Source organism: Bacillus sp. AFS040349, assembly GCF_002577655.1.
Lineage (GTDB): Bacteria > Bacillota > Bacilli > Bacillales > Bacillaceae > Metabacillus.
Genome location: NZ_NUMC01000061.1, coordinates 1 through 42,876, shown reverse-complemented (window position 1 = coordinate 42,876; position 42,876 = coordinate 1). Strand labels below are relative to the sequence as shown.

43 protein-coding genes, 2 pseudogenes, 1 riboswitch and 2 other annotated features are annotated in these 42,876 nt (G+C 34.6%); of the genes and pseudogenes, 17 read left to right on the top strand and 28 right to left on the bottom strand.

Annotated features, from left to right (window positions below; translation table 11 throughout):
* On the bottom strand, positions 1–289 hold a 289-nt coding region (locus COD11_RS14265; RefSeq protein WP_141549691.1), incomplete at its 3' end, for a GntR family transcriptional regulator.
* 240 nt (positions 290–529) lie between these two features.
* Between COD11_RS14265 and madL the strand changes: the two genes are divergently transcribed.
* Positions 530–958 (top strand): malonate transporter subunit MadL, encoded by a 429-nt coding sequence (madL, locus tag COD11_RS14260; protein WP_098797569.1) that lies wholly within the window; start codon positions 530–532, stop codon positions 956–958.
* Positions 939–1,703, top strand: coding sequence for a malonate transporter subunit MadM (madM, locus tag COD11_RS14255; RefSeq protein ID WP_098797568.1), 765 nt, complete (start codon positions 939–941; stop codon positions 1,701–1,703). Before madL ends, madM begins: the two co-directional genes overlap by 20 nt.
* Before the next feature lie 163 nt (positions 1,704–1,866).
* Here madM and COD11_RS14250 read toward each other — a convergent pair whose 3' ends face one another.
* The 5 genes from COD11_RS14250 to thrS form a co-directional block, all read right to left on the bottom strand.
* Complete coding sequence (locus COD11_RS14250; RefSeq protein WP_255301626.1) at positions 1,867–3,162, bottom strand: MFS transporter; 1,296 nt, start codon at positions 3,160–3,162, stop codon at positions 1,867–1,869.
* Positions 3,163–3,516 (bottom strand): VOC family protein, encoded by a 354-nt coding sequence (locus COD11_RS14245; RefSeq protein ID WP_331275810.1) that lies wholly within the window; start codon positions 3,514–3,516, stop codon positions 3,163–3,165. It abuts the gene before it with no gap.
* A gap of 265 nt (positions 3,517–3,781) precedes the next feature.
* Positions 3,782–4,735, bottom strand: coding sequence for a ribose-phosphate diphosphokinase (locus COD11_RS14240; protein WP_098797565.1), 954 nt, complete (start codon positions 4,733–4,735; stop codon positions 3,782–3,784).
* Positions 4,736–4,848: 113 nt separating this feature from the next.
* Positions 4,849–5,382 carry a DinB family protein gene (locus COD11_RS14235; protein ID WP_098797564.1) on the bottom strand — a complete coding sequence of 178 codons (534 nt, stop codon included), beginning with the start codon at positions 5,380–5,382 and terminating at the stop codon, positions 4,849–4,851.
* Between the two features lie 232 nt (positions 5,383–5,614).
* Positions 5,615–7,531: a threonine--tRNA ligase gene (gene thrS / locus COD11_RS14230; protein WP_098797563.1), complete on the bottom strand. Its 1,917-nt coding sequence runs from the start codon at positions 7,529–7,531 to the stop codon at positions 5,615–5,617.
* 307 nt (positions 7,532–7,838) lie between these two features.
* Positions 7,839–8,058 (bottom strand) — a binding site (T-box leader).
* A 36-nt stretch (positions 8,059–8,094) separates the two neighbouring features.
* Positions 8,095–8,315: a binding site (T-box leader), on the bottom strand.
* A gap of 185 nt (positions 8,316–8,500) precedes the next feature.
* On the opposite strand from thrS, the gene COD11_RS14225 reads away from it, so the two are divergent.
* The 3 genes from COD11_RS14225 to hprK all read left to right on the top strand — a co-directional run bounded on the left by COD11_RS14225 (position 8,501) and on the right by hprK (position 11,655).
* Positions 8,501–9,604, top strand: a complete 1,104-nt coding sequence (locus tag COD11_RS14225) for a YibE/F family protein (RefSeq protein WP_098797571.1) — start codon at positions 8,501–8,503, stop codon at positions 9,602–9,604.
* Complete coding sequence (locus tag COD11_RS14220; RefSeq protein WP_098797562.1) at positions 9,601–10,374, top strand: YibE/F family protein; 774 nt, start codon at positions 9,601–9,603, stop codon at positions 10,372–10,374. Before COD11_RS14225 ends, COD11_RS14220 begins: the two co-directional genes overlap by 4 nt.
* Positions 10,375–10,734: 360 nt before the next feature.
* Positions 10,735–11,655 (top strand): HPr(Ser) kinase/phosphatase, encoded by a 921-nt coding sequence (gene hprK, locus COD11_RS14215; protein WP_098797561.1) that lies wholly within the window; start codon positions 10,735–10,737, stop codon positions 11,653–11,655.
* Positions 11,656–11,707: 52 nt separating this feature from the next.
* Here hprK and COD11_RS14210 read toward each other — a convergent pair whose 3' ends face one another.
* Positions 11,708–12,376, bottom strand: coding sequence for a hypothetical protein (locus COD11_RS14210; RefSeq protein ID WP_098797560.1), 669 nt, complete (start codon positions 12,374–12,376; stop codon positions 11,708–11,710).
* A gap of 14 nt (positions 12,377–12,390) precedes the next feature.
* On the bottom strand, positions 12,391–13,161 hold the full coding sequence (locus COD11_RS14205; RefSeq protein ID WP_098797559.1) for a class I SAM-dependent methyltransferase: 771 nt from the start codon (positions 13,159–13,161) through the stop codon (positions 12,391–12,393).
* A gap of 215 nt (positions 13,162–13,376) precedes the next feature.
* Between COD11_RS14205 and COD11_RS26900 the strand changes: the two genes are divergently transcribed.
* The gene (locus COD11_RS26900; RefSeq protein ID WP_176551095.1) at positions 13,377–13,544 is read left to right on the top strand and encodes a hypothetical protein; all 168 of its coding nucleotides are present in this window, start codon (positions 13,377–13,379) and stop codon (positions 13,542–13,544) included.
* Positions 13,545–13,915: 371 nt separating this feature from the next.
* On the opposite strand, the gene COD11_RS28010 is transcribed toward COD11_RS26900, so the two are convergent.
* Positions 13,916–14,119 carry a hypothetical protein gene (locus COD11_RS28010; protein ID WP_369689282.1) on the bottom strand — a complete coding sequence of 68 codons (204 nt, stop codon included), beginning with the start codon at positions 14,117–14,119 and terminating at the stop codon, positions 13,916–13,918.
* A gap of 328 nt (positions 14,120–14,447) precedes the next feature.
* Between COD11_RS28010 and COD11_RS14195 the strand changes: the two genes are divergently transcribed.
* Together COD11_RS14195 and COD11_RS14190 are read left to right on the top strand one after the other, a co-directional pair.
* Positions 14,448–14,924, top strand: a complete 477-nt coding sequence (locus COD11_RS14195; RefSeq protein WP_098797558.1) for a glutathione peroxidase — start codon at positions 14,448–14,450, stop codon at positions 14,922–14,924.
* A 21-nt stretch (positions 14,925–14,945) separates the two neighbouring features.
* Positions 14,946–15,392 carry a MarR family winged helix-turn-helix transcriptional regulator gene (locus COD11_RS14190; RefSeq protein ID WP_098797557.1) on the top strand — a complete coding sequence of 149 codons (447 nt, stop codon included), beginning with the start codon at positions 14,946–14,948 and terminating at the stop codon, positions 15,390–15,392.
* 33 nt (positions 15,393–15,425) lie between these two features.
* Here the strand turns inward: COD11_RS14190 and COD11_RS14185 are convergent, their stop codons facing one another.
* Entirely contained in the window at positions 15,426–16,298 is an 873-nt protein-coding gene (locus tag COD11_RS14185) for a LysR family transcriptional regulator (protein WP_098797556.1), read from the bottom strand.
* A 139-nt stretch (positions 16,299–16,437) separates the two neighbouring features.
* On the opposite strand from COD11_RS14185, the gene COD11_RS14180 reads away from it, so the two are divergent.
* The gene (locus tag COD11_RS14180; protein WP_098797555.1) at positions 16,438–17,205 is read left to right on the top strand and encodes a class I SAM-dependent methyltransferase; all 768 of its coding nucleotides are present in this window, start codon (positions 16,438–16,440) and stop codon (positions 17,203–17,205) included.
* A 40-nt stretch (positions 17,206–17,245) separates the two neighbouring features.
* Here the strand turns inward: COD11_RS14180 and modA are convergent, their stop codons facing one another.
* The 6 genes from modA to COD11_RS14150 all read right to left on the bottom strand — a co-directional run bounded on the left by modA (position 17,246) and on the right by COD11_RS14150 (position 21,294).
* Complete coding sequence (gene modA / locus COD11_RS14175) at positions 17,246–18,025, bottom strand: molybdate ABC transporter substrate-binding protein (protein WP_255301625.1); 780 nt, start codon at positions 18,023–18,025, stop codon at positions 17,246–17,248.
* 108 nt (positions 18,026–18,133) lie between these two features.
* Positions 18,134–18,724 (bottom strand): CBO0543 family protein, encoded by a 591-nt coding sequence (locus tag COD11_RS14170; protein WP_231309572.1) that lies wholly within the window; start codon positions 18,722–18,724, stop codon positions 18,134–18,136.
* 134 nt (positions 18,725–18,858) lie between these two features.
* Positions 18,859–20,076 carry a TolB family protein gene (locus COD11_RS14165; RefSeq protein ID WP_098797553.1) on the bottom strand — a complete coding sequence of 406 codons (1,218 nt, stop codon included), beginning with the start codon at positions 20,074–20,076 and terminating at the stop codon, positions 18,859–18,861.
* 102 nt (positions 20,077–20,178) lie between these two features.
* Entirely contained in the window at positions 20,179–20,415 is a 237-nt protein-coding gene (locus COD11_RS14160) for a hypothetical protein (protein ID WP_098797552.1), read from the bottom strand.
* Positions 20,412–20,936 (bottom strand): RNA polymerase sigma factor, encoded by a 525-nt coding sequence (locus COD11_RS14155; protein WP_098797551.1) that lies wholly within the window; start codon positions 20,934–20,936, stop codon positions 20,412–20,414. The genes COD11_RS14160 and COD11_RS14155 overlap by 4 nt, the downstream gene beginning before the upstream one ends.
* Positions 20,923–21,294, bottom strand: a complete 372-nt coding sequence (locus COD11_RS14150; RefSeq protein WP_098797550.1) for a hypothetical protein — start codon at positions 21,292–21,294, stop codon at positions 20,923–20,925. The genes COD11_RS14155 and COD11_RS14150 overlap by 14 nt, the downstream gene beginning before the upstream one ends.
* Positions 21,295–21,532: 238 nt before the next feature.
* Here COD11_RS14150 and COD11_RS14145 point away from each other — a divergent pair, with 238 nt between their 5' ends.
* On the top strand, positions 21,533–21,643 hold the full coding sequence (locus COD11_RS14145; protein WP_098797549.1) for a YjcZ family sporulation protein: 111 nt from the start codon (positions 21,533–21,535) through the stop codon (positions 21,641–21,643).
* Between the two features lie 166 nt (positions 21,644–21,809).
* The gene (locus tag COD11_RS26895; RefSeq protein ID WP_176551094.1) at positions 21,810–21,986 is read left to right on the top strand and encodes a hypothetical protein; all 177 of its coding nucleotides are present in this window, start codon (positions 21,810–21,812) and stop codon (positions 21,984–21,986) included.
* 62 nt (positions 21,987–22,048) lie between these two features.
* Here COD11_RS26895 and COD11_RS14140 read toward each other — a convergent pair whose 3' ends face one another.
* A complete protein-coding gene (locus COD11_RS14140) occupies positions 22,049–22,819 on the bottom strand; it encodes a hypothetical protein (RefSeq protein ID WP_098797548.1) in 771 nt (256 codons plus the stop codon).
* 227 nt (positions 22,820–23,046) lie between these two features.
* Here COD11_RS14140 and COD11_RS14135 point away from each other — a divergent pair, with 227 nt between their 5' ends.
* Together COD11_RS14135 and COD11_RS14130 are read left to right on the top strand one after the other, a co-directional pair.
* Positions 23,047–23,688 carry a pentapeptide repeat-containing protein gene (locus tag COD11_RS14135; protein ID WP_098797547.1) on the top strand — a complete coding sequence of 214 codons (642 nt, stop codon included), beginning with the start codon at positions 23,047–23,049 and terminating at the stop codon, positions 23,686–23,688.
* Positions 23,689–23,863: 175 nt separating this feature from the next.
* Positions 23,864–24,691: an STAS domain-containing protein gene (locus COD11_RS14130; protein WP_098797546.1), complete on the top strand. Its 828-nt coding sequence runs from the start codon at positions 23,864–23,866 to the stop codon at positions 24,689–24,691.
* Between the two features lie 352 nt (positions 24,692–25,043).
* Here the strand turns inward: COD11_RS14130 and COD11_RS14125 are convergent, their stop codons facing one another.
* The 4 genes from COD11_RS14125 to mobV all read right to left on the bottom strand — a co-directional run bounded on the left by COD11_RS14125 (position 25,044) and on the right by mobV (position 28,060).
* Positions 25,044–25,562 (bottom strand): hypothetical protein, encoded by a 519-nt coding sequence (locus tag COD11_RS14125; RefSeq protein ID WP_255301624.1) that lies wholly within the window; start codon positions 25,560–25,562, stop codon positions 25,044–25,046.
* Positions 25,563–25,677: 115 nt separating this feature from the next.
* The gene (locus COD11_RS14120) at positions 25,678–26,613 is read right to left on the bottom strand and encodes an AraC family transcriptional regulator (RefSeq protein WP_098797545.1); all 936 of its coding nucleotides are present in this window, start codon (positions 26,611–26,613) and stop codon (positions 25,678–25,680) included.
* A 105-nt stretch (positions 26,614–26,718) separates the two neighbouring features.
* Positions 26,719–27,114: a hypothetical protein gene (locus tag COD11_RS14115; RefSeq protein ID WP_098797544.1), complete on the bottom strand. Its 396-nt coding sequence runs from the start codon at positions 27,112–27,114 to the stop codon at positions 26,719–26,721.
* A 367-nt stretch (positions 27,115–27,481) separates the two neighbouring features.
* Positions 27,482–28,060: a MobV family relaxase gene (mobV, locus tag COD11_RS14110; RefSeq protein ID WP_098797543.1), complete on the bottom strand. Its 579-nt coding sequence runs from the start codon at positions 28,058–28,060 to the stop codon at positions 27,482–27,484.
* 404 nt (positions 28,061–28,464) lie between these two features.
* Here mobV and COD11_RS14105 point away from each other — a divergent pair.
* A pseudogene (locus COD11_RS14105) lies at positions 28,465–28,938 on the top strand (MSMEG_1061 family FMN-dependent PPOX-type flavoprotein); the annotation flags it as partial.
* Between the two features lie 110 nt (positions 28,939–29,048).
* Here the strand turns inward: COD11_RS14105 and yeiL are convergent.
* Positions 29,049–29,717 (bottom strand): transcriptional regulator YeiL, encoded by a 669-nt coding sequence (gene yeiL / locus COD11_RS14100; protein WP_098797541.1) that lies wholly within the window; start codon positions 29,715–29,717, stop codon positions 29,049–29,051.
* Positions 29,718–29,796: 79 nt separating this feature from the next.
* Here yeiL and COD11_RS14095 point away from each other — a divergent pair, with 79 nt between their 5' ends.
* Positions 29,797–30,990, top strand: coding sequence for an MFS transporter (locus tag COD11_RS14095; protein WP_098797540.1), 1,194 nt, complete (start codon positions 29,797–29,799; stop codon positions 30,988–30,990).
* Between the two features lie 88 nt (positions 30,991–31,078).
* Here the strand turns inward: COD11_RS14095 and COD11_RS14090 are convergent, their stop codons facing one another.
* The 3 genes and pseudogenes from COD11_RS14090 to COD11_RS28200 form a co-directional block, all read right to left on the bottom strand.
* Positions 31,079–31,813, bottom strand: a complete 735-nt coding sequence (locus COD11_RS14090) for a polysaccharide deacetylase family protein (protein WP_098797539.1) — start codon at positions 31,811–31,813, stop codon at positions 31,079–31,081.
* A 111-nt stretch (positions 31,814–31,924) separates the two neighbouring features.
* Complete coding sequence (locus tag COD11_RS14085) at positions 31,925–32,212, bottom strand: hypothetical protein (protein ID WP_098797538.1); 288 nt, start codon at positions 32,210–32,212, stop codon at positions 31,925–31,927.
* 249 nt (positions 32,213–32,461) lie between these two features.
* Positions 32,462–32,548: pseudogene (locus tag COD11_RS28200) on the bottom strand (YjcZ family sporulation protein); the annotation flags it as partial.
* Positions 32,549–32,921: 373 nt separating this feature from the next.
* On the opposite strand from COD11_RS28200, the gene COD11_RS26890 reads away from it, so the two are divergent.
* Positions 32,922–33,068 carry a hypothetical protein gene (locus COD11_RS26890; RefSeq protein WP_162987328.1) on the top strand — a complete coding sequence of 49 codons (147 nt, stop codon included), beginning with the start codon at positions 32,922–32,924 and terminating at the stop codon, positions 33,066–33,068.
* A gap of 499 nt (positions 33,069–33,567) precedes the next feature.
* On the opposite strand, the gene COD11_RS27870 is transcribed toward COD11_RS26890, so the two are convergent.
* Entirely contained in the window at positions 33,568–38,652 is a 5,085-nt protein-coding gene (locus tag COD11_RS27870) for a rhamnogalacturonan lyase family protein (protein WP_098797536.1), read from the bottom strand.
* Between the two features lie 428 nt (positions 38,653–39,080).
* On the opposite strand from COD11_RS27870, the gene COD11_RS26885 reads away from it, so the two are divergent.
* A complete protein-coding gene (locus COD11_RS26885; RefSeq protein WP_162987329.1) occupies positions 39,081–39,227 on the top strand; it encodes a hypothetical protein in 147 nt (48 codons plus the stop codon).
* Between the two features lie 425 nt (positions 39,228–39,652).
* Here the strand turns inward: COD11_RS26885 and COD11_RS14070 are convergent, their stop codons facing one another.
* Together COD11_RS14070 and COD11_RS14065 are read right to left on the bottom strand one after the other, a co-directional pair.
* On the bottom strand, positions 39,653–41,170 hold the full coding sequence (locus tag COD11_RS14070; protein WP_141549690.1) for a sensor domain-containing diguanylate cyclase: 1,518 nt from the start codon (positions 41,168–41,170) through the stop codon (positions 39,653–39,655).
* A 124-nt stretch (positions 41,171–41,294) separates the two neighbouring features.
* A riboswitch (cyclic di-GMP riboswitch) is annotated at positions 41,295–41,374 on the bottom strand.
* Positions 41,375–41,758: 384 nt separating this feature from the next.
* Entirely contained in the window at positions 41,759–42,622 is an 864-nt protein-coding gene (locus COD11_RS14065) for a cation diffusion facilitator family transporter (RefSeq protein ID WP_483296295.1), read from the bottom strand.
* Between the last annotated feature and the right edge of the window lie 254 nt (positions 42,623–42,876).

The following is a 42,876-nucleotide window of genomic DNA, read 5'->3' as shown; positions in this document are numbered from 1 at the left end:
CTTTTGACACTACCTTTTCAAGCATGTTGCGAATTTCTAGAAGATCATATATTTCATGCTCACTATACTCTTTTACTACAGCCCCTTTTCGTGGAATTCTTTCAACAAGACCTTCAATTGCTAGTAAATAAATTGCCTCACGTACTGGAGCCCTGCTTGTGCCATATTCTTCAGCATAGATATGTTCAACTAATTTTTCTCCTGGCTTTAGGTCACCGCTAATAATTTGATCTGTAATATGTTTAGCAATAGAATTAGATAATGCATGATTTTCAAAGTTCGTTTTCATATTGACGACCCTCCTAAATTGAAGTTCGGAATATTGTCGACTGTCGATTTCATTATACGAAATCCAATTGACGAATTCAATGTTTTTAGAAAATTTAAAATAGTATTTGCATTTTCTATCATTACCCTTTATGATAATTTACAGAATACAGTCGACTTTATACTCCTACTTTTGTAAACGCTTACTTACTTGTTCTCATCCTTCTACATACGGCTGTAAAAAAAACAGTGAGGTGTATACATGGTTATTTTTGGTGTAGCGTTACTGGCAATATGTATGTTGTGTGGTATTTTCTTAGGAGAAATTTTTGGTCTTTCTTTAGGAATTGAAGCAAATGTAGGTGGCGTAGGAATCGCAATGTTAATGCTTGTCCTTATTGTTGACTACCTAAAAAAACGTGAGAAATTGAGTCAGGCTGCTCAGGATGGTCTAGGTTTTTGGAGCGCGATGTATATTCCTATCGTTATTGCCATGTCAGCAAACCAAAATGTTGCGGGTGCACTTGATGGTGGTCCTCTTGCTATTGTAGCCGGTATTGCTGTGGTCATTATCAGCTGGATTTTTGTACCGATTTTAAGTAAAGGTAAGTTTCAAGCTTCAGGTAATAGTGCTGTTGAAAATAGCCATATGAATGGAGGCGGAAATTCAAATGTTCGAAACATTAAGTAATGTTTTTACAGATAACCCACTCATCGTTTCTTTTGCTATTGTAGGTGTCACTATGTATATCGCATATGCTATTTCAAACAAATTAACAAAAGGTAGAATTCACGGATCAGCAATTGCTATTATTCTCGGTTTACTACTAGCATATGTAGGCGGTATAACAACTGGTGGCGAGAAAGGTCTATCTGATATTAGTATCTTTGCTGGAATAGGACTGATGGGAGGTGGCATGCTACGCGATTTTGCGATTGTTGCCACTGCTTTTGGTGCAAGTTTTGATGAAATAAAAAAAGCCGGAGTAAATGGAGTTGCCTCCCTCTTCATCGGTGTTATTCTTTCTTTTATTGTAGGTGTATGTATCGCACTTGCCTTTGGATACACAGATGCTATTAGCCTGACAACCATAGGTGCGGGCACAGCAACTTATATAGTAGGGCCAGTAACAGGTGCTGCGATTGGTGCTAGCTCGGAAGTCATTACAATTAGTATTGCCGCAGGTCTTGTTAAATCAATTTTAACAATGATTGGAACTCCTTTCGTGGCCAAATATATTGGTTTAAATAATCCGCGTTCAGCAATGGTATATGGTGGATTGATGGGTACTACTAGTGGTGTTGCTGGTGGACTAGCAGCAACAGATCCAAAATTGGTTCCTTACGGGGCTGTAACGGCAACCTTTTATACCGGCTTAGGTTGCTTAATGGCACCTTCTATACTCTTTATCATTACGAATGCCATTTTTGGATAAGAAAATATATATAAATACAGATGTGTTAAATGTAAGGAGATAGTATGAACCTTTTTTAATGTATCCTATTAATAACTAGTTAGATGTCATATTAAACGATAGTCGTTTTATATATGACATCTTTTTTGTGTGAACGGAACATTTTCAACATAGAAGCCAATGATTAACCTTGTAATGATTTTCCTAGTTGATGGGGTTCTGGTTTTGTTTTTTTAATTGCTAACACAAATAAACTACCAAATCCACAAAAAATACCAGCTAAAATAAATGCACATGTATAAGAATCAAACATCTTAAAAAGCAGTCCTCCCCCATATGCCGCTACTGCAGCTCCTACTTGGTGTGAGGCAAATATCCAGCCATACACAATTACACTTTTCTCAACACCAAATACTTGTCTTGAAATACTGATTGTTGGTGGAACGGTTGCAATCCAATCTAATCCATAGAACACTGAGAAGATCACTAACAAGGTAAAAGAACCTTCCATTACCGCAAACGGTAGGAATAAAAGTGATGCTCCTCTTAAACTGTAGTACCAAAATAAAAGCCAGCGGTTATCAAAACGATCTGAAAGCCAACCAGAAAGAGTGGTTCCTATGAGATCAAAAATCCCCATAAAAGAAAGTAAAGAAGCTGCAGTCACTAACGGAATGCCAAATCCTATACAATATGAAACAAAATGAGTACCTATTAATCCGTTTGTAGAAAGCCCACAAATAAAAAAACTTCCGGCTAACAGCCAAAATTCTTTTACTCTAATAGCATCTAATAATACAGATAACGCAAGGGTTATGGGGTTTTTCTTTTTACCTTGCTCAGGATCTAACACTTCTTCCGTTTGTCCAAAAGGGAGAATTCCTAAATCCTTTGGTGTGCTTTTCATAAACAAAGTAATCATCATAAACATTAACAAACCTATGGCTAAAATAGCACCGATAGCAAAACGCCAGGAGTATTTTTCAATAATGAAAGCTAATACGGGAAGTAATAATAACTGTCCTGTAGCCGTGCTTGCCGTTAGAATTCCAACAGCAAGTCCCCTTTTTTCAACAAACCAATGATTTGCTACATATGGGCTTAAAACAGTAAGAAAGACAGCAGAACCAACCCCAATAATAACTCCCCAAATCAATATTAATTGCCAAGATTCTTGCATAACGAATGTTAGTAAAAGGCCAATAATCATTGTAATCATTGAGTAGATCATCATCTTTTTTAAGCCTATTACTTCGACTAGAGCAGCCATAAATGGGCCAGAAATTCCATATAAAAAAAGCCCTATGGCAAAGGCTAATGAAATAAGTGAGCGATCCCAGCCAAATTCTTGTTCAAAAGGATCAATAAACACCCCTGAAGAAGATCTTATAATACCTGCCACAATAATTGAAAAGAACGTGATAATTAATATGATCCAGCTGTAATGAATTTTTCTCGTTTTAACGCACCTCCCCTGTATTTAAGAAACCTTACAAATCATCAGCATATTCCCATCAGGATCTTGAATATTAAACGAATGTCCATGCTCAATGTTTGTCACAATTTCTACTCCTTTCTCTTGCAAAAACTGATAAGCTTGGTGAATATCATCAGTATTAAAATGAAACATCGGTGTTTTTGCGTAAGAATCCTTCATATAGATCTTACTATCTAGTACAATATTTAATCCATTATTGTCCATTGGAATGCAACAAAGATGATCAAACAAAATCTCATATGTAGGCTCTAAGTTTAATAGTGAGCAATACCACTCTCGAGCTTTTCTAATATCACTAACTGGTATAAAAATGGCTCCAACTTTATTTAAGATCATACTCAAACAAATCACTCCCCTATTAGTAATTGGAATTATTTCTTCAGTAACTTCCATACTGTAACTGCTTATCTTATTTAAATAGATCTAGGTACACACTCACACCCAATAGAATTATATTCTCTTTATTTACTTTTTCACCTTTTTTATTGTGTAACTTTATTGTGAAACAAGAAAATTCGGGTAGTGACAGGCACCAAAAAAACAGGGCCTCATGAGAAGCCCTGCTAATAAAATAACTATGTGAGTGTCTATGCACGATTATCTACTGTACTAGCTCGTCTACTGATTGTTTTTCGTGAATTCGTTTAATCGCTTCACCTATTAAAGGAGCAACAGAAAGTTCAACGATTTTATCAATTCTTTTGGATTCTGGAAGTGTAATCGAATCTGTTATAACGAGTTCTTTAATGTTTGAATTTTGAATACGTTCGATTGCCGGTCCTGATAAAACTGGATGTGTACAACATGCATACACTTCTTTTGCACCATTTTCTGTTAATGCGTTTGCCGCTAACGTAATTGTGCCTGCTGTGTCTATAATATCATCGATAAGAATCGCTGTTTTTCCTTCGATGTTCCCGACAATATTCATCACTTCTACAACATTAGGTCTTGGACGTCTTTTATCAATAATGGCAATAGGAGCCTTTAGACGATCTGCTAATTTACGAGCACGTGTTACACCACCATGATCTGGTGAAACGATCACAAGATCCTCTAAATTCTTATCTAAGAAGTATTGCGAAAGGATAGGAACTCCTAAAAGATGGTCAATAGGAATGTCAAAGAATCCTTGAATTTGTGGTGCATGCAAGTCTAGAGCGATAACACGGGTTGAACCTGCTGTTTCAAGAAGATTTGCAACAAGCTTTGCAGTAATTGGCTCCCTTGCTCTCGCTTTACGATCTTGTCTTGCGTATCCATAGTACGGAATGACCAAATTGATTGTTTTGGCTGAAGCACGCTTAAGTGCATCTACCATGATGAGCAGTTCCATTAAATGTTCGTTTACTGGGTCACTGATTGATTGAATGATATAAACATCGCAACCACGAATACTTTCTTCAATATTTATTTGGATTTCTCCGTCACTAAAGCGAGTAACAGAACACTTTCCTAATTCAACTCCAAGGATTTCACTAATTCTTGTTGATAGAGAAGGATCAGAGTTTAGTGAAAAAATTTTCAAATTAGGATCTTCATAGTGATTAGACATGTTAATGAGTAAACCTCCAATAGCCATTCTTAATTTTAAGTTAGTTTCCAATTTACTATTTTACACTATATTTACCTTACATTAATAATTATTTATTAAAAAAAGCAGAGAAATTAATTAGGAAAATCTTCAGCCCCAAGATACGCTTCCTTTATAATCTTAAGGTGATGTAGCTCATGTCCTGCTAAAATAAAAACAAGTGCTTTTGCCGTTACTTCAGAACCAAGTGCTGTACCTTTTCTTTGTAAATCTTCTGAGGTAAGTGTTTTGATAAATTGTAAAGTGCTTTGACGAACAACAGAAAAATCTTCTAGCAACTTTTTAATAGACTGTCTATTAAAGTCAGCGTTTTTAATGTAGGCATCTTTATCATATCTATGAAGAGACATGTCTTCCCCTCTGGCGATACAAAGAAGGGTGAAACTTAAAATACGTTCGGTATCTGAGAGATGCCCAATCACTTCCTTGATACTCCATTTGTTAGGTGTATATTTAAATAACCCTTGTGTTTCAGAATAATTCTTAAGTAAGTCAATAGTTTCGTTATTTTGTTGTTGTAATAATTGGATAATGTCACCTTCAGGCACTATGTCTACATATTTTGCAAAATACGAATTAAATTCATCTGCAGCTGGTTTATTGATCATGTAATCTTATCCTTTCAACTGTAATTTTAGTTCATATTCTATGAAAAATAGCGGATTCCTCCTTTGTTAATTTTATCGAAAAACGAATATTCCGTTGAAAGCACCAAATAAAATGACAAAACTGCCTAATATATCTGTCAATCTTCAAATATCATCACAAAATTGGCAAATATATATGCGAAAACTCCTAATAAATGTAGCAAGGCACAACGTAATGCTGTGCCTGTTCATCTTATAAGCAGCGTCCGCTTATTTTTCTTACAATTTCCTCTTTAAATTCCTGAATAGATACACTTTCCGACTGATGACCTCCAAACTTTCGAACATTTACTTTCCCATTTTCCATTTCTTGATCTCCCAATACAAGCATATACGGAGTTTTCTTCATCTGAGCTTCTCTAATTTTGTACCCAAGTTTTTCGTTACTAGAATCAATTTTTACTCTTACCAAAGCTTCCTTTAGCTCCGCTTGAATCTGTAGGCAATAATCCAAGTGAACATGTGACACTGGAATAATTTGCACTTGTGTTGGTGCGAGCCAAACAGGGAAAGCACCTGCAAAATGTTCAATTAATATCCCTAAAAACCGATCGATTGAACCGAATATTGCACGATGAATCACAACAGGACGCACTTTTTCGTTGTTTTGATTAATATAAGACAAATCAAACTTTTCCGGCATTTGAAAATCTAGTTGAATTGTTGCACATTGATGGCTTCTTTTTAAAGCATCTTTAATATGAAAGTCAATTTTAGGTCCGTAAAAAGCACCATCACCTTCGTTCAACTGATAGATGACCTCCAAATCTTCAAGAACATTTTTTAATGCAGCCTCAGATATTTCCCATAGTTGATCATCTCCTAAAGAATCCTCGGGTCTAGTGGAGAGCTCAACAGAATACTCAAATCCAAAAGTACGATAAACTTTATCAATTAATTGAAACACCTGTTTAATTTCATCTTGAATTTGATCGTCACGAACAAAAAGATGTGCATCATCTTGACAAAATGTACGAACCCGAAGAAGTCCATTTAATGCCCCACTGTATTCGTGGCGATGAACTTGACCGAATTCAGCCATTCGAATCGGTAAATCTCGATATGAATAAAGACTATTTTTAAAAATAAGCATATGCCCCGGACAATTCATTGGTTTTAAAGCAAACTTTGTTGAATCAACTTCTGAAAAATACATGTTTTCATGATAATGATCCCAGTGACCTGATTTTTCCCATAACTGTTGATTCATCATAAAAGGAGTACGTACCTCGTCATAGTATGCGTCATTTTGAAGTTCACGCGAAAACCTTTCAAGTTCATTTCTTATAATCTGGCCATTTCGTAAATAAAATGGCATTCCGGGTGCTTCCTCTGAGAACATAAACAGCTCTAATTGTTTTCCTAGCTTTCGATGATCTCGTTTTGCTGCTTCTTCTAAATAAAAGAGATAATCCTTTAAGTCGTTTTTCTTTTTAAAGGCCACTCCATAAACTCGCTGAAGCACATCATTCTGGTTATCGCCTCTCCAGTAGGCACCTGATACACGAGTTAATTTAAATGCTTTTATAAAACCAGTTGATGGAAGATGTGGACCACGGCATAGATCAATAAATTCACCTTGTTGATATAGTGACAGCTTTTCATTTTTCGGAATATCTTTTAAAATTTCTACCTTGTAATTCTCTCCCTTTTCTAAAAAAAGCTTTTCTGCTTCATCATAAGAAACTTCAATTCGTTTAATCTCTAAGTTTTCTTTGATGATGTTTTCCATCTCTTTTTCAATTTTTTCTAAATCATTTGATGTTAAGCTAAGCTCCTCCAGATTCATATCATAATAAAAACCATCCTCAATCACTGGACCAATCCCTAATTTTACATTTCCGAATACTCTTTTCACCGCTTGAGCCAACACATGTGTAGCTGAATGCCTTAGAATTTCCAAACCTTCTTCACTATCAAGAGTTAAAATTGAAACTTTTGCATCTTGTTCAAGTTTGTAGCTGAGATCAACCAAATGATTATTCACTTTCCCTGCTACCGCATTCTTTTTTAAACTAGAGCTTATCGATTCAGCTAGCATACTAACAGGAATACCTTTCTGACATTCTTTTATTTTCCCATCTGGTAATTCAATTTTCACAACATTCATCTTAGGTAAACACTCCTTTAATATAATAAAAAACACACTCATCCCTAGAGAAGGGACGAGTGTGTTAGTAACCCGTGGTTCCACCCAATTTCCCATAAGCAAAAACAATTATGGCTTTGGAGCTGTAACGTAGCCTAGACGATATCAGATACTACTTTTCCCTGATATAGCTCAGAAGGTGGTAAATGATTTTCCTAAGTTAGGAAGGTCACAGCATTTCCTTCCCTCTCTGGAAACCGTAAAAATCATTCATGTCCTCATCGCAGCTTTTTTCTTTAGTAAAATAAAAACGCACTCATCCCTCATAACAAGGGACGAGTGCGTTTTACCCGTGGTTCCACCCAATTTCCCATAAGCAAAAACACCTATGGCTCTGGAGCTGTAACGTAGCCTAAACGATATCAGATACTTGCTTTCCCTGATATAGCTCTAAGGTGGTAAATGACCTTCCTAAGTTTGGGAGTCACAGCATTCCTCCCCTCTCTGAAAACCGTAAACATCATTCATGTCCTTTTCATAGCATTGTATTATTTTTGGAAAACAAAAAACACACCCATCCCTGTACAAGGGACGAGTGTGTTATAACCCGTGGTTCCACCCAATTTCCCACAAGCAAAACACTCATGGCTTTGGTGCTGTAACGTAGCATATACGGTATTGGATACTAATTTCCCCAATACAGCTCAAAGGTGGTAAACTACTTTACTGCGTTAGGAAGCTCTCAGCATATCTTCCCTCTCTGGAAACCGTTTAAAGTAACTCATGTCCTTATCATTGTGTTCAAAAGTAAAATTCGGATTTGATTGATTTTGATACTACAATAAAATGGAAAGAAATACAAGAAATAATTTTCTATTTTGATTGAGACTAGAATAGTTCTTGACGGTAAAAAAACAATCCTGTTATTCTATGTCCATTGCTTACAATTACATATTACTAGTTCATAGCGGAGGTTTACTTTTGAAAGATATGTTTAGGCAAATCATTTTTTATACTCTTTTAGTATTTTTCTTTATTGTTTCTATGTTTTTTGTATATAATAACTACTCTTTTTATGATCAACCTATTGCTAAAATTACTAAAACTCATTTAGTCGAATCAACTGAGACGGTCGATCCTCACGAAAATGTTGATAAGCTTTTTACTCAGCATATAGAAGCAGTGATAAAAAACGGAGAACATCGAGGAGAAACTATTTCCTTAACAAATGAGTATTCATCATCTGGAGCATATGATCAAAAATTCGAAGCTGGAAATGAATTGTTTATTTCGTTAGATACAGAGGAAAGTTCGACTTTAACTGGAACGATCAAAGATGTAAAGCGTGATAAATATGTTGTATTCATAGCATGGATTTTCATCTTTACTCTACTGATTGTCGGGAAAAAACAAGGGCTTTTTTCAATCATTAGCTTGGCGGTCAATGCTGTTTTGTTATCGTATGCATTAGATGTGTATATGAATACATCAGGAGTTAGCTTGCTAGTAGTTTGTGGGATAAGTGCCATTCTGTTTACGATCATTTCTTTATTACTCGTTAACGGCTTTAATGGAAAAACATATGCAGCTGTTATATCAACAATACTTGGAACGTTTATTTCCCTTTTGATTGCGATTTTTGTGATGTGGGTAACTGCTGAAGAAGGACTTCGATATGAGGAAATGCAATTTTTAACTCGGCCTCCTCAAACAGTGTTTATAGCAGGAGTATTAATTGGGTCATTAGGAGCGGTTATGGATGTTGCCATTACCATGTCTTCATCTGTATACGGTTTGTATGAAGAAAATCATAATATTTCAATTAAAGCTCTGAAGAAGTCAGGAATGGATATCGGAAAAGATATTATGGGGACGATGACAAATATTTTATTTTTCGCTTATGTAAGTGGTGCGATTCCTATGCTCATACTATATTTTAAAAACTCATCTCCATTGACCTATACTTTATCTATTAATCTTTCTTTGGAATTGGCTCGTGCTCTAGCTGGTGGAATTGGTATAGTCTTAACGATTCCGATCGGTCTCTATACTTCTATATTGTTCATCAATCTAAGAAAAAGGACAAAATCATGAATGTTTTAGTATGTTTAGCCGCTATCTTATTTTTACTAATGATCCTTATAGGTGGGAAAAAAGGAGCACGTTCTTTTATTGCTTTATTTTTAAACTTTAGTGTACTCTTTTTAGCGACACTTTTTATGACAGATCCAAATGCTGATCCCATATTATTAACATTAATTGCAAGTACAATCATTAGTTGCATTACCTTGTTTTTTATCAATGAAGTAAATATGAAAACGAAAACAGCTTTTCTTTCAACAATTATCACTTTGGCTATACTTCTGTTCTTTATTATCTTCGTGACAGAACATACAATGACACAGGGCTTTGGGGAAGAAGAAATAGAAGAGCTTAGTATCTTTTCGATGTATATTGGAGTAGACTTTGTGAAAATTGGTGCATCCATGATCATCATGAGTACTATAGGTGCTATTACAGATGTTGCGATTTCCATTTCGTCTCCAATGCGTGAAATCTTACTTCATAACCCACACATAAGCAGATACTCATTATTTAAATTTGGACTAAGTATCGGAAGAGATATTCTAGGCACAAACACAAACACATTGTTTTTCGCCTTTTTTGGAGGATATTTAGGACTGCTTATATGGTTTAAAGATTTAAATTATTCTTTTGGGGAAATTGTTAATTCAATGGTATTTAGTGCCGAGATGATTACAATCCTTTGTGCCGGTATTGGAATCGCCTTAATCATTCCGATTACATCATGGATTACTGCTTTTTTCTTTATTAGATCAAGAGACCATCATCAAGCGAAATAATCGAACTTAAAGCCAACCAGCTATAAAATTACCATATTTTCGACATTGTTCGACAAAAAGATTTGGAATATAATAATGATAAGACATTAGTGTAACCTTTCGAGAATTTCATATCTCTCTTATAAAAAATGCCCTTCCTTTTGGATGGGCATTTTCTATATTCTCACACCCTTCTTTTACTCCACCTCCGGGTTTTCTCCAATAAAGTCTCTTTAAATATATAATGAAATGAGTTTAAACCTGTTTTTGTATCATATTTCACAGAAATTCACTAGAAAATTCAAGAAATTTAAAGTAGGATAAACATATCAACCATTACTAGAATTAGTACAGGATAAGTTTACGGAGAGTGAAATAGAATTGAAAACATTAACAGTTGAAAATTTAGTCAAACAATTTTCATTAAAAGTCTTAACTGGAGTCCATAACTTACAGCAACCTATTTCCCAACCAAGATCACACCGCCCAGGCTTGGAGTTTGTTGGTCATTTTGACTTTTTTCCAACTGAACGTGTTCAAATTCTTGGAAGAAAAGAAATTAACTATTTGCATAAGTTAAGTATAGAGGAACGTCAAATGCGAATTGGAAATATTGTTAAATACCATCCACCATGTTTTATTGTTACAGCTCGTCCAGAAGGCTTAACATATTTAACTCAATATTGCATTGAAGAAAACATCCCCTTGTTATGCACAAACGAGCCAGAAACAACTTCTGAATTTATGATGAAGCTTGATTCTTATATGGTAAAAGCACTCGCTGAGGAAATTGCTGTACACGGCGTATGCGTGAATGTATATGGTATGGGAATTTTAATTCGAGGGAAATCAGGTGTTGGTAAAAGTGAAACAGCACACACATTAATAGGTAAAGGTCATCGACTTGTAGCTGATGATATTGTTGTATTAAAAAAGCTTAGTCCCCGAACAATCCTTGGGACCCATGATGAAAAGACGAAGGAATTTCTATCACTACGTAGTATCGGACTATTAAATGTTGTCCGCCTATACGGTAGAAAAGCATTCCAAGATGAAACCAGAATTGCGCTTGATATTGAATTGAAGAAATGGGAAAAAAATTCACTTAATAATGAATTAGAACATGAACCTACTTTTACTGATTATATGGGTGTTCAAGTTCCACATATTGAAATCCAGCTTCAACCAGGTCGAGATGTAGCGGGGTTAATTGAGGCTGCTGCAAACAATTGGCTTTTAAAGCAACAAGGTTATAGTGCAGCAGAAGAGTTTATGAAACGACTTGAGTCGGAATTTAATTAATTAATTTAGAACTTTCAGGCACAAACTAGTAAAATTAGTTTGTGCCTGAATTTTATATGAAGCTCTTATTTAGGTCATTATTAATCAATGTTTTTAATGTCTTCAGAGGATTAATAATACCTATCGAGGCTCTATCTTCAACCTGCTTAGCTGCCTCAACCATGGATAATTGAGCAACAGATATGACTCTATTCTTTTCTTTTAATTGTTCTAAACAATCAACTACTTTTTGATTATATTCTTCTTTTAACCCATTCATAATCAAGTTAAATGAGTTCTCCACCACAACAACTTCAAGATCAATCAATTTTTGCTGCGCAGAAGCATATTGATAAAGGCGTGACATTGTTCCTTCAACAGTTGCCGGATTGGAGAAAACAATCGTTTGTGGTTCTTGTATCTGACAAATGGATTCAAAAAATGGTTCATCAATCTTAATAATTGGAACTGTTGTTGGTAATACCGCTTCCTCTAGAAGGGCAATATAGTTCGTACAAGAGATTAAAATGGCATCCACTTGGCATTTTGCAACCCATGCAATTTGCTCCCTCACCTTTTCCTGAGCTTCTTCCCTTGATAAGGAATTCCCGGCTTGAAGACAGTGCATTAATCCAGGATCAACAAAATGAAGAAATTCTATATCGGAAGTTAAAAAAGCTTTTTCAAGGTAATCTATATTTGAATAATGCGCGTGTATACAGCCTATTTTTTTCAGAACGATTCCCCCTTTGTTTCCTATGATTTTATTGCTTTTAATAGTACAGCTTCCCCGAGAAACGATTCAACTTTATTTTGCTGAATGGTTATACGAAACTTATTTTTCACCTCTTGATTGCTACTAACAATATAATCGTTTAATGACTCTTTATCGGTTTGTGACATTTTCATTCGATCACACCAACTGTTAAAATCAAACCTTTTTTCAAAACGGTATAATTCTTGTATTTCAAATCCTACATGCTCCAACATGTTTATCCACTCTGTTTTCTTCCACGCGCGAAAATGACTATAATCCCTTATTTTTTCAATTTTATTATAAAATTGATCATATTCATTCACTTCAGGTGCGACATTATCGTCAAGCAGGAACTGACTGTTAGTTTTTAATACCCGGTGAACTTCACTAACAAAATGTTGGACATTGGGAAAGTGATGTGGAGCAATACGACAAGTAACGATGTCGAACGTATCGTCTGGAAAAGGTAGTTTTTCTGCATCTCCTTCAACAAATGCTACATTTGAATGACCATTTCCTTTAATAAACTTTTCAGCAGCCGTTAGCATTTCTGGTGTTAAGTCAACTGCTGTTACTTTGTTAACAAGAGATGCAAAAGCGTTTGCCGTATGACCTCCTCCTGTTGCAACATCAAGAACATGCTCAATTCCTGTCACACGAGCTATTTCCACTAATTTTTTGAGATCCTCACCCTTGCGATGACCGCTACTCTTTACATACTCATCAGCACTACGCCCGAATTGCTTTTGAACATCTTTTTTAATATCCATCCCTTCTCCCCCGTTCGTTTGTTCGTAAGATTATCTATCTACTCTAATTATAATAAAAATGGGAGATAAGAAAATGTTGATTGTTTTATGAAATGCAATAAGGGAAGCTTATTGTTTTAAAAAGATCAGTGTTTTATGGTTGCTACTTCAATTTACATGTTCTTCAGTTTTTTTCTTCATAATAGAACATACTAAAACCTAAAGGAGGGATCTAAATGACAAACAAACCAAATAAAGGGTCATTGTCTAGAGGATATTCATCTCAATCACAAAAATATAACGAAGAAATTAGCATGGAGACCTTAGCAAAACAAGCTCTTGATCAAACAATTAAAGAAGGCGGTGCCTTCGCAAGAGAAAATTCTGATCAATTTAAACAATAAAAAAATGGTTAAATAAAAGGTGCCTTTCTTAAGCCCTAGGATTCTTTTTTGTCAAGGACAGGCACCAATAAGCTATTATGAATCAGTTGCCAGGCTTGTTTCATGTCTAGGTTTGGTCTTGGTCTGTATCGAGACAAGAATCTGCTCTTGGCGTCGAATAGTGTCTTGATTCAGGAAGTATCGAGACACAAATCTGCACTTGGTCCCGGATAGTGTCCCGATTCAGGAAGTATCGAGACAAAAATTAGCTGAAAGTCCGAATGTGTGTCCCGATTAAGGGAGTATCGAGACACAAATCTTCTCTTCTTACCAATTCATGTCTCAATTAGTAACCAACGGCAAGCTGTTAATTCAGTTCAGTGATGGTTTCTTCATGCTTCTTCAAATTTACACAGAAGCTGCTCAAGATCAGCAGAGATACCATTCGGAACATCGTTATTAAAGTTACTCAAGCTTTCCCTTAATGCACATATTGCAGTTAATACCTCTCTCATATTTTCTTCACTATTCATATTGTTTCTAGCGTAAAGAAGAACAGGTCTTACCGACTCCACAGAACGACCAAACTCATACATCCACTCATAGCATGGAACCATCCATGTATGAAAATGGTGGGTTGTATCTTCATTATAAAAATAATAGATATGTTCTATACCTAAAGTCTCTCTTTGAGCTTTTCTGATCCTGGATAAAATAGTGAAAACATGTTTTCAAAGAATCTATCATTAAACAGTTACACAGAATCTATTTCCTCCTTTTAAAACTCCTTCCCCCAAAACACAACTAACGCTAACGGATAAAAAGCATGCCATTTCGTAAAATCAAAACAATATAATTGAATTAAAAAACTATATCTGGTACGATTTAATCGTACACGATTTATATGTTGAAGGAGGAATCAATATGAATACAGTATTTGATTTCACAGTGAAAAAGCCAAATGGTGACACAAAGTCTTTAAGAGAGTATGAAGGAAAAACTTTACTTATTGTGAATACTGCTAGTAAATGCGGATTAACTAATCAATTTAGTGGGTTACAAGAGCTTTATGAAAAATATAACAGCAAAGGCTTGGAGATTTTAGGATTTCCATGTGGTCAATTTAATGACCAGGAGTATGAAAATATTGAGGAAACAACTCAGTTTTGTCAGTTAAATTATGGTGTTTCTTTTCCGATGTTTGCAAAGATTGATGTAAATGGTGATCAAGCCCACCCCCTTTTTTCATTTTTAAAAGAACAAAAGAAAGGTGTCCTATCTAAAGAAATCAAATGGAATTTCACAAAATTTCTTGTTGATAAGGATGGAAATGTCGTTAAACGCTATGCACCAACAACCGATCCAGCTAAAATAGAAAAGGATATCGCCCACCTACTATAAGTTTTATGAAGGATGAGTTAGTTGAATGATTTTTTAACCTTAGAAAACCAGCTTTGTTTTGCTATTTATGAAACAGGTAGTCTGTTTACGAAATTATACTCAAAAGCACTTAAAGAATTTGGAATCACTTATCCTCAATATTTAGTTTTATTGGCATTATGGGAGAAAGATGGACTTACGGGAAAAGAACTGGGAGAGAAGGTAAACCTTGGTACTGGCACTTTAACACCAATGCTAAAAAGACTTGAAGAAAATGGCTGGGTCAAAAAAGAGCGCTCTTCTATAGATGAAAGAAAAGTTAGTATTTATCTTCAAGCTAAAGCAATAGAAGAAAAAGAAGCCATTTCTGAAAAAATAACAAATGAAATGGTTTTATGCAATATTGAGTTGGAAGAATATGAGCAATTGATGAAAAACTTAAAGCTTTTACAAACAAAATTATATAAACACAACAAAAGCCGGCCTTAGCTCGGCTTTTGTTATAAGAATCCCCTCTCAACTTCAGGGCTCAAATAGATAATTTTTTATAAACTCATGAAAACTTCTCACTTCGTTTGTTTCTACTTTTGTTACTAAATATGTTACTGAAATAGGTGGTGAAATTTTATCAGAAACGATTTCTGAGAGGATGTTCTTTTTTATATCATCTTTCACCATAGAATATGGTAAATACGAAACTCCTAATGTGTTTTCTATGAATTTTTTTGTTACTTCAACTTGATTCACAACCATTGTTTGAATGATTGGATAATGTCTTTTCACATCATTCAACAAGGAGTCCCAATAATCTGGGTGATTATGTGTAATGAGTCTGTAATGTGATAATGCATGTTTTTCATGCTTTAAGCTGTCTTCCCATTCATTTGGACCAACCAAAATAACCGGCTCTTCGTGAATCTTTTCATTTTTAACATTTGTTTGTACTGGATAAATTCTAGTCAATCCTAAGTCGGCTTTTCCACTACTTATCGCTTCCCCTACATCGTAAGAGTTTACAACATCTACTATGACTTCAATATCAGGATTTGTATGGATAAATTCTTTCAATAATCTCGGTAAAAATGATGAGGCAATTTGCGGTGCAGTGGCGATAGTTAACTTTCGATTATAGCCCTGCTTCCATGATTCAAAACGGTTTATTCCTTCTTCATAATTGGCTAAAAAATCTTTCGCATAAGGAAGAAATTTATGACCTGCAGAAGTCAGGAAAACTGCTTTTCCCCTTCTTTCAAACAGTTCTATATTTAAATGCTCTTCAAGTCGTTTTATATGTTTGGTGATTGCTGGTTGAGTCAGGAATAGTTCTTCTGATGCTTGTCTGAAATTCTCAAGCTTTGCACAGACAATAAATGTTTTTAACCATTTTATATCCATCGTGATCACCCTTATAACGAACTGTTATTAAAATTTTCCATTTTTGTTAATTTTAATTATACCCTTTATCCACTATAATTCAATTACAACTCATAGTTTTCTAGATTAAAAGGTTGTTATGAAAAAGGAGGATTTTATCATGAAGCAAGTTGTAAAGGATATGTGGGATGCGAGGTTATATGATGGAAACCATTCTTTTGTATCAGACTTTGGCCAAGATTTAATAAACATGTTATCACCCAAAAAAGGAGAAAGGATACTTGATGTAGGATGCGGAACAGGTGATTTAGCAAATCATTTAGTTCAATATGAGGTAGATGTGACTGGGATTGATAAGTCTGAAAATATGATCAACCAAGCATGTCTTAAATACCCACATATACGATTTTTCTCCAAAGATGTATTGGAATTGGATGATAACGAAACATTTGATGCTGTTTTTTCTAACGCAACTCTGCACTGGATAAAAGAACCAGAGCAAGCACTTTACTGTATATTTAATAGCTTAAAGTCCGGAGGTAGATTTGTTGCAGAGTTTGGAGGACAAGGGAATGTACAGGTAATTACGAATGAAATGATCAATCAATTTCAACTTGCAAATATTGAATATAAGGAGAAATTCCCCTGGTATTTTCCGAGTATAGGTGAATACACTTCGTTAATGGAAAGAGTTGGGTTTCGTGTAGCATTTGCATGTCATTTTGATCGACCAACTCCTTTAGATGGAGAAAGCGGCTTAAAGAACTGGATTACGATGTTTGCTGGGGATATGTTTATTGATGTTGAGGAAAGTGAAAAGAATCAAATAATGAATCTTGTAGAAAATAATGTAAGAGAACTTCTCTTTCAAGATGGTCGTTGGGTGGCAGATTATAAAAGAATTCGCGTCGTAGGGATCAAGGAATAAGAAAAAGAAGAGTACTTGGTTCTCTTCTTTTCTTATAGATTTATAGATTTGAAAAACCATATTTCTCTAGAATTGCTAAAGCATTTTCAGATTTCATATAGGTAAAGAAGACCTTTGCTTCTTCTACATTTTTACTTTCATTAATAACTCCTATTGGATAAATAATTGGTGTGTGTGTCCCCGCTTCTGCTGTTGCAATAACATTGACTTTGGAGGAAATAAGAGCATCTGTATTATAGACGATACCTGCATCGACATTTCCCGTTTCTACATAAGTTAACACTTGTCTTACATCTTTAGAGTACACAATTTTATTCTCAACACTTTCCCATTCCCCTATTGCTTCAAGCATTTCCTTTGCGTACTTTCCTGCCGGGACCGTTTCTGGGATGCCTATTGAAATTTTGTCCGCTTTTTCTTTTAAATTACTAAAGGACTCAATTCCTTTTTGGCTGTCTTTTGGGGTTACTAAAACAATTTTATTCCCAACTAAATCAACCGAATTACCTTCATTAATGAACCCTTTTTTTATCAATTCATCAAACTTATCCTCTGCTGCTGAGAAAAATAGGTCTGCTGGTGCACCTTGCAAAATCTGTTGTTGTAAAGTTCCTGAGCTTCCGAAATTAAACGTGACTTTGATGTTTTGATGCTCGTTTTCAAACTGAGTTTTTATTTCATTCAGTGCATCTGTTAAACTAGCAGCAGCGGAAACGGTGATCTCCACAACTTCCTGTGAATTTCCTTCCGTTTCCTGTCCTGATGAGCTACAGCCAGCTAAGCAGAATAGAAAAACAAATAATATAAATAGCTTTTTCAAGTTTACTCTCTCCTTGGTATCTTTCATCATACAGTCTATTTTAACTAATTGTATTGATTAAGTAATGAAAAACGACAAAATTTATATAAAATTTTCAATCTATTGTGATTATAAAAACGATGAGTTTTTTGACATCTTCAGAAATATGTTTGTAAGTAGTTTGGAGAAAAGAAAAATAATGCAATAAAATATGAAAAGGTAAAAATAATTCGCCCACTTATGAAGAAGAAAAAAATTGTGCATGACTAAAGTCGGCTTTAATATAAACGATAAAAATAGTGATAAAACAATAGAATATAAATAGAAGTTTTTATTATGATTTAATGTCCATTGGTAAACTAGAATAAACAGAACCGGAATTAATGCTGTATCTAAAGACAAATTTCCAGGTATATATGGTGTTAGTTCATATGGATATCCCCATAATCCTTGTTTATTTCCCCACGTATCTATTAGTCCGAACCATGTGTTGATATTAAAGCCATAAAATCCTAAGAGAAATATTTTTTTTCGATCAATAGTGAAATATAACACTAATAATGGAGTCAAAAACATTAGGACGAATATAAACCAAAATTGCCAAGATTGAAAGTTTGAGTATTGGTGCCAATATTCAACCCTTAAATCTGTAACATCTTTCATCATTGAATTAATTTTTTCATAAGTTTCCATTTGTTGTTGTTCCATATTAATTTTCAATAGTAACACTCCACTCATCGTCATTAATTCTATTTTTTGTAAAGAATAGGAAATAAATTCAAGAGTGGAAAAAAAACTTTTCATGACTACTTTTTTTATATCACTCCCTACCTACGGTAATAAAGAGCAATATCTTATTCCTTAAAGAAAACAGGTGCAGAATCAACATTTTTTAACCATATATTTTCTTCTCCATCTACCCCTTTTTTAATCCAAACATCGCCACGAGAGTCCTCGGTTGATTTTTTACGAACCCAAGTGATATAGGTAGAAACCGTTTGAGGGTCAATATCAATCTCATTACTTTTAGGATTAGTTATTTGAATTTGCTCGCTTGATTTTAGAGAAATAAGATAAAGGGCTGTATACATTGTAGGAACTGGTCCTTCTTCCCACTCTTTATTTTCTTTGGCACGAGCGACAATCATTCTTTCAGGAGAGTACCATTCTAAATCGAGATCGACATAACCTTTAGGTGTATATTCTCTTTGCTTTGACGTGGTAGGCATTTCTTTTATCTTGAGATTTTTGTTTTCAACAAAAAATCTTCCTTCTCCAGAAATATAAGCTAACTGTTCAGATGATGGTGCCCACTTTACCCAATCTGAATACCCTAGCATTTTCCCAACATGTTGGAATTGTTCTCCTTGCTCGGAAAGTACACATAAAGTGTTACTGTCCATAGACCATGATGCAGTTGGAACTCCTATGAAGCTAACCCATTTTCCGTTATAACTCCACTTAAAATAATCAGCATAAATGGCAAATAAATCAGGGATTGTTGTATTAATTGTATAAAATGATTTTATTTTATTTGAGTTCAGATTTGCATCTATAGGCATTCTAAAAAGCTGTACAGGTCCCCATCCTGTAGGAAGTAAGTTGGCCTGTGAGGAAACGATAAATTCTTTTCCATTTGGAAACCAGTCAAAACCGTTAACTCCTACTGCAACATTTTCAAAGCCTTGCGGACGACCCTCCTTCATTTTCGTTACATTTAACACGCCACCTGATGTATAGGCTAATTGATTTTTAATCGGTGACCATTTAAAATCAGATGTTTCGACAACTATGTAAGGCTTGTAATTTTCTTTCTTTTTTATATCATAGATGAACAAATTTGATGACTCACCCAGCTTATTGCTCTTGGTATATGCTATAAACTGTCCATCATATGACCATTGTGGCGAACTTACGCAGCCGCTATTTGTAAGTTGGATTTCTTGGCTACCATTCTTAATCCACAGTTGATGGTCCCTAACAAATGCTGCTTTTAGTGGGGCTTCAGCACTTGCAATGCTTGAAAAAAGAATACAGTGTAAAATAAGAAAAAATAAAATACGAAAACCCATGATGACTCCCTCCTTTTTAATAGGTTGTCCTAATCAAGTTTGAGAATTCGCATAATAAAAAACAGTAAGGAACCATTCCTTACTGCCTATTTGATCATAGTTTTAAATAAAGAAAATAGGTGTTATGAACACAATCAATAGCAAAATAAACGGATACATTACAAGTCGTGTGATCGAATTTCCTTTAATATTAAGTAGATCTATCGGGCTTTTTACAGGTGCATAAATCCAGTTTGCTATGCGGTCTACCTTACTTTTTGTAAGCGGGATATCCGGTACGTCAACTTGAAATTCCTCCAAATGGTTTTGAAGCTCCTTTGGAATCTCGTTTCTACTCATTCTTTTACCTCCAATAAAACCTTTAATTTTTTCAATGAAGCATGAAGTCTTGATTTCACAGTACCTATTGGAATCTCAAGAATATTAGCAATTTCCTTCTGTGTTTGATCATGATAGTAAGTTAAAAGGATAACGGCACGTTGGTCATCGGGGAGCTGTTGTATGGCTGATTGAATTGTTAGTTTATCTTCTACAGATAATTCTTGTTGTTCGTTTTGTTGATATAAAAAAGGCAAAAGCTTTTTAAAGCGACTCCGACGTTTCAAACGATTAATCATAATCTGATAAGCCATACGAAATAAAAAGGTTTTTAAACTAGATTTACTTTCATCAAAATTTCCCTGATACTTATGAAACCTTATAAACGTATCTTGCACAATATCAACGCTAAGTTGTTCATCTTGACAATATCGATAAACAAATTGATAGATTGAAGCTTTGTAGCTAACAAATATTTCTTCGATCGAATGTTTATCTCGCTTACCGTCATCATCAATTAAGAATTCTTTATTTAAACTCATGTGACCACCGTTCTTTTATCCCTTTAAAAACAAAAGCGATTCTTGTGATAAACCAAATAAATGTAAGTAAAGAAAATACAAATGTTTGATGCACAAAAAACTGGATCCACGGACTATCAATGTTATCGCCACGAAGTAAAAAAACAAAAAGCCCTGTAATACACAAAAATGTGTAAGCAGCTGCTAAAATAATCGTATAATCCCATCTCGTCCAGTGGAAATAGATGTCTGACTTACTAAAATCAATATCACCTTTTGATTTTCTAACTACTTTTTTATTCATCGTTGCGATTAACATAGCAAATGTCGTACCGAGTAAAACAGCAATAATAGTACCAATAAGCCAACCTAACGCCATGTGTTCCCCTCTCCTTTTCATTCTTTTACTAACTTATACAAGTAAATAGATGAAAAGGTTCATTTAATTTTGTAATAAGTAAAAATATTTTCTAAAAGTAATTGTACATCAAGTAATAATTTGCAGCTTGAATATTTGCATTAGTGAACCTAATGCTTTTAGGACTAATACAGCCGTCCAATCAAAGCCAAAATTAAATCATACTATACATCAACCTCATGTAAAGGAGGTGTAAGATATGAGTGGCGGATATGGTTACGGTGCAGGTTTTGCACTAATCGTTGTCCTATTTATCCTTTTAATCATCATTGGTGCTTCTTACGTTGGTGGAGGCTATGGTGGTTACTAATAAATAGGTGATTGAAGGCAGGCTATTTAAATAGTCTGCCTTTTTTATGTTGTCAGACAGAATGAATATTTAGTTATGGATGAACACCTACTTCAACTTTATTTATCCGTTCATCCGAATAATTACCTCGATCATATAAAAAGATAACGGTGAAAGGGGAATTGGTATGAAAGATCATAAAGAACCACAATTTAGGAGCGGTGAGCTTGCGCCCGATAAGTTAAAAGGCTATTACGGGATGGATCCAGAAATGAGTCTTCTGTCTGTAAACTTTGCAACAACTGAAAATCCATATCTTAACGAACATTACCAATTAGATTCTAAGGAAAATGAAAAAGAATAAAACACAAAAAGTCAGGCATTAGTTGAACTTAGCTCATGCCTGACAGTGTGAAAAACGTTATCCTATTCATTTAACAATTTCAATGTCTCTAACCCTATATTTTCATAGTGAACTTCCCCAAATTCACCAGACTTTGCATCTAAGTTAATTATAATCCGATCTGCTCCATCCTTGTGAACAGCACGAAAAATAACTGTCCACATTCCATCGTTTAAAATGCTGTCCTCTGATTCTATAGACATCCCTTCACCTTGATGTTCTTCAAACCACTTCTTCACTTCTTCCTTTTCCTTTGCTCTCTCTTTCGCTTGCTCAACAGTGAATATTTCAGGTTCTTGATCATTGTTCAGCTCTAAAGGAATTAAGGATACAAACGGTTCATTTTCATGTTTTTGGAAAGAAAAAGACACCTCATACATACCATTTAGTGCTTGAACCGTACTTTGATTTGTAAAGTTTACTTCACGCTTAAAGGTTACTTGTTTCTCAAAGGTTTCATTAGGCTCCATCTTCTTTAAATCTTTAGGGTCAAAAACACTTTCACAATTCACTTCGTCTCCATTACTTCTCACAAGATATAGATGTGCATCTTCTTTTTTTATAAAGATCATAAAAGGAATACCACATCGACCATTATAAATAATTGATTCTTTACTCGTATTAGTGATTGACGCGTTTAGTTTTATCTCTTTATCCACCTCAATAGTAGCTTCTAAAGCAATTCCATTCTCTTCAAATTCATGTGTGAGCACCTGCGTGTTACTTGATGATGGCTCATTTATACTACAAGCACTAATCAGTAGAACTAATAAGACAGCTGCTAATTTTTTCATTTCATCCCCCCTTCATTTATGAACAAATACTCTTTCCCCTATATTAAGATAAATGGTAATAATAGGTAAGTGTTTGTGTGAAATAATTGACAAAAGAATCAGTTTAACAAACTTACTATCAGTCTTTGTCCACATTTTCTTGAAAAAATAAAGACTTAAAAACTTATATTCTTTATTTTAAAGTTAAATAGGGGAATAAATCAAAGTTCAGAAAGGGAATTTTATAAATGAAAATTGAATCACCTAAAATACAAAATCAGCATGATTTACCATTGAAACATTTTACTGATATTTTCTATGAAGAAGATTTAGAATTAGAAATGTGTCAAATCAATGATGCATTATTTGAAAACGAAGTACTTCCTAAAGTGCGTTTATATAAGATGCTCTTTAAAAATTGTAAATTTAATTCTACAGACTTTTCAAATATTGATATCACAGATGTTACTTTTGAAAACTGTGACTTTTCCAACGCAAAAATGAATTCTTCTTCTATACATAGAGCTGAATTTATAAATTGTAAACTTCTGGGTGTGGATCTAACAGAGTCTAGCTTTGGTAATGTTCACTTTCATCATACTTTACTTAATTTATCAGGTTTTGGAAATTCTAAATTAGAAAAGGTGATTTTTCAAGATACATCATTAGAAAGCTCTGATTTTTATGAATGCAAATTTAAGAAGGTAGATTTTACAGATTGTAACATTAATGGTGCAAGCTTTGAAAGTACATCTCTTAAAGGTATAGATATTAGCACGTCTTCCTTTGAAACGCTAACTGTGTCATTATCAGATCTACAGGGGTGCAAAGTTTCTTCCTACCAGGCTGTTCAGTTTGCAGCGATATTAGGATTAGTTATTGTTGACTAATTTAATTGAATAATAGTTATCAGCAAAGCCATTCTTTTATGTGGCTTTGTTTTTCTTTGCAAATTTAATTTAGGACAATTAACCCAAGACTTTGCCCTTCATTTTTTTAGAGTAATATTTTAAAATATATAAAGGAATAAAGTGTCAACAACATACAAATATGGAGGAACTTTCAATGAAATTTAACTACCTAGATTCATATGAATTAAGAGATCTTTTTGAGAATAATTTAAATAATTTTGAAGAGTTACTTCTTACTGAGGCTGTTAATGTGAAAGATAAAATTCAAGAAATCTTACAAATAGGGAATATTGACCTGGTAAACAATGCTAAAAAGCTTGTTATTTATATAATTGATGGCAAAGAAGAAGAACTTCAACAGTTTGCGAAGCAAGAAGGAATTGCTTGGGCAACTCATTCCATTGACTTATCCTTTAAATTAGAGTGGGTGCAGGCTATTCGTAGGACAGTTTGGTATCTTATTAATGAGTTTAATAAATTAACGAAAGAACAGCTGAATGTTAATGAATTTTTCACTCTTGAAAAAGAAATAAATAACCACATAGATAATTTTTTAAACGCCTTCTTTATTAGTTATTCTACATACAAAGATTCATTGATTAATGCACAAAGAGAAATGGTTGAAAATTTATCTGTTCCAATAATACCAATAAATTCTTCTGTTTGTATTTTGCCACTTATTGGCACAATCGATGAATTCCGAACAGTTATTTTAGAGGAAAAAGTACTAACTGAAATTGGAGAATTACGCATTCAGACTTTGATTATTGACCTATCAGGAATCGCTGATATGGAAATTGAGGTGATCGACCACTTGTTAAAGATAATCGATGGAGCCGAAATGATGGGATGTAAATCAGTAATTACCGGATTAAGAGCAGAGGTAGTACGGAAAATGATACATCTTGGCATCTCATTTAACAAAAAGACAGATACATTAGGTACATTACAACAAGCTTTAAACGATTATTTACTTAAATAATAAGTCAAGAAAGACCCTAATACACAGGGTCTTTTTATTTTCTTTAAATTTTATGTTAAATTAAACTAGATTCAATCGAGTCTTTAAATACCTTCTTCGTATGTTTTATAAGATAATTGACTATCTTTGGATTGAAATTTTATTTATCAATCATCCTTAGTAAATTACTGTATATAAACAATAGTAACGTTTCCTTCAATAAAAAATAGAGAGTTTTACTACAAAATGCGAGTAGTCTTTCCCTCCCTTAACTTAATATGAATATTCATTGAAGTTCCTGAGCTAATATGGTTAGGTACATCTGTTAGATTAAGTAACTGTTTTACTTCAATCGTTTCTTTACTATTTCCTTCTATTGTAAACTTAAGGGGCCATTTAAATTCATGAGCGATTCCATTCGTACTTCTTCTTCAGGGGAAAATGAATCTAAAAATTCTAATTCAAATGAAACAGATTCACTGCTACGATAATGTAAAACAAGAGAGCATTCCCCATTTAATAAATCTTCACTCACACTATCAAAATGACAGATTCCATTTCCATCATATGAAATAGCTGTTATCCCCTTAGCAAAGGTTTCTTGATACATTGTTATCAAAAGTGTTGGTAAAAAAGAATAAATCAATACAACGAATACCATCGTTCTGAGATGATATTTCTTTAAGCCAATTACGAGTAAAAATAAGGCAATCACAAACAATACTGAACCAATAATACCGAGTACAATGTATCCGTCTTGATTTCGAATTGGAAGCATCATGAATGTAGCTCGTGCGTCTAGTGTTTTGTTATTAGGAAACGGGAAATAGAAACTCATACATATACATAAAATTACAGCTGAAACAATGAGTGCTAGTTTGCTTCTTACCATCTTAACCCTCTCTAAATAAGTATTCATTACATTTATTTTTATCGGTTTTTCTCATCGTTTCTTTTACTCCATATTCTTAAGTTAAAATTACTACTTTATTTAAAGACAATCAACTTTATGAATAAGACTGCTTCTCCACTTTATTTGTTTCAGCCAACTTCTCTTTCATTTGTTTTCGATCAATTGTAGGTGGGGAACCAAACATTCGAGAATATTCACGACTGAATTGTGACGGACTTTCATAACCTACCCGAAATGCTACATCAGCAGCATCTGTTAATTCAGTCATTAACAATCTCCTAGCTTCCTGAAGTCTTATTTGCTTTTGAAACTGAATTGGGCTCATTGTTGTCATCTCTTTGAAGTGCCTATGAATCGAAGCAACACTTAGATTTGCTCTTTCCGCCAGTTCCTCAATTTTAAATGGCTTGTCATAGTGCGTAATAATATGTTCGATAATGTCGCGAATATGATAGGCGTGATTCCCTTTTATAGTCAGTTGTTTAATAGCATCCCCATGTGGACCTTGTAACAGTTTATAGAGAATTTCCTTTTTAAATAATGGTGCTAGAACAGGGATATCTTTCGGATTTTCTAGTAATCGTGCTAGCCTAACTACCGCATCAAACATTGAGGTTTCCAATTTATCAACAAATACAGCACGTTTCGCATTTTTTCTCGGGTTTGCTTTAATGTCAGCATCACTTAAAAGCTCTACTATATCACCAGGATCAAATTCAAGTTTAAGAGACAAATATGGTTTGTTAGGATTTGCTTTTATTACTTGTCCTGTAATTGGTAGATCGACGGATGCAACAAAATAATCACCAGGACGATATCTAAATTTTTCTTGTGCAAGCATGTATTCCTTTTCCCCTTGAACGATCACACAAAAAGAGGGCTTAAAAACTCGATATCGCGGTTCAGTGGTTTGAGATTCATTGTAAAAAAATAAAGAAGAGATTTCAGTTTCATGATGACTATTTTGTTCTGAATACCTTTTTATCAGGCTAGCGAGCTCTTGCTGTTGATGATGTAATTGTTCAATCATAAGTTTCACCTCATAGTTTTTGACCTAATAGGCTCATTATAATACAGGCAACTCGTATTGCGTAAGTGCTTGTGATAGGATTAGGCAATTATGTGATACGTATTTTTATTCAATACTCATCCGTAGGTGTGATACGACTCCCAGGAGTAATAGTAACGAACAAACCGTTTTTTCAAAAGTTGTTCTTACTAATTGTTGTAAAAAACCAAAAGACCATAATATAACAAAAAAACAACTTATAACAGTCATTACTTTATTATATTTATAAAGTTTGTTTCCACCGATCTTTATCGTAAAGACTAATCCAATTATACAAATGAACATATTCATAATAGATATTGAAAACTGAGCTGCAAATGAGTCCGAACGTCCACCATTGACCCATGTATAAGGGATAATACTGCTAATAATAAGAACATGGATTAACATTGATAAAGAGTAAAAACAAATCCCCATATATAGAGCTGTTTTCAGTTTCATCTTTCTAAGTTTACCTACCATAAATCAGCCTCACTTTTTCATGTATTGGACGATTTTAGTTGCTTAGAAAATGAACAAGATAAAATAATCTCATTTCCCCTTAATCCGAATAGTTGTTCTGATGTTGAGGGGCCTTCGACACACGTACACGCTTCCTTCCTAATAAAGTCTATTGAAGAAAGCAAGTATTCATTCCATCTTGCAAATTACAACCTTATATACACTTTATTCCAAGCTCGTTTCTTTATAATCTACCATAAATAAGAAAAGCGCGAATGTTAATTATTCCACATTCGTGCTTCTATGTTGGAGACATTATAGAAAGCTATTTTTTAGCTAAAGCAGCCTGTACTATAGCTGAATGAAAAGTTTAATTTGCACACTTTCATTAGAAAAACATTTTTGCTAATTCCTCACGGTTGCCAGAAACTGAGCGTTTTAAAACAAATCCAGCTTCATTTAGATGAATTAGTAAATCATCTTGAAGCATGACCAAGTTTAGACGCGTAAATATATCATTTGCATTAAGTCTAAAGTCTTCAGTGATTGGGACAAAACCAACATGCATATGAGGCGTTTTTTCATCGTAATGAACGGTAGCATAGATGATATTTTCAGCTCCGTATCTTTTTTGAAGAAATTCTAATCCTTTCATAAAAAATCTCTTGATCTCTTTTTCTGATAACTTATTAAAGAAATCTTTTTCAGAACTAATCAGGATTTCACAAAGTCTCACAGCATCTTTTCGGATTTTCTTTTTAGAAAGAATGGCTTTCTCTATCCTTTTTTCCACAGCTTCTTGATAGTCTATCCTTTGAGGATTTAGGATGTCATAGTTTAAATGGGACTTCTCCTTATCAATATAAGGATTTGTTTTACTTACCCCTTCTCGTTGATTATGAAATTGAGCCTCAAGAATTTCAGAAGCTTTTAATTTTTGCATTTTTATAATAAAGAAATAACTCAATGGGTAAAACCTCTCCTCTCTGCAAATGAATGGTAAGGGACAAATCTTAGTGTTTTATGCTAATCTTTCAATATATAAATTTTCTCTTCTATAAATTGTAAATCTTTACACTCGTCAAAACCTTTCTTTGGACTTTTTCTCTTTATTATGGAGCATGTTAAAAAGTAAACGTTATCACATTCCTATCAAGTTTTTGCCTAATCCTATCAAGAGCATAAACAGCTAACCGTCGATCACTTAACAAAGTTAATTCATAGGAAATGTCTTGTAAACTTATGTTAATTCCTAGAGTTAACTAGAGGTCAAGTGAGTTCTTAATTTCCACTGCCACAGAAGTTACAATGTTCTACTTATCATTTATCAATCTGACCTAAATAAAAAAGCACAATCCAAGTTTAAAGTGAAATGGAGAAGGACAATGTGATGTAACTCCAAGAGGAGATGCACCTGGATTTGTGACGGTATTAGATGAACATCATTTATTTATTCCAGAACGACCAGGAAATAAAAGAATGGATTCCGTTCATAATATCATTTCCAATCCAAACATTGGGCTGCTTTTTTTCATTCCTGGATTAGGAGAAACATTAAGAATCAACGGGAAAGCTTATATTTGTCGTGATCCTGAACTTCTAGAAAAAAGTATGGTAAATGGAAAAAGCCCTTTATTTGGTCTATTAGTAGAAGCGCAAGAATGTTATGTCCACTGTGCGAAAGCTTTTATACGATCACAGCTATGGGATGCTGATTCGTGGTTAGCGAAAGAGGCTCTTCCCTCAGCTCCACAAATGTTGGTTGCGCACTCCAAATTACCAAATGTTTCATCAGATCAAGTTGCAAAGGAATTGAATGAAAGCTACACACAACGGCTTTATTAAATCATTTAAACTAGTTTGCTAGTATTTATTTCACTAAAATGAACACCCCTTTAATTATGGGGTGTTCATTTTAGTTTCACTTTCAATGTCTCTTCCCTAAACTTTTTTATCTAATTTCTAAGTTTCTCAGCAAGTTCCTCTAGTTCCTTAGGCTTTTGTATAAGATAGTGTCGTCCGTCCTTCTCCAAATATCCCCTCTCACAAAATTGCGAAAGAACATGTAAGAGATGTCGATAGGATACACCTAAAAAGTCACAAACAGTAACATGCTTTTCTTTATAAATTCCTTCATCTGCCGTTTTCATAATGAAATCAGCTAGTCTATTTTCAAGTGGGAATGCAAAGCTTTGAGAGGATTTGGCGGCCATTTTTGTTGCTTTCGAACTGAGAAATTTGCATAATTCACGTAAAAATGCTGCATCTTCCATCATCTGTGATCGGCATTGCTGAAAAGGAATGGCAAAGCATACCGTTTTCGTTGAGGTTTGAATTCCCTTTGTATAATAAACTTTGTGCAATAATTCCATTTCTCCGATGAAATCATTTTCATGAATAAAATTTAGTAAAGAAACTTTACCATTTTGATGTGTAATATAAATTTTTGCATTTCCTTCAATCACATAAAATAAAAAATCAGGTCTATTTCCTTCTTGGATAATCCATTCCCCGCGTTTATACTCACGGACTTCTATAAACTCTTCAATAGGAAAAGAAAATAAATGTGTAATCGAATAATGATCTAAGTAGTACTGTCTTTGCTCTTGTTTATAAATTTTCATTCTACACCTCAAAATATGAGATTTCTCATATTATTGTACCTATCTCCATGCTAACATGTAAACATTGGAGGGAAACAAAATGAATACATACCAATGGATGAGTAAACGTTTTTTTATTTTTTATATGACTTGGGGCATTTTTCTTCCATACTGGACGGGATGGATGATTATTGAAAAAGGAATTACAGTTTCTCAAGCTAGTTTAATTATGAGTCTCGGCCTTGTGGCTAGAGGGCTTTCAACATTATTTGCCTTTCCTTATCTATCTGAAAAATTTAGTGCAAAGACCATACTAAATGGAATGGCGATCGGAACACTTATAGCAATTTTATGTTATATTCCTGCTGATTCCTTTCCTAGCTTACTTGCTGTTACGTTTTTTCTACATGTTTTTTATCCAACCTTAATGCCTGCTTTAGATAGTGCGGCTGGATACCTTGTACAAAGTAAGCAGTTAAAGCATTATGGAAAAAGTCGTTCATGGGGATCGATCGGATTCGTAGTAGCGGGTCTTATCTTAACGGTTTTAACTGGGGCTTTTGGAGATTCCGTTATTTTATGGGTATTGCTAATTGGAATAATGGCGTTCATTGTTCTGTTAGTTTTGCGCGCACCAGATATTCTAACTGAGAAACCAAAAATTGATCCTACTAAAAAAGGTGGCATTCGTGAATTATTTCGCATCAAGTATTTTGGATTAGTGCTGATGATCGTGATCCTACTGCAAGCAGCTCATGCCTCTTATTACAATTATGGGTACATTTATTTACAAGAAATAGATGCACCAAAATATTTAATCGGTGTGATTATCAATATTGGCGTCATTGCAGAAATTATTTTCTTTCTACTTGCAGACAAGAAATTTCAAAAATTTTCAGTTGGCTCCTTACTAGCAATGGCAGCTCTTGGTTCAACCGTTCGATGGATTTTAGTATTTGCCTTCCCAAATGTGATTGTCTTTAGTTTTGCCCAAACATTACATGCCTTCTCTTTTGCAATGGGTCACTATGCTTTTATGAAATACTTAATAAATAATATTCCGCATACAAAGATTCCAATGGCACAAGGTGTATATTCTGCCCTTGCACTCAGCTGGAGCACGGCTGTATTTACGATTTTTGGCGGCTATTTATACGAAATTGAACCAAGATACGCGTTTATTGGGATGATTATCTGTACAATTCCATCCATGCTGTTTGCCCTTTTGTATCGTCATTTAGCGAATAAAAAGGAAGTGACGATTGTTCGTAATGAAACGATGGTTGATCATTAATCGATACTTTTCCATTTTGGGACATCTCTTACCTTTTAGTGAGAATGTCCCTTTTTTATTTCCGCAAAACGCCAAACGAGCAAAGCTATCATCTTCCTTCTACTATTTGAGCAAAATCGTCAATAGTAGTTGAATACTTTACATAAATTCGCGGTAAAAGATAAAGTTCATTTTTAATCCCTTTATTAGAAAAGTATTCAGGAGTTGTTGTGAGTCCAAAAGAATAATATTTCTTCGTTTCATCTACAACTTTGTTATTTGCATTGCCATAGGGATAGGCAAGTGCAATAACTGGTTCTCCTGTTATGTTATAAATTTTATCTTTTGAATCTTTGAGTTCATGTTCAAATTTGGTTATCTTCGTTAAATCAGGATGTGTTGCCGTATGAGATTGGATGGAAATGATACCAGAGTCAGACAACATCTTTAAATCTGCAGATGATAAACGGTTAGATCGTCCGATAAAGTCACTAATCACAAAAATAGTCGCTGTTGGCTTAAAGCGTTCATTCTCTAGCTTTTTAAAGATAGCAAATGCATGTAAATTATTTTTGTATCCATCGTCAAAAGTTATAAAAATCGGCTTCTCTACTTTATCAAGATCTTGCCATCGTTCAAAAGTCAGTAAGGTAAACCCATTGTCTCGTAGATACCTCATTTGGTTTTCAAAATTTTCAGGTGTAACGTACAACTCCTTGTCACCAAGTCCTTTAAATTCGTCAATGGAATGATAAATTAAAATCGGAACTTGTTGTTGAGCTGAAATATGTATTGGAAATACTAATGTAACAAAGCACAATAACATTGTTATGATTGGTTTCATATTTTTCCTCGCTTTTCATTCTTTTACCTTTATTGTTCCGAATAATACAAAGTTAATGAAAAAACACCTCTTCATTAAGTTTAATGAGGAGGTGCACAATACTTATGTGAGTTAAAAATAAAGATACAGCATTTTCTTTTGTCGATTTTCCATGCTAGCTTTTAAGATAATAGCAACAATGACTAATAAAATGAAAAGTACGGCAATCAGAATAAATTCTGAACAACGCTCATTTCTTTTATTTAGATAAAGAACTGGTTTCGGGAGTTCGGAAGTAGGTCGTTTGTGAACATTTAATGTTCGAAGAGAAATGAACCCAATGATAATAAGCAAAACAAATAAAATGATAACAAGAACCCATCCAATATCTTTAGAAACTTGAGGATATTGATCAAGCATTTTTTCTTCCCCCTTTTATGTAAAGGGCCCTCTAATCAGCATCGTATGACGAAAATGTCAGATTGTTTACTGTATCATATGATTGAAACGTTTATTATGTATGGACTTTAGAGCTTGTTTGAAATATTAAAACAGAAAGACTCCTTTATAGGAGCCTCCTGTATAAAACCGATTGTTTTTATAGTCTTAGTACCAAGGATTTCCGTACCCATAACCACCGTATCCTCCATGTCCATAACCACCAGTTGTATAACTTGCTCCAACAATGATTAGAAGGATAAACAACACAACAATAAGTGCAAAGCCTGCACCATAACCGCCTACTGCTTCACTCATTTTCCTTCACCTCCCAAATTTCTCAATTCTCATAGTATGTTGCACTAGTAAATTCGTTTGGGCTTTTGCATTAATTTTTTGAATGAACTAATAAAACTGGGCCTATTTCTAAGTGCTAATTCCGCCTAAGTGCTACAGTATAGCCCACTCTTTGATTTTCTTGAAATACATTAGAGTTAAGAAAATGTAAGCAGTGAATAAACATGAATTTTCCGTTTGAATGAAACTTACAGAAATAAATAGCATTTTTATATCATTTTTTGGTAATTCATCTTAAATTAATATTGGTTTAATCTCATTTTGAGATATATAATAAAACCAAGAAGTTCAAGAAAGGTTTACATGCGTAACTTCTAAATAAGGAGGATTTCAAATGAGCCAACAAGTTAGAGATTTCAAAGTGAATGATTTACTAAAAAAACACAAATTTAACGAAAAAGAAATTGCTGAAATGGATGATTCACAAATTGAATATTTTCACTGGCTCTATTTCGAAGATTCTGTATACGATTATATGTAATTATTAATATAAAAAATATATAAGCTATTGTGCTAAGAGCACAATAGCTTTTTTAGTGTTAAATGAATAGTTTTGGTTTTCATTAAATTTATGAACGACAGTTAGCGTCAGATCATAACTAGTTTTGTTGTTCATCCACCTCATGAACGACAGAACGTATTCCGTTCCGGCCAGTTTTGTCGTTCATCCACCTAATGAACGACAGAACGCATTCCATTCCAGTCACATTTGTCGTTCATTCACCTTATGAACGACAGAACGCATTCCGTTCCGGCCACTTTTGTTGTTCATCCACCTAATGAACGACAGAACGCATTCCGTTCCGGCCAGTTTTGTCGTTCATTCACCTTATGAACGACAGAACGCATACAATTCCAGTCACTTTTGTCGTTCATTCACCTTATGAACGACAGAACGCATACAATTCCAATCACTTTTGTCGTTCATCAACCTCATGGGGACAAGAAACCTGTCCCCACGGCCCTTTCCCCACGGCCTTTTATTTCATTAGTTCTTGTGTGAATTGAATGAGATAGGTAGCTTGTTCTGTTGTTAGTTCTTTGTCTGTTTTAGCTTTAACATGGTTGATGAAAGCATTTAATTGTCCGTTTCTGGCTTTTGTATTATTTTTTTCAGCTGACTTTTTAGCAGCTTCTAATTTTTTAAGATATGGTTGGAAATTAGCTTCCTTTCCATTTTCTATGAGAAATTGTTGTGTTAAGTTTGCTAAGCTATCATACTCTACTTTTATTAAAATTGAAATGGAGCTATTTGTTTTGTTGCCGGCTAGGTCGATTGCTTCAGCAGTAAACTCATGATTTCCTACTCCAAGCTGGTAGGCTGGCTGTGTGTTCTCCTTACAAGTAGAAGAATCTATGCCAGATAGAGCGTCAACAGCTTCGCAAGTAACATTTATTTCTTCATCGATACCAAATTCTATTCCATCTTCAAGGTTAAAGGTAATGACCGGTGAAGTTGTGTCTAGATTTATGGCTACTTCTTTCTTATCTTCAACATTACCAGCTTCATCCTCACTCCAATAGTGAATAATATGCTTACCGTCTTCTTGAATTGTAACAGTATTTCCTGATTGTTCAGAGCCATTATTTACTTTAAAATACGTATTCTCTACCTCAGACTCATTGTCAACTGCTGTAAAGTTAATTTTTACAGCTTCTTTGTACCAATTGTTCTGAGCTGCTCCAGTTATTTCATGAGTTGTTTCAGGTGCATTTTCATCATTTTTCCCACCAGACACTAAATAAATATTAGGTGATGGTGGTTCTTCCATTCCTTCACCAATATAAAAACTAGGGTGTGGAGGTTGGTTGTAGCCAACATTTTGCCATGCGATGGATTGTCGATATTGAGCATCATGCATGAGAGTAAAAATTTTATGATCGGTTACAGCTGTTGTTGTGTAAAGGCGTAACGCACTGCTGTCTTCTGTTCTCCAAATCGCTTCTTCTCTCCAGTCACCTAAAAGATCAGCCTGTAAAGAAGGAGTACCCTTTGTTGAGTTATTGGAGTAAGTACCTTCAGCAAGTAATAGATTCTCAAGTTTTTTGTCTTCGTGATTCCATTTTGCGATTGTACCTGTTCCTACTCCTTTATTAGCATCCCATTTATGATCGAGCAATTCTCGTAAAAGATCTCCATCCCACCAAATACCGAAGTTTGAAGATGGAATATTTTCAGAGATTTTCTCACCAGTAGCTGAATACAAACCACCAGTTGTACTATTCCATTCACCTGAAATAGCCCATGCCTCAGCACCATCATAAGTAGGATCAATATCAGCCGTCATACCACGGCCAGTATCTTCACCAGTTTTAACGCCCCAGATGAATTCACCTGTTTCAGCATCACGAAGATCATAGCCATATTTTGCATCGGTATGCTCTTGTACGGAGAAAATTTCAAGTCCTGGACGATTAGGATCTAAATCACTAACATGAAGGGCGTCACCATGACCTAATCCAGAGTTATAAAGACCAGAGCCATCATCATCGATCGTCATTTGACCATAGACAATTTCATCTTTTCCATCATGGTCAACATCAGCGACGCTTAAGCTATGATAGCCTTGACCCGCCCAGCTACTATAGCCTTCATTATTCGTATCAAATGTCCATTCTTTTGTTAGCTTCCCATCTCTAAAGTTATAAGCTGTCACAACGGTTCTAGTGTAATAGCCTCTGGCCATAATAAGACTAGGTTTCTCACCGTCTAGATACGCAACTCCAGCAAGGAAACGATCGACACGGTTACCATATGAATCACCCCAAGATGAGACATCACCACGTTGTGGGTCATAGTCAGTTGTGACAAGTTCCTTACCAGTTTCACCCTCAAATACTGTGAGATATTCTGAGCCTTGAAGGATATAACCTGATGAATTTCGATGATCCGCATCTTTCTTACCAATTACGTTTCCTTGTCCATCCACTGTTCCATCGGCCGTTTTAAAAGCAATCTCTGCTTTCCCGTTTCCATCAAAATCGTAAACGATGAACTGAGTGTAATGGGCTCCTGCACGAATATTTTTACCAAGATCAATTCTCCACAGTTTTGTTCCATCCAACTTGTATGCATCGATATACACATTTCCAGTGTATCCAGCATGTGAATTGTCTTTTGCATTTGATGGATTCCATTTTACAATAATTTCATACTCGCCATCACCGTCAAGATCTCCAACACTTGCATCATTTGCGGAATACGTATAAGGATCTCCTAATGGTGTGACACCATCCTTTGGTTTTTCAAGTGGAATGTCTAAGAAGTTATTGCTTAAAACATTTGCGCGATCTTTTGACTTCTTTTCTTTCCCATCTAAAACTGCGCGTACCTCGTAAACGTCATCTACGGTTCCTTCTTTGTCAACGAAGTTTGTGCTGTCTGAAAGAGGTGAAGTGTTAATTTTTTCATCGTTTCGATATAAGTTGAATGACACATCTTTAGGATCTGTTCCTAATAATCTCCAACCTAGATAAACGCCTTCATCTGTTTTAACAGCTACGAGACTGCGATCAATCGATTCCATTTGTCTTTTTAGTACTGTTACTGCCGGTGTTTCAAGGCTTTCAGATTGTTCAGAGATTCCACCAGCATTTACAGCAGCAACCTTATAGTAGTATTTAATAGTGGTTAAAACCGTTTTATCTGTATATTTCGTATCACTTGTTTTACCAACTAATTGATATGTGCCATCTTTCTTTTTAGCTCGATAAACATTATATGTTTTTGCTCCTTCCGTTTTGTCCCAGCTAAATGTTAGATCATTTTTATTCACGTCACCAAGCTTAAGGTTTACGGGTGCATTTGGAACAGAAACAGATGAATCAATCATTGATACAGCTAATGGCATAGAAGGAACTGTTTCGATATTCGCTCTATCAATCGTAGTAACTGTGTATTCATATTCCATACCAACATCGATACTAGTATCTTTGTAAGAATTCGTTGCTGATGTACCAATAAGCTCTACCTTATTAGTTCCTGCAACTTTTCGGTAAATATTATATTTTGCTGCATCCTCTACTGCTTTCCATGATAGATTAATAGACGGATTTTCAGGATCAATCGATATTTCAGCAGCCTTCAGTTCTGATGGTGCGAGTAAAATCGGCGTAAGCTCAAGACCATTTGCAATTCCAGTAGATCCTTTAAAATTCACATTCATTTGACCATCTGTTACAGATACATCAGAGAATACCTTTGACGTATAATTTCGGCTTGAAGCATTTACTGGGCCAAGATCTTTACCCTCTATCGATACGTCTGTTCTAGCACTTCCAAGGAAATCAGCGACATGAACCTTCACAGCATACAATCCATTTGGTACATCCACTTTAAATTCCCAACCAACGTTAAAATAGCCTAGCCAATCACGTGTTACGTCTCGAAGTGGTGTATCTCCATCTCCACGGTCACGTGTGATCATGCCTGTATTATCTTTAATTCCATATCCTCTTTCTTCAGTATATACGGTATTCAGATCAACATTCGTAAACCCCTCTGCAACAGGACTACCAACTGGTCCGAAATCAAACTTCAGAGTTGCTTCTTTTGTTTTGATTTCAACAACATCTGAACGATCGGACTCTCCTTTTCCGTTTACAGCAACAACTTGAAGTTGATAGGTTTTTCCTTCGTTCATTCCCGATAAGCTAATTCTAGGAATAGTTGAGGTACCAGCTAAAACATAATTCTCTTCTGTTGAGAGTTTACGATAAATTTTATAAATATCTGTATTCTCAACTTCATCCCAAGTTAATACTGCCCCGGCATTGCTGATGCTGCTTGCCGTTACACCAGAAGGCTTGTTTGGAACATTTGCTGGAGGCTCAACGTCTGTAACATATGAAGCTAGCGGACTGCTTAACTCTTTAATTCCAGACGATAAAAGGCGTGCAATTTGAATCGCGCCATATTCCTGGAAGTGGGTATCATCTTGTGAACCATTTGGAAACGCTTGATAAATACCTGGCTCTGTATGAAGGAATACAGAAAGAGTTCCAATAGGACCAATTGAGTTATAATATTCACGGCTAAGTGTACTTAAATCAACCAACTCAACATCAAGTTCAGCTGCCACTTCTTTCATACCTTCTACATATTCTGGAAAACTTACATTAAAAATGCCTGTTTCTGAATTAAAATCACGTCGACCAACAGGTGTAACTAAAATTGGAGTGGCACCACGTTGTCTTGCTCCATTAATATAGGTTTTTAAATAATTTTTATAATCTGGAACTGATGCATAACGCTCAGGTCTGCTGATGGTAGCATCGTTATGTCCAAATTGAATAAGAAAATAATCATCAGGACGGATTTCTGTCAAAATATGATCTAATCTTCCTTCGAAAATAAACGACTTAGAACTTCTTCCACCTATAGCATGATTGTCAAAAAGAATGTCATCATTAAAGTATCGTGGAATCATCTGTCCCCAACCTGCTTCAGGCTTCCAATATTCATCATATGTTTGCACAGTAGAGTCACCTGCAATATAGACAGTTGGCTTCTCACCTGCATCACGTTTAGCTAGTTCTGTAATAATAAGTCCGTTAATTTTTGGATTACTGCCAGTAAGCTCAACATTCAATTGTCCGTCTACTAATGCAATAGAAAAACTACGATCAATGAATTCTCCTGCGGCAACAGCTGTATCCTGAATCTTTTGAATGGTTTCAGCTTTCACACCTATATTTGTAGCTTCCTTCGAATCTCCCGCAATAACTGATACAGAATAATCACCATTTGGCAAATCTACATTAAAACTTGTTTCCTTTGTTGAAATAAAATCAGACTGCAATGCGTCAGTTGCTCCATTGTCTCCTGAAACGACCTTTGATGGATCTTGAAAACCATATCCAACGTCTTCGCTATAAGCAGATTCCTCTGAGACTTTGCTATATCCTTCTTTTACTGCACTTGATGATGTTCCAAAATCAAATTTTTTCGTTAATACATTTTCCTCTGCCTTTGCAGCTTGAAAACTAATAGGAAAATTAGATAGCACTAGCATGGCACTTAATAATATTGCAGCATGCTTCCTACCTTTTCTCATACCTTTCATAAGTTCACTACCTTTCGTTATTGAAAATAGTCACCTTATGCCTTGTCGAGTTGAATGTATCCCTCCCTTCACCATTTTTGAAAACCCTTACAAAAGTACATAATAGATGTTGTCAGAATATTTAGATATATAAAATTCAGACATTCTCGTTTAAAAAACAGATATGATTTATAAGTAGTTCTTTTTGACTATCCAAATTTCTCTGGGTTATAAATCCTTTTTCTTAGTAACTTTGCAAATGTCATGACAAATGGATTAGTAAATCAGTACACTTATAGGAATTTTGTTTACATCCCTTTTTTATATCATTTTCTGATAAATCATCTTAAATTAATATTGGTTTAATCTCATTTTGAGATATATAATAAAACCAAGAAGTTCAAGAAAGGTTTACAAAGCATAACTTCTTTATATTAGGAGGATGTAAAATGAGCCAACAAGCTAGAGACTTTAAAGTGAATGATTTATTAAAAAAACATAAATTTAACGAAAAAGAAATCGCTGAAATGGATGATTCACAAATCGAATATTTTCACTGGCTCTATTTCGAAGATTCTGTTTATGATTATATGTAAGTGTTAAGATAAGAAATATAAAAGCTATTGTGCACATGTTGGCACGATAGCTTTTTTAATAGTTAAATATTAATAAGTTTTTTCCTTCATAGTGGCTATGAAGACCATTAGTGGTGGTTTTGGTAGGAGTTTTGGTCTTCATCGGGGTTATGAAGACCATTGCCGGTGGCTTGGATGAAAGAGTTATTCTTCATCGCAATTATGAAGACCATTAGTAGCTGTACCGCTAAAAGTATTAGTTATCATTTAGTTCATGATCAACAGTACGGGCTCTTTCCTTCCCACTTTTGTCGTTCATGAACCGACATTGCCTTCTTGCCTTTTTAGCTTTAAATTTAACGAAATCTACTATACTCTTTAATGAAATAATAAAAAGACCAGACCCCCAGTTAAGTAGATAACTAAGATTCTGGCCTTAAAAATATTCATCCTCTTAACTTCACATCATGCTTTTCTTCATACATCCTTTTATCTGCTACACTATATAGTTCATCCATGATTTCTCCATCAAGAGGATAACGACTAACACCAATACTAGCAGAAAGAGTCATTTGTCCTGAACCTGTTCGCTTCATCGGAATAGCTAATTGCTTGCGAATTTGCTTGATAATGGTTTCTGTTTTATCAATATTTAGTAACAAAACAAATTCATCACCGCCTAGTCTTGCGGTATGATGTTCAGCTCCAGCTGCTTCTTGTAAGATTGTTGCAAGGTATCGTATAGCATGATCGCCTGCTTGATGTCCTAATGTATCGTTTATTTTCTTTAATTTATTAAGATCTAGCAAAACAAGGTCAAACATTTCTTTTCTACTTATAAGCTCTTGAATTTTTATTTCAAAAGCAGCCCGATTGGATAATCCTGTTAAAATATCGTGGTATGCGAGATAATACTCATGTTTCACCTTATTTTTGGCTTCTGTAACATCTTTTACCATAACAAACTGAAGTGTCTTTCCTTCTAGTAAAATAAAGTCGGAATCAAACGACAATATTGTTTCTTCCCCTTTTATATTCACAAAAGAAAGTTCTTCGTCAGTAAGCCTAATTCGATTTTGAAAAAATGTTTGATGTGCTTTTATAAACTTTTCTTTATCAACACCATTTAAAAAAGACAGAATCGAATTTTGAATAAGTTCCTTATTGCTAACACCTAGATAATTGGCTACCTGAGGACTAGCCTCATGAACAACCGCATCTTCATCCATAAGGAGGATCCCTAGTGGAGATCGCTGAAACAAGATGTTATATCGTTTCTCATACGATGATAAATAATCATATTTTGACATACTAAGGAAAATGGCGTATGCCCAAAATAATGAACCGTGCGGAATTAAGAAAGTGATAAATGATAAATTCGTATTTTGTAAAAGGATGGAGCCTACCAACATCGTTAAGGTCCATACAAAAAATAAGATCATACCTTTGAACCATAATACTGCAGCTTGATTTCCCTTTTTCATTTCCTTTATGGTTAAAAATACGTTTACTATAAGATACGCAAAATCCACAATCCATAACAAGATCAGACCGGGACCTGGAATAAACATAGGTTTTAATGCGGTCTCATCAAATTCGTTTAACATCCATGAATCAAAAGGAATCGTTGCAATCACAACGATTCCTGGAATAAATAATAGCTTAAATAATTTCCCGTTTTTCATTTTATACATATTAGCATTGATTAAAAAAAGATGCAGGGATAACAAAGCACTAACGGCAATTGACCCATTTATCCAGTAAACAACAATTTTATCAAGATACTTAGGATAAATAAGGCTAGATGTAAATACCCCAAAAAACCATAGAGACGACGATAGAAAAAATAAACTACATGTAATATGCTTCCGACACTTTCGATTATGACCATAAACCATACCTGCCAAAAAAATAAAAATAATCGCAGGAATCAGATACATGATACTGAAAAAGAAAATTTGCAAAACCCTCACCTACTAATTAACACTAATATGTTATAATTTCTCGCTTATATTTTGGAACCCAATTTCATATAAAGAATACTGACAAAACACAAAAAAACTGCTTACACAGCAGTTTTTTGACATGATTTGTAACCCGGCTATCATGCTGTGCGTAGACCCGTGGCTTTGCGTCCTATGCTTTCACATAGTTTGCCAGAAATATATGATTAACTTCATTATAGTCTATTTTTACTAGGAATAAAATACTGTTAGATAGTAATGGGTTCTGCCAATTTATGACTTCTACATAAAAGCCTGAGATGTATATTGAGTATTGGTATATTACCCATTGAAAGAAGATTAGGCAAACTTCTTTAATTACTATTAATGAACCAACGCTTGACTCATTAATCATTGTAATTGAAACAGGACTTGAGCAACAAAACAAGGATTGGTCGCAAAAAAGCAGTACATTGAGATTGACGAGATCACCTCGTTAACGTTTAAAACATTTTTAAGCAATATGAACTGCAATTAGTTTTTCTCCAATCGTTAATTGATGTTTAGGAGAAGAAAAAGTAAGAAAGGAAAGAATGCACTCTTCCCTTTTTAATGTGGTTCAATATGGATATGAACTCTTTCGATATTATAAATGTCTCGGAGTCTTTCCTCGATTTTATCTGTAATACCATGTCCTTCTACTACGGAAAGAGTAGATTTCACAAACACGATCGCATCTACTGTTGTTTGATTTCCTGATACGCGAGCCTTTATATCTTTTACAAACGTAACTCCTGGTGTATTTTTAATCGTTTCTTCTATCTCTTTTAACTTTTCCGCATCAAAGCCATCTGTTAAATCATGAACAGCTTCTCTAAAAATCCCATATGCAGTATGAATGATAATCAGCCCGACAATACCCGCAACAATTGGATCTAAAAAGCCCCAGCCTAAATATGCTCCAACAATCCCAATTACGGCACCTATACTAACTAACGCATCAGAACGGTTATCCTGAGAAGCTGCATATAGTGCCTTACTTTCAAGTTTTTTGGATAAATTGCGGTTATATCGATAAACAAAAAACATAAAAATAGCACAAAATAACGCAACGAATGCCGTAAACAGCTGTGGTGTAGTCTCTGCCGGAGATCTTAGATTATTAAAAGCATCAACAATAACTTGTATACCAACTGTAAACATAATGATTGAAGCAATTAATGAGGCAATCGTTTCTGCTCTTGAATGACCATATTTATGATTTTCATCGGCAGGCTTTTGGGCAATCCTTAATCCGACTAAAACAGTTACAGATGCAATTACGTCTGTTAAGTTATTTAACCCATCAGCTTTTAATGCATCTGAATTCCCAATATAACCGGAAATTAGTTTAACTGTAGATAGAAAAACATAAGCGGCTATGCTAATCCATACACCTTTCTCGGCTTTCTTTAAATTTGTATTTTCCATCATTTCCTCCTACTACGACCTGAAACTTATGTAAGTATAGTAATTAGCTTTTATTGGGTATTTTATTACTGTGAGGAAATGGAGCATTAAAAAATAAAAAAAAGCAACTATCATATCATAGTCGCTTTTTCAACATCTTTTCCTCTTCCAAGATAAATTCAACGATTTCCTCAAGTGTTAATTTGTCACTATGCTGAATGGAAATCCCCTTTTTCATTAATTCACTGTCTAGGTTAGAAACGTATTGTCAAAACTTC

What these genes read in the sequence shown, in the direction of transcription:
- COD11_RS26885 (WP_162987329.1), top strand. Translation starts at nt 39,081, where the DNA reads ATGAGCCAACAAGCTAGAGACTTTAAAGTGAATGATTTATTAAAAAAA.
- COD11_RS14065 (WP_483296295.1), bottom strand. Translation starts at nt 42,622, where the DNA reads ATGATGGAAAATACAAATTTAAAGAAAGCCGAGAAAGGTGTATGGATT.
- COD11_RS14195 (WP_098797558.1), top strand. Translation starts at nt 14,448, where the DNA reads ATGAATACAGTATTTGATTTCACAGTGAAAAAGCCAAATGGTGACACA.
- COD11_RS14130 (WP_098797546.1), top strand. Translation starts at nt 23,864, where the DNA reads ATGAAATTTAACTACCTAGATTCATATGAATTAAGAGATCTTTTTGAG.
- COD11_RS28010 (WP_369689282.1), bottom strand. Translation starts at nt 14,119, where the DNA reads ATGTATGAGTTTGGTCGTTCTGTGGAGTCGGTAAGACCTGTTCTTCTT.
- COD11_RS14140 (WP_098797548.1), bottom strand. Translation starts at nt 22,819, where the DNA reads ATGAAAAAATTAGCAGCTGTCTTATTAGTTCTACTGATTAGTGCTTGT.
- COD11_RS14135 (WP_098797547.1), top strand. Translation starts at nt 23,047, where the DNA reads ATGAAAATTGAATCACCTAAAATACAAAATCAGCATGATTTACCATTG.
- COD11_RS14145 (WP_098797549.1), top strand. Translation starts at nt 21,533, where the DNA reads ATGAGTGGCGGATATGGTTACGGTGCAGGTTTTGCACTAATCGTTGTC.
- yeiL (WP_098797541.1), bottom strand. Translation starts at nt 29,717, where the DNA reads ATGAAAATTTATAAACAAGAGCAAAGACAGTACTACTTAGATCATTAT.
- COD11_RS14185 (WP_098797556.1), bottom strand. Translation starts at nt 16,298, where the DNA reads ATGGATATAAAATGGTTAAAAACATTTATTGTCTGTGCAAAGCTTGAG.
- COD11_RS14165 (WP_098797553.1), bottom strand. Translation starts at nt 20,076, where the DNA reads ATGGGTTTTCGTATTTTATTTTTTCTTATTTTACACTGTATTCTTTTT.
- COD11_RS14120 (WP_098797545.1), bottom strand. Translation starts at nt 26,613, where the DNA reads ATGATTGAACAATTACATCATCAACAGCAAGAGCTCGCTAGCCTGATA.
- COD11_RS14235 (WP_098797564.1), bottom strand. Translation starts at nt 5,382, where the DNA reads ATGATCAATAAACCAGCTGCAGATGAATTTAATTCGTATTTTGCAAAA.
- COD11_RS14240 (WP_098797565.1), bottom strand. Translation starts at nt 4,735, where the DNA reads ATGTCTAATCACTATGAAGATCCTAATTTGAAAATTTTTTCACTAAAC.
- COD11_RS14220 (WP_098797562.1), top strand. Translation starts at nt 9,601, where the DNA reads ATGAATGTTTTAGTATGTTTAGCCGCTATCTTATTTTTACTAATGATC.
- COD11_RS14090 (WP_098797539.1), bottom strand. Translation starts at nt 31,813, where the DNA reads ATGAAACCAATCATAACAATGTTATTGTGCTTTGTTACATTAGTATTT.
- COD11_RS14155 (WP_098797551.1), bottom strand. Translation starts at nt 20,936, where the DNA reads ATGAGTTTAAATAAAGAATTCTTAATTGATGATGACGGTAAGCGAGAT.
- COD11_RS14225 (WP_098797571.1), top strand. Translation starts at nt 8,501, where the DNA reads ATGTTTAGGCAAATCATTTTTTATACTCTTTTAGTATTTTTCTTTATT.
- COD11_RS14115 (WP_098797544.1), bottom strand. Translation starts at nt 27,114, where the DNA reads ATGGTAGGTAAACTTAGAAAGATGAAACTGAAAACAGCTCTATATATG.
- COD11_RS26890 (WP_162987328.1), top strand. Translation starts at nt 32,922, where the DNA reads ATGAGCCAACAAGTTAGAGATTTCAAAGTGAATGATTTACTAAAAAAA.
- COD11_RS14180 (WP_098797555.1), top strand. Translation starts at nt 16,438, where the DNA reads ATGAAGCAAGTTGTAAAGGATATGTGGGATGCGAGGTTATATGATGGA.
- COD11_RS14150 (WP_098797550.1), bottom strand. Translation starts at nt 21,294, where the DNA reads ATGGCGTTAGGTTGGCTTATTGGTACTATTATTGCTGTTTTACTCGGT.
- COD11_RS14125 (WP_255301624.1), bottom strand. Translation starts at nt 25,562, where the DNA reads ATGGTAAGAAGCAAACTAGCACTCATTGTTTCAGCTGTAATTTTATGT.
- thrS (WP_098797563.1), bottom strand. Translation starts at nt 7,531, where the DNA reads ATGAATGTTGTGAAAATTGAATTACCAGATGGGAAAATAAAAGAATGT.
- madM (WP_098797568.1), top strand. Translation starts at nt 939, where the DNA reads ATGTTCGAAACATTAAGTAATGTTTTTACAGATAACCCACTCATCGTT.
- COD11_RS14205 (WP_098797559.1), bottom strand. Translation starts at nt 13,161, where the DNA reads ATGGATATTAAAAAAGATGTTCAAAAGCAATTCGGGCGTAGTGCTGAT.
- COD11_RS26900 (WP_176551095.1), top strand. Translation starts at nt 13,377, where the DNA reads ATGACAAACAAACCAAATAAAGGGTCATTGTCTAGAGGATATTCATCT.
- madL (WP_098797569.1), top strand. Translation starts at nt 530, where the DNA reads ATGGTTATTTTTGGTGTAGCGTTACTGGCAATATGTATGTTGTGTGGT.
- COD11_RS14085 (WP_098797538.1), bottom strand. Translation starts at nt 32,212, where the DNA reads ATGCTTGATCAATATCCTCAAGTTTCTAAAGATATTGGATGGGTTCTT.
- COD11_RS14245 (WP_331275810.1), bottom strand. Translation starts at nt 3,516, where the DNA reads ATGATCTTAAATAAAGTTGGAGCCATTTTTATACCAGTTAGTGATATT.
- COD11_RS27870 (WP_098797536.1), bottom strand. Translation starts at nt 38,652, where the DNA reads ATGAAAGGTATGAGAAAAGGTAGGAAGCATGCTGCAATATTATTAAGT.
- COD11_RS14160 (WP_098797552.1), bottom strand. Translation starts at nt 20,415, where the DNA reads ATGAGTAGAAACGAGATTCCAAAGGAGCTTCAAAACCATTTGGAGGAA.
- COD11_RS26895 (WP_176551094.1), top strand. Translation starts at nt 21,810, where the DNA reads ATGAAAGATCATAAAGAACCACAATTTAGGAGCGGTGAGCTTGCGCCC.
- COD11_RS14095 (WP_098797540.1), top strand. Translation starts at nt 29,797, where the DNA reads ATGAATACATACCAATGGATGAGTAAACGTTTTTTTATTTTTTATATG.